The organism is Winogradskyella tangerina (genome assembly GCF_003260205.1).
Lineage (GTDB): Bacteria > Bacteroidota > Bacteroidia > Flavobacteriales > Flavobacteriaceae > Winogradskyella > Winogradskyella tangerina.
This window is the reverse complement of record NZ_QERF01000004.1, coordinates 173,015-230,685: the sequence shown is the minus strand read 5'-3', so window position 1 is coordinate 230,685 and position 57,671 is coordinate 173,015. Positions and strand designations below refer to the sequence as shown.

Annotated in this window: 62 protein-coding genes and 1 tRNA gene (2 of these 63 running past the window's edge); 37 read left to right on the top strand and 26 right to left on the bottom strand. The window is 36.4% G+C overall.

Annotated features, from left to right (window positions below; all coding sequences use genetic code 11):
• The 4 genes in view from DDY94_RS08265 to DDY94_RS08250 are tightly spaced (at most 10 nt apart) and all read right to left on the bottom strand, a layout consistent with a single transcriptional unit that may run on beyond the window.
• Positions 1 to 499, bottom strand: partial view of a sulfatase family protein gene (locus tag DDY94_RS08265; RefSeq protein ID WP_111683630.1) — the 5' portion only. It extends 878 nt beyond the left edge of the window; the window shows 499 of its 1,377 coding nt (coding positions 1-499); its start codon is at positions 497 to 499; its stop codon lies off the left edge, out of view.
• Between the two features lie 10 nt (positions 500 to 509).
• Positions 510 to 2,576 (bottom strand): beta-L-arabinofuranosidase domain-containing protein, encoded by a 2,067-nt coding sequence (locus tag DDY94_RS08260; RefSeq protein ID WP_111683629.1) that lies wholly within the window; start codon positions 2,574 to 2,576, stop codon positions 510 to 512.
• Positions 2,573 to 3,385 (bottom strand): sugar phosphate isomerase/epimerase, encoded by an 813-nt coding sequence (locus DDY94_RS08255; RefSeq protein ID WP_111683628.1) that lies wholly within the window; start codon positions 3,383 to 3,385, stop codon positions 2,573 to 2,575. Before DDY94_RS08255 ends, DDY94_RS08260 begins: the two co-directional genes overlap by 4 nt.
• A complete protein-coding gene (locus tag DDY94_RS08250) occupies positions 3,385 to 4,191 on the bottom strand; it encodes a phytanoyl-CoA dioxygenase family protein (protein ID WP_111683627.1) in 807 nt (268 codons plus the stop codon). Before DDY94_RS08250 ends, DDY94_RS08255 begins: the two co-directional genes overlap by 1 nt.
• A gap of 132 nt (positions 4,192 to 4,323) precedes the next feature.
• Between DDY94_RS08250 and DDY94_RS08245 the strand changes: the two genes are divergently transcribed.
• The gene (locus DDY94_RS08245; RefSeq protein WP_111683626.1) at positions 4,324 to 5,184 is read left to right on the top strand and encodes an AraC family transcriptional regulator; all 861 of its coding nucleotides are present in this window, start codon (positions 4,324 to 4,326) and stop codon (positions 5,182 to 5,184) included.
• Between the two features lie 346 nt (positions 5,185 to 5,530).
• Here DDY94_RS08245 and DDY94_RS08240 read toward each other — a convergent pair.
• From DDY94_RS08240 to DDY94_RS08230, 3 genes are all read right to left on the bottom strand, one after another.
• Positions 5,531 to 5,605: transfer RNA gene (locus DDY94_RS08240), tRNA-Pro, on the bottom strand.
• Positions 5,596 to 5,838 (bottom strand): GIY-YIG nuclease family protein, encoded by a 243-nt coding sequence (locus DDY94_RS08235; RefSeq protein ID WP_111683625.1) that lies wholly within the window; start codon positions 5,836 to 5,838, stop codon positions 5,596 to 5,598. The genes DDY94_RS08240 and DDY94_RS08235 overlap by 10 nt, the downstream gene beginning before the upstream one ends.
• An 80-nt stretch (positions 5,839 to 5,918) precedes the next feature.
• On the bottom strand, positions 5,919 to 6,161 hold the full coding sequence (locus DDY94_RS08230) for a GIY-YIG nuclease family protein (protein WP_111683625.1): 243 nt from the start codon (positions 6,159 to 6,161) through the stop codon (positions 5,919 to 5,921).
• A gap of 197 nt (positions 6,162 to 6,358) precedes the next feature.
• On the opposite strand from DDY94_RS08230, the gene DDY94_RS08225 reads away from it, so the two are divergent.
• From DDY94_RS08225 to DDY94_RS08145, 17 genes are all read left to right on the top strand, one after another.
• Positions 6,359 to 7,459, top strand: coding sequence for a PQQ-dependent sugar dehydrogenase (locus DDY94_RS08225; RefSeq protein ID WP_111683624.1), 1,101 nt, complete (start codon positions 6,359 to 6,361; stop codon positions 7,457 to 7,459).
• On the top strand, positions 7,456 to 7,911 hold the full coding sequence (locus DDY94_RS08220; RefSeq protein WP_232817842.1) for a c-type cytochrome: 456 nt from the start codon (positions 7,456 to 7,458) through the stop codon (positions 7,909 to 7,911). Before DDY94_RS08225 ends, DDY94_RS08220 begins: the two co-directional genes overlap by 4 nt.
• 46 nt (positions 7,912 to 7,957) lie before the next feature.
• Positions 7,958 to 8,563, top strand: coding sequence for a uridine kinase (gene udk, locus DDY94_RS08215; protein WP_111683623.1), 606 nt, complete (start codon positions 7,958 to 7,960; stop codon positions 8,561 to 8,563).
• Positions 8,563 to 8,889: an FtsB family cell division protein gene (locus tag DDY94_RS08210; RefSeq protein ID WP_111683622.1), complete on the top strand. Its 327-nt coding sequence runs from the start codon at positions 8,563 to 8,565 to the stop codon at positions 8,887 to 8,889. Before udk ends, DDY94_RS08210 begins: the two co-directional genes overlap by 1 nt.
• A complete protein-coding gene (locus tag DDY94_RS08205) occupies positions 8,882 to 10,237 on the top strand; it encodes a methylmalonyl-CoA mutase subunit beta (RefSeq protein WP_111683621.1) in 1,356 nt (451 codons plus the stop codon). Before DDY94_RS08210 ends, DDY94_RS08205 begins: the two co-directional genes overlap by 8 nt.
• Before the next feature lie 3 nt (positions 10,238 to 10,240).
• Positions 10,241 to 10,885, top strand: coding sequence for a hypothetical protein (locus DDY94_RS08200; RefSeq protein WP_111683620.1), 645 nt, complete (start codon positions 10,241 to 10,243; stop codon positions 10,883 to 10,885).
• Positions 10,882 to 13,002: a methylmalonyl-CoA mutase gene (scpA, locus tag DDY94_RS08195; RefSeq protein WP_111683619.1), complete on the top strand. Its 2,121-nt coding sequence runs from the start codon at positions 10,882 to 10,884 to the stop codon at positions 13,000 to 13,002. The genes DDY94_RS08200 and scpA overlap by 4 nt, the downstream gene beginning before the upstream one ends.
• An 18-nt stretch (positions 13,003 to 13,020) precedes the next feature.
• Complete coding sequence (locus tag DDY94_RS08190) at positions 13,021 to 14,106, top strand: hypothetical protein (RefSeq protein WP_111683618.1); 1,086 nt, start codon at positions 13,021 to 13,023, stop codon at positions 14,104 to 14,106.
• Between the two features lie 130 nt (positions 14,107 to 14,236).
• Positions 14,237 to 17,095, top strand: coding sequence for a M16 family metallopeptidase (locus DDY94_RS08185; RefSeq protein ID WP_111683617.1), 2,859 nt, complete (start codon positions 14,237 to 14,239; stop codon positions 17,093 to 17,095).
• A 139-nt stretch (positions 17,096 to 17,234) separates the two neighbouring features.
• Positions 17,235 to 18,002, top strand: coding sequence for a ParA family protein (locus DDY94_RS08180; RefSeq protein WP_111683616.1), 768 nt, complete (start codon positions 17,235 to 17,237; stop codon positions 18,000 to 18,002).
• A complete protein-coding gene (locus DDY94_RS08175) occupies positions 18,002 to 18,901 on the top strand; it encodes a ParB/RepB/Spo0J family partition protein (protein WP_111683615.1) in 900 nt (299 codons plus the stop codon). Before DDY94_RS08180 ends, DDY94_RS08175 begins: the two co-directional genes overlap by 1 nt.
• Positions 18,902 to 18,938: 37 nt before the next feature.
• The gene (locus DDY94_RS08170) at positions 18,939 to 19,496 is read left to right on the top strand and encodes a DUF5683 domain-containing protein (RefSeq protein WP_111683614.1); all 558 of its coding nucleotides are present in this window, start codon (positions 18,939 to 18,941) and stop codon (positions 19,494 to 19,496) included.
• A gap of 1 nt (position 19,497) precedes the next feature.
• On the top strand, positions 19,498 to 20,199 hold the full coding sequence (gene dapB, locus DDY94_RS08165) for a 4-hydroxy-tetrahydrodipicolinate reductase (protein ID WP_111683613.1): 702 nt from the start codon (positions 19,498 to 19,500) through the stop codon (positions 20,197 to 20,199).
• A 9-nt stretch (positions 20,200 to 20,208) separates the two neighbouring features.
• Complete coding sequence (locus DDY94_RS16340; RefSeq protein WP_111683612.1) at positions 20,209 to 20,463, top strand: four helix bundle protein; 255 nt, start codon at positions 20,209 to 20,211, stop codon at positions 20,461 to 20,463.
• Between the two features lie 35 nt (positions 20,464 to 20,498).
• Positions 20,499 to 22,250, top strand: a complete 1,752-nt coding sequence (gene lepB, locus DDY94_RS08155; RefSeq protein WP_111683611.1) for a signal peptidase I — start codon at positions 20,499 to 20,501, stop codon at positions 22,248 to 22,250.
• 17 nt (positions 22,251 to 22,267) lie between these two features.
• Positions 22,268 to 22,879: a WbqC family protein gene (locus DDY94_RS08150; RefSeq protein ID WP_111683610.1), complete on the top strand. Its 612-nt coding sequence runs from the start codon at positions 22,268 to 22,270 to the stop codon at positions 22,877 to 22,879.
• Position 22,880: 1 nt separating this feature from the next.
• Positions 22,881 to 23,189 (top strand): DUF6122 family protein, encoded by a 309-nt coding sequence (locus tag DDY94_RS08145; RefSeq protein WP_111683609.1) that lies wholly within the window; start codon positions 22,881 to 22,883, stop codon positions 23,187 to 23,189.
• On the opposite strand, the gene DDY94_RS08140 is transcribed toward DDY94_RS08145, so the two are convergent.
• The 8 genes from DDY94_RS08140 to DDY94_RS08105 form a co-directional block, all read right to left on the bottom strand.
• Complete coding sequence (locus tag DDY94_RS08140) at positions 23,178 to 24,209, bottom strand: endonuclease/exonuclease/phosphatase family protein (RefSeq protein WP_111683608.1); 1,032 nt, start codon at positions 24,207 to 24,209, stop codon at positions 23,178 to 23,180. The two genes, DDY94_RS08145 and DDY94_RS08140, sit on opposite strands and share 12 nt — an antisense overlap.
• Before the next feature lie 7 nt (positions 24,210 to 24,216).
• Complete coding sequence (locus tag DDY94_RS08135) at positions 24,217 to 25,089, bottom strand: rhomboid family intramembrane serine protease (RefSeq protein ID WP_111683737.1); 873 nt, start codon at positions 25,087 to 25,089, stop codon at positions 24,217 to 24,219.
• A gap of 2 nt (positions 25,090 to 25,091) precedes the next feature.
• A complete protein-coding gene (locus DDY94_RS08130; RefSeq protein ID WP_111683607.1) occupies positions 25,092 to 25,862 on the bottom strand; it encodes a rhomboid family intramembrane serine protease in 771 nt (256 codons plus the stop codon).
• 3 nt (positions 25,863 to 25,865) lie between these two features.
• Entirely contained in the window at positions 25,866 to 27,725 is a 1,860-nt protein-coding gene (gene mutL / locus DDY94_RS08125; RefSeq protein ID WP_111683606.1) for a DNA mismatch repair endonuclease MutL, read from the bottom strand.
• A complete protein-coding gene (locus DDY94_RS08120; RefSeq protein WP_111683605.1) occupies positions 27,725 to 28,030 on the bottom strand; it encodes a hypothetical protein in 306 nt (101 codons plus the stop codon). The genes mutL and DDY94_RS08120 overlap by 1 nt, the downstream gene beginning before the upstream one ends.
• Positions 28,031 to 28,037: 7 nt before the next feature.
• Positions 28,038 to 28,253: a hypothetical protein gene (locus tag DDY94_RS08115; RefSeq protein WP_111683604.1), complete on the bottom strand. Its 216-nt coding sequence runs from the start codon at positions 28,251 to 28,253 to the stop codon at positions 28,038 to 28,040.
• Positions 28,254 to 28,668: 415 nt separating this feature from the next.
• A complete protein-coding gene (gene ribH / locus DDY94_RS08110; protein ID WP_111683603.1) occupies positions 28,669 to 29,175 on the bottom strand; it encodes a 6,7-dimethyl-8-ribityllumazine synthase in 507 nt (168 codons plus the stop codon).
• A complete protein-coding gene (locus DDY94_RS08105; RefSeq protein ID WP_111683602.1) occupies positions 29,175 to 29,942 on the bottom strand; it encodes a YfgM family protein in 768 nt (255 codons plus the stop codon). Before DDY94_RS08105 ends, ribH begins: the two co-directional genes overlap by 1 nt.
• A 141-nt stretch (positions 29,943 to 30,083) precedes the next feature.
• Here DDY94_RS08105 and recF point away from each other — a divergent pair, with 141 nt between their 5' ends.
• The 13 genes from recF (at position 30,084) to DDY94_RS08040 (ending at position 42,982) form a co-directional block, all read left to right on the top strand.
• Positions 30,084 to 31,163, top strand: coding sequence for a DNA replication/repair protein RecF (gene recF / locus DDY94_RS08100; RefSeq protein WP_111683601.1), 1,080 nt, complete (start codon positions 30,084 to 30,086; stop codon positions 31,161 to 31,163).
• Complete coding sequence (locus DDY94_RS08095; protein ID WP_111683600.1) at positions 31,160 to 31,579, top strand: lipocalin family protein; 420 nt, start codon at positions 31,160 to 31,162, stop codon at positions 31,577 to 31,579. Before recF ends, DDY94_RS08095 begins: the two co-directional genes overlap by 4 nt.
• 163 nt (positions 31,580 to 31,742) lie before the next feature.
• On the top strand, positions 31,743 to 32,039 hold the full coding sequence (locus DDY94_RS08090; RefSeq protein WP_111683599.1) for a DUF721 domain-containing protein: 297 nt from the start codon (positions 31,743 to 31,745) through the stop codon (positions 32,037 to 32,039).
• Positions 32,040 to 32,113: 74 nt separating this feature from the next.
• Entirely contained in the window at positions 32,114 to 32,638 is a 525-nt protein-coding gene (locus DDY94_RS08085) for a CIA30 family protein (protein ID WP_232817841.1), read from the top strand.
• A 38-nt stretch (positions 32,639 to 32,676) separates the two neighbouring features.
• Positions 32,677 to 35,100, top strand: coding sequence for a penicillin acylase family protein (locus tag DDY94_RS08080; RefSeq protein ID WP_111683597.1), 2,424 nt, complete (start codon positions 32,677 to 32,679; stop codon positions 35,098 to 35,100).
• Entirely contained in the window at positions 35,093 to 35,449 is a 357-nt protein-coding gene (locus DDY94_RS08075; RefSeq protein WP_111683596.1) for a hypothetical protein, read from the top strand. The genes DDY94_RS08080 and DDY94_RS08075 overlap by 8 nt, the downstream gene beginning before the upstream one ends.
• A complete protein-coding gene (locus DDY94_RS08070; RefSeq protein ID WP_111683595.1) occupies positions 35,446 to 36,621 on the top strand; it encodes a TolB-like translocation protein in 1,176 nt (391 codons plus the stop codon). Before DDY94_RS08075 ends, DDY94_RS08070 begins: the two co-directional genes overlap by 4 nt.
• A gap of 44 nt (positions 36,622 to 36,665) precedes the next feature.
• A complete protein-coding gene (locus DDY94_RS08065; RefSeq protein ID WP_111683594.1) occupies positions 36,666 to 38,060 on the top strand; it encodes a PD40 domain-containing protein in 1,395 nt (464 codons plus the stop codon).
• 24 nt (positions 38,061 to 38,084) lie between these two features.
• The gene (locus DDY94_RS08060; RefSeq protein WP_111683593.1) at positions 38,085 to 39,440 is read left to right on the top strand and encodes an alpha/beta hydrolase; all 1,356 of its coding nucleotides are present in this window, start codon (positions 38,085 to 38,087) and stop codon (positions 39,438 to 39,440) included.
• A gap of 125 nt (positions 39,441 to 39,565) precedes the next feature.
• Positions 39,566 to 40,321: an SDR family NAD(P)-dependent oxidoreductase gene (locus DDY94_RS08055; RefSeq protein WP_111683592.1), complete on the top strand. Its 756-nt coding sequence runs from the start codon at positions 39,566 to 39,568 to the stop codon at positions 40,319 to 40,321.
• Between the two features lie 54 nt (positions 40,322 to 40,375).
• The gene (locus DDY94_RS08050; protein ID WP_111683736.1) at positions 40,376 to 41,293 is read left to right on the top strand and encodes a helix-turn-helix domain-containing protein; all 918 of its coding nucleotides are present in this window, start codon (positions 40,376 to 40,378) and stop codon (positions 41,291 to 41,293) included.
• Positions 41,294 to 41,334: 41 nt separating this feature from the next.
• The gene (locus DDY94_RS08045) at positions 41,335 to 42,513 is read left to right on the top strand and encodes an LETM1-related biofilm-associated protein (RefSeq protein WP_111683591.1); all 1,179 of its coding nucleotides are present in this window, start codon (positions 41,335 to 41,337) and stop codon (positions 42,511 to 42,513) included.
• Between the two features lie 43 nt (positions 42,514 to 42,556).
• Positions 42,557 to 42,982, top strand: coding sequence for a DnaJ domain-containing protein (locus DDY94_RS08040; RefSeq protein WP_111683590.1), 426 nt, complete (start codon positions 42,557 to 42,559; stop codon positions 42,980 to 42,982).
• Here the strand turns inward: DDY94_RS08040 and DDY94_RS08035 are convergent.
• The 9 genes from DDY94_RS08035 to DDY94_RS07995 are packed head-to-tail and all read right to left on the bottom strand — an operon-like array spanning position 42,974 to position 48,811.
• Positions 42,974 to 43,729 (bottom strand): LytR/AlgR family response regulator transcription factor, encoded by a 756-nt coding sequence (locus DDY94_RS08035; protein ID WP_111683589.1) that lies wholly within the window; start codon positions 43,727 to 43,729, stop codon positions 42,974 to 42,976. The genes DDY94_RS08040 and DDY94_RS08035 overlap by 9 nt on opposite strands.
• Entirely contained in the window at positions 43,729 to 44,205 is a 477-nt protein-coding gene (locus DDY94_RS08030) for a DUF2306 domain-containing protein (RefSeq protein WP_111683588.1), read from the bottom strand. The genes DDY94_RS08035 and DDY94_RS08030 overlap by 1 nt, the downstream gene beginning before the upstream one ends.
• Positions 44,202 to 44,531, bottom strand: a complete 330-nt coding sequence (locus tag DDY94_RS08025) for a 2TM domain-containing protein (protein WP_111683587.1) — start codon at positions 44,529 to 44,531, stop codon at positions 44,202 to 44,204. Before DDY94_RS08025 ends, DDY94_RS08030 begins: the two co-directional genes overlap by 4 nt.
• A gap of 4 nt (positions 44,532 to 44,535) precedes the next feature.
• Positions 44,536 to 45,672, bottom strand: coding sequence for an amidohydrolase family protein (locus DDY94_RS08020; RefSeq protein ID WP_111683586.1), 1,137 nt, complete (start codon positions 45,670 to 45,672; stop codon positions 44,536 to 44,538).
• Positions 45,673 to 45,714: 42 nt separating this feature from the next.
• A complete protein-coding gene (locus tag DDY94_RS08015) occupies positions 45,715 to 46,053 on the bottom strand; it encodes a 2TM domain-containing protein (protein ID WP_111683585.1) in 339 nt (112 codons plus the stop codon).
• Positions 46,054 to 46,057: 4 nt separating this feature from the next.
• Complete coding sequence (locus DDY94_RS08010) at positions 46,058 to 46,372, bottom strand: 2TM domain-containing protein (protein WP_111683584.1); 315 nt, start codon at positions 46,370 to 46,372, stop codon at positions 46,058 to 46,060.
• A gap of 11 nt (positions 46,373 to 46,383) precedes the next feature.
• Positions 46,384 to 47,739: a histidine kinase gene (locus DDY94_RS08005; RefSeq protein ID WP_111683583.1), complete on the bottom strand. Its 1,356-nt coding sequence runs from the start codon at positions 47,737 to 47,739 to the stop codon at positions 46,384 to 46,386.
• 15 nt (positions 47,740 to 47,754) lie between these two features.
• Positions 47,755 to 48,375, bottom strand: a complete 621-nt coding sequence (locus DDY94_RS08000) for a hypothetical protein (RefSeq protein WP_111683582.1) — start codon at positions 48,373 to 48,375, stop codon at positions 47,755 to 47,757.
• Between the two features lie 13 nt (positions 48,376 to 48,388).
• Positions 48,389 to 48,811, bottom strand: coding sequence for a DUF2141 domain-containing protein (locus tag DDY94_RS07995; RefSeq protein WP_111683581.1), 423 nt, complete (start codon positions 48,809 to 48,811; stop codon positions 48,389 to 48,391).
• 183 nt (positions 48,812 to 48,994) lie between these two features.
• On the opposite strand from DDY94_RS07995, the gene DDY94_RS07990 reads away from it, so the two are divergent.
• Complete coding sequence (locus tag DDY94_RS07990) at positions 48,995 to 50,800, top strand: serine hydrolase (protein WP_111683580.1); 1,806 nt, start codon at positions 48,995 to 48,997, stop codon at positions 50,798 to 50,800.
• Between the two features lie 78 nt (positions 50,801 to 50,878).
• On the opposite strand, the gene DDY94_RS07985 is transcribed toward DDY94_RS07990, so the two are convergent.
• Positions 50,879 to 51,298: a nucleoside-diphosphate kinase gene (locus DDY94_RS07985; RefSeq protein WP_111683579.1), complete on the bottom strand. Its 420-nt coding sequence runs from the start codon at positions 51,296 to 51,298 to the stop codon at positions 50,879 to 50,881.
• A 288-nt stretch (positions 51,299 to 51,586) separates the two neighbouring features.
• On the opposite strand from DDY94_RS07985, the gene DDY94_RS07980 reads away from it, so the two are divergent.
• Genes DDY94_RS07980 through DDY94_RS07970 form a run of 3 tightly spaced genes read left to right on the top strand, consistent with a single transcriptional unit; the run spans position 51,587 to position 54,328 of the window.
• Positions 51,587 to 52,606 carry a DHH family phosphoesterase gene (locus DDY94_RS07980; protein WP_111683578.1) on the top strand — a complete coding sequence of 340 codons (1,020 nt, stop codon included), beginning with the start codon at positions 51,587 to 51,589 and terminating at the stop codon, positions 52,604 to 52,606.
• Positions 52,603 to 53,136, top strand: coding sequence for a gliding motility-associated peptidyl-prolyl isomerase GldI (gene gldI, locus DDY94_RS07975; protein WP_111683577.1), 534 nt, complete (start codon positions 52,603 to 52,605; stop codon positions 53,134 to 53,136). The genes DDY94_RS07980 and gldI overlap by 4 nt, the downstream gene beginning before the upstream one ends.
• Positions 53,129 to 54,328 carry a peptidylprolyl isomerase gene (locus tag DDY94_RS07970; RefSeq protein ID WP_111683576.1) on the top strand — a complete coding sequence of 400 codons (1,200 nt, stop codon included), beginning with the start codon at positions 53,129 to 53,131 and terminating at the stop codon, positions 54,326 to 54,328. The genes gldI and DDY94_RS07970 overlap by 8 nt, the downstream gene beginning before the upstream one ends.
• A 72-nt stretch (positions 54,329 to 54,400) precedes the next feature.
• Here DDY94_RS07970 and DDY94_RS07965 read toward each other — a convergent pair whose 3' ends face one another.
• Positions 54,401 to 55,861, bottom strand: coding sequence for an aminoacyl-histidine dipeptidase (locus DDY94_RS07965; protein WP_111683575.1), 1,461 nt, complete (start codon positions 55,859 to 55,861; stop codon positions 54,401 to 54,403).
• A gap of 61 nt (positions 55,862 to 55,922) precedes the next feature.
• Here DDY94_RS07965 and DDY94_RS07960 point away from each other — a divergent pair, with 61 nt between their 5' ends.
• Positions 55,923 to 56,990: a DUF3810 domain-containing protein gene (locus tag DDY94_RS07960; protein ID WP_111683574.1), complete on the top strand. Its 1,068-nt coding sequence runs from the start codon at positions 55,923 to 55,925 to the stop codon at positions 56,988 to 56,990.
• Between the two features lie 78 nt (positions 56,991 to 57,068).
• A protein-coding gene (locus DDY94_RS07955; RefSeq protein ID WP_232817840.1) for an amidohydrolase family protein crosses the window boundary here: on the top strand, positions 57,069 to 57,671 show its beginning. 2,376 nt of this gene lie beyond the right edge of the window; only the first 603 of its 2,979 coding nucleotides appear in the window; the start codon lies at positions 57,069 to 57,071; its stop codon lies off the right edge, out of view.

The following is a 57,671-nucleotide window of genomic DNA, read 5'->3' as shown; positions in this document are numbered from 1 at the left end:
CTTCATCAAAGCCTCCATTTTGATAATTGAATTCCCACCATTTGCCACCTTGAAAACTTTTATAACCTTCTTTGGCTAAGATTCGCGGAAGGGTTTCAAAGTATTTCATGGCATGGTGTTTAAAATTCACTGCCCATTGATCTGAATCTTGAAATGGTATCCTCTGAGCATTCAAAGTATCTCTTACCATTTGGTTTACTTCTGCCTCATAGTCTGTAGGTAAAGTGCCTGTCATTAACGTCTGAAGTGAAGGTCTACAGTGGTTTTGAGGCACATAACCTTCAGTGAATAAAGTTCCACTTGCGGCGAGAGCATCCATGTTTGGTGTTTGCACATAATCTGCACCCATAAAACCGAAGTAAGGATAGCCTTGATCGTCGCCGACGAGAAGAATAATATTTGGTTTTTCGGTTTCTGTGTTATCTATGGATCTTTCGTTCGATTCGTTTTTACAGCTAATAATGAGTAAGCATAATAAGATTCTGATGAATGGTTTCATGTGTTATAATTTACGATTTATTTTTCGGAAAAGTTACTCGCCTTAGAACGGTTTTTCCCATGGGAATGAGCCGAACGGTTACATCTCTATTTCGAGCTGTATCATACATTTCGCCCTGAATGTACATTTCAGAATTATAAAAAGACGGTGTCTCATTTGAAACATTAAAATTAAATTCTGAATCATCAATAAATTTCAATCCTTCAAAAGACTTATCCGTTGGAAAACAATAATAATCTCTAAATCCATTTTCATAGTCCTTTATTGATTCTTCTTTATGAGGAATTTCAAAGGCGTAAACTAGTGGTCCTTTCTGAATGTAAACTTCATCATTTAAAGCCGAATTGATCTTAATGCTATTCTTGAAATTAATGGTTAATTGATCACCATCCTTCCATTCTCTATTAATTACATAATACCCATTTTCTATTCCGTCAAATCTACTGTCATCAACTAATCCGTCAGACCAACCAGGCTGTCTTACATAGAGTTTAAAAGTAGTTGGCGCATCCATAGTCAATTTGAAAGTCACCTCATCTGACATTGGATAATTAGTGACTTGTTCAATAGAAATTGCATTACCCTGCCATTGTGTGGTTAATTGAGATGGGCCAAACATTACAGCAACAATACCGTCTTCTTTTTTCATCCACATTTGTTCAAGGAAATACGTAAAATTTCTTCCGTAATTTGGCACACAACAAACTGCTGGCTCAGAATGGGTTGGCGAATACTTATAACGAGGATCGGCCTTTGCTTCACCGTTTTCATGGTGATGCCCATCCAACACATAGCAGTTATCTGGTTTTCCATAAGTGATCGCTGTTCCTTTTCTATTTCTGAAGCCTAACATGGCATTATAAGTTAGTTTTTCAGCTGCATCAGCGAATCCTGAATTTCCTGTTTTCTGAATAAGACTACCATAAGAATTACGCAATTCTACCATGGTGCAATATTCACTACTTGTTTGCGTAGGATGGGCCTTTAATTTTGCAATCCATTCATTACCATGACCAGCACCACTGGGTAAAATGCAGGGTTCAAGTTTATCTAACATATTGTCGTATGCCGTTTTCATTTCTGAATAACCCGTATTGTAATAGGCATTAACCATAGTCCTAAGATGCTCGTAAGTATGAACACCGTGACCCTCAAACATGGAGTCTTTTTGTATTAAATATGGATAGCGTAAGTCATTGAATGATCGGTTAACCGAATACGTGGAAAAGGCCTTATACAAATAGGTTGCATAATCCTGATAAGCTGCATTCTTTGTAATTCTGAATAAGGTCTCACAGACATCAGTTAGCATTAAACCGTGTGTTACACCACCAAATGCGTTTTTCAAATAAAATGGATTGGTCGAGTCTTCTCCATAATTATTCATGGTCACTTTCATTGCCCTTTCTACAGCTTCAAGGACACGTTCGTCTTGGGTAAATTCATAATAAGCCAACATGGTTCGGAAGGCAGTAGTCTGCGCCCAAAGCTCACCATTTGAACCTTCATGCTGATACCTCAAATTAGGTTTATAAATTCCTATATATCCATCTTCATCTTGCGAGTCTAATAGATTAGCAATAATCTTATGTGATTGCGCAATAGCTTCATCATCTTCAGTTAAAAGTGCATGTCTAATAAAACCATCCCACCAATTGCCAATTGTTTCGGAATTCCACCACATTATTGACTTTTCCCAAGCAGCACCAGTTAAGACCAGATCTCCCATTTCAGGAACATCTTCTAAGCCACCTCGTCGAGCAGTATTATAAATATCATCTGACTTTATGCCGGGGTAAAGTTCATCTAAAGCACCGACGACACCCGTTTCAAGATCACTTTTCATCATCTTTAGAATCCAGCCTTTTGGTGCAACACTTCCTGTTGAAAATTGTTCAAATTCAGGTTTTAATGGTGACCTCGGTTGATCAAAAAAAGTTAGTTGATCACTATCATCAATAATAGATGCGGCTACCTTATCTACATTGCTAGAAAAGTTTTCCCCTTGCGAATTTTCACGCGCTTCTTTACATGAAAAACTAACCAACAGACAACCAATAATTATAAATCTTTTCATGATAACTTTGTTTTAAGGTAATCCTTCATTTCTACATTGATGGCATGCTGATCGACCAACGGTTCTTTAGTAAATGGCTGCTGTGGCATGTAAGGATACGGACCAAATTCAGGAGTAATAGTATACTGATTTTTATCGCTATGGTAGTTCAAAATATCTTTCCACCAAGCGATAAATCGATTGAGATAAGTTTCCCACTCTGGTGCAAATGGGTGGTTAACTTGTGGGGCTTGTTCAAATCCTACACGTGCATGGAGATGATGAATATGAGGTGTTACCTTTTGAATAATTTCATTTTGATTTTGAAGCATAGATTCTGAAACAACACACCAATGTGAAAGATCTCCTACCAGTTTCAATTCAGGAAATTTCTCGAGATATTTTAATGTGGTTAAGGAGTGAAAAGTGAAACGACCACGATGGATTTCGTGAAACACTGGAATATTTCTTCGTGCCGAAAAATTCTCTATAACTTCAATAATTTGGCAATTCTCTTCAAACGTAAAATAATCTCTTCCTGTATGAGAATTAATAAAATCTGGCTCAAAAGGGACTAGTTCTTCGAGGCGCGACTTTACGCGTTGAAGGTAATTAGCAGATGTTTCTGTTTGAATTCCTAATACTTGTTGTAAAACACAAATAAAGTCAGGATTTTCATTTCTAACTTTATTTAGTGCCTTATTAAATTGTGAATGCTTAGGAATATTTATTTCGATACCGTCAAACCCCTTTGTTTGAACGACATTTAGAAATGCATTAAAATCGAGGTGTTCACTGCCCCAATGAGGATATAGAAATTTTAATTGCATTAATACAACACTGGATTTATTGGAGAGTTAATAACCTCACCTATTTTTACACCTGGGCACCACGTTTCCCAATCATTTTCTTGGCCCGGATTGGTTGGCTTTTTCAGTGTCATGTTCTTATCCATATAAATAATGGTCATAACTTTTCTCATTTCGTCTGTTGTGTTTGCCCCTGCGCGATGAAATACCCATCCTGAGTGGAAACTAATCTCACCTGCATCAAATGGTTCGATAACATGTTCAAAATCGGTTACCCTCAGACGCTTTTCAATTTGGTTTTCACTATCATCACTTATCGATAATTCGCGTCCTTCCTTAATTTTATGACTACCGGCACTAAACTCTAAAGGGCCCATTTCTAGAGGTGTTTCTTGAAGGGGAATCCAAGCCGTGATGGTCTTGTCCGTAGATAATGGCCAATAATGCTGATCGGCATGCCATGGTGTTATTCCTCCACCAGCTTCTTTAAACAATGCCTGATCGTGATACAATCGCACACCACGTACTTCCATAAGATCAGCAGCAATTTTTGCAATTCTTGGGCTAAATATCAAATCTTTAATTGCTTCATCTTTGGTCCATAAATTAAAGAGTTGTAGAAAGGCCTTACCATATGTTGTACGATCCTCAAGTGGCTGATCTTCCTCATTCAGTTCATTTACCTTTTTTGAAATAACCTTGTTAAAGTAGGCCAAGGTTTCGGCATCTAGTACATTTTTTAGTTTGATATATCGGTGTTTCTGATAAAATGCAATTTGCTCCTCAGTTAAGGTATACTGTTCGTCTAATACCGTTTTAGTTTCCATAATTTACCATTTAATTACATCACAAAATTATGAGGTTTAAGTCATTTACATTTTTTACATCTAAACATATACTATGCGTATTTAAACATTATTATTGTATTTTTAAATAAAATAAAGTTAATATAATATAACATGAAGCCAGAATTAGAACAGGTTGATCTCCAAAGTTCGGAGCAGTCCTTTCGGTTTTTTAAAACAGAACTTGATGCTTTTGTTCCCTACTGGCATTACCATCCAGAATTAGAATTAACATTGATCATCAGAGGAGAAGGCACGAGATTTGTTGGAGATTCAATCGCTCCATTTTCAGATTTCGATCTGGTTTTAATAGGGAAAAACTTACCACATCATTGGGTGAGTGTGTCTGATGAAAATCTTGATAGACAAAAGGCTATTATTTTTCAATTTAATGAACATATATTTACTGATATTAAAGAATGTGAGCATTTTAGATCTCTATTTGAAATGGCTTTACGTGGAATTTATTTTGAAAATCCGTCTAAAGAGATCATCACTAGAATTTTAAGTTTTGAGTCCTTATCTCGCTTTGAACAATTGATTGCTTTTTTGACGATTCTTCAGGAATTGTGTTTAGAAAATAAAGTGCTCTTAACCTCAAATAACTATGTTCCGATGAATAAGAGTAATCTCGCTGAAGCTAAGTTTTCCAGAGTGACTAACTATGTGTTGGAACACCTAAATTCAAGTATATCAGTGAATCAAATGGCTGAAATTACGCATATGGTTCCGCAGTCATTCTGTCGTTGGTTTAAGAAGCATTCAGGCCATTCATTTATTAATTTTTTAAATCGAACAAGAATAGAACGATCATGTCATTACCTCTTGACCACTTCCGAATCGATTCAAGATATTGCGTTCTCATGTGGGTTTGAAACAATAAGTCACTTCAATAGAACCTTTAAGTCTTTAAAAGGTTGTAGCCCATCTCATTTTCGAAAAGTGAAAAATAAAAAAGCTCTCATAAGAAACTAATCATCTTATAAGAGCCTAAATTTTTCTTGGTCGGGGTGGTCACGCCTTTAGCGTGACGACCTCATCTCAGTACCATCGCAAATACTTCAAAAAAAACCTCAACGATTGGCATCATTAAGGTTTCTCATATTTTTGTCGGGGTGGTCACGCTTTTAGCGTGACGACCTCATCTCAGTACCATCGCAAATACTTCAAAAAAACCTCAACGAATATCATCATCAAGGTTTCTCATCTTTTTGTCGGGGTGGTCACGCCTTCAGCTTGACGATCTCATCGCAATACCATTGCAAATACTTCAAAAAAAAAACCTCAACGATTATCATCATCAAGGTTTCTCATCTTTTTGTCGGGGTGGCAGGATTCGAACCTGCGACCTCCGCGTCCCAAACGCGGCGCGATAACCGGGCTACGCTACACCCCGAAATAGTTATCTATATATCGTTTTGCTCCTCGCTTCTTGATTTTCGATTCTAGCTGAACTGCTTCAGATCTACTCTCAACTTCAATTTGCAAAACAATTTCCCAAGGTATACCAATTTTGGTTGAAGGAACTCTACCTTGGTTATGTCTTTTCAATCTCTTTTCGATATCAGAGGTCTGACCTACATAATATCTAGAACTTTTTTTACTAAAAAGTATATAAACTATATACATTAATTCTTTTTAGTGGGGGTGGTCACGCCTTCAGCGTGACGACCTCCGCGTCCCAAACGCGGCGCGATAACCGGGCTACGCTACACCCCGAAATAGTTATCTATATATCGTTTTGCTCCTCGCTTCTTGATTTTCGATTCTAGCTGAACTGCTTCAGATCTACTCTCAACTTCAATTTGCAAAACAATTTCCCAAGGTATACCAATTTTGGTTGAAGGAACTCTACCTTGGTTATGTCTTTTCAATCTCTTTTCGATATCAGAGGTCTGACCTACATAATATCTAGAACTTTTTTTACTAAAAAGTATATAAACTATATACATTAATTCTTTTTAGTGGGGGTGGTCACGCCTTCAGCGTGACGACCTCCGCGTCCCAAACGCGGCGCGATAACCGGGCTACGCTACACCCCGTATTGATTTGTTAAAATCAAATTTCGGACTGCAAATATAGAGTTTTTCTTTAGAAACCAACAACATTTTTCTAACTTTAGAGACTCTTTTCTTTACGACATTTAAACATGAAATTAAAACTTCCAATAATTGGCCTTATCCTTATCATAGTTTTGACTTGTGCTCAAGATAAAAACCCTACAAATACTGATAATGAATACCAAATTGTGGTCCCTGAACTAAATATTCCATGGGGATTCACATTTCTACCAGATGGCGCAATGCTAATCACAGAAAAATCGGGAGAACTTATTCATTTTAAAAACGGTGAAAAAGTTTCGGTTACGGGTGTTCCTGAAATTTATTTGAGAGGACAAGGCGGTTTTATGGATATTGTTCTACATCCAAATTTTAAGGAAAATCAATTTGTCTTTTTTTCTTTTGCATCTTCCGACGGAGAAGGAAGCGGAGGAAATACTGCTATTGCAAGGGCTAAATACAGTAATTTCAAAATTACAGAATGGCAAGTGCTCTATAAGGCCGAACCAAATAGTAGGCGTGGCCAACATTTTGGTTCTCGTTTAGTGTTTGACAAGGATGGTTATCTTTATTTTACTATTGGTGATCGCGGTAATAGAGATGTTAATCCTCAGGATATTACAATAGATTGCGGAAAAGTATACCGTATAAATGATGATGGAAGCATACCGACAGATAATCCTTTTTATGACGAACCAAAGGCTAAAAAAGCCATTTACTCTTATGGTCATCGTAATCCTCAAGGCATGACACTACATCCTAAAACTGGTGAGATTTGGACCCATGAACACGGACCAAAAGGCGGCGATGAAATTAATATTATCGATGCTGGTAAAAACTATGGATGGCCAGTGATAAGTTATGGCGTTAATTACAGCGGAACAAAATTTACAGAAATAACCGAAAAAGAAGGTATGGAGCAACCGCTTCATTATTGGGATCCATCAATTGCACCAAGCGGCATGGCATTTATTAACAGCGATAAATACGGTGATTGGAATGGGAATTTATTGATCGGATCATTAAAATTTCAATATCTAGATATGTGTACCATCAAAAATGGTAAAGTGGTAAAAGAAGAACGATTGCTCGATAGATTGGGCAGGGTGAGATGTGTAGAACAGGGTCCAGATGGTTATATTTACGTCGGAATAGAAAATTTAGGAATAGTAAAGCTCATAAGAAAATGATAAGAATACTTAGACTCGCAACTGTTATGTTGCTTATTACATCTTGTAATTCAAAAGAAAAAAAATCCACCAAAGTTGAATATCCAGAAAAAACAACATTTTCAAATCAAAGCCCTGAGCTAAAAGCAAGCATGGCGAAAGGCAAATTAGTCTACGATAGTTTATGTATTACTTGTCATATGGCCGATGGAAAAGGTGCACCACAAGTATTTCCTCCATTAGCAAATTCAGATTACCTCGAGAACAATCAGGAGGAAAGTATTATAGGAATCAAAAACGGTATGAAGGGAGAAATGGTAGTTAATGGAATAACCTATAACAGCCTAATGTCTCCTTTAGGACTTTCTGATGAAGAGGTAGCAGATGTTATGAATTACATCAATAATAGTTGGGGAAATAAATATGGTAAATATTTAACAACCGAAGAAGTGACAAATGTCATTAAAAAATAGAGCCAATTGGCTAACTTTGCACAACTAATTAAATCTATTTGTTCTAATGCTTATAATCGGAATTGCAGGTGGTACAGGATGTGGAAAAACCACGGTTGTAAATACATTACTCAATGAACTTCCTGAGGGAGAAGTTGGTGTAATTTCCCAAGATTCCTACTACAAAGACACCTCACATTTAAGTTACGATGAACGTGTTAATATAAACTTTGATCACCCTAGATCCATAGATTTTGACCTGCTAGTTGAGCACCTGGAGCAACTTAAAGAAGGGAAATCTATAGATCAACCTGTCTATTCTTTTGTTAAACACAATAGAACTGGTGATACCATTAAGACCATGCCTCGTAAGGTAATGATTGTTGAAGGTATCTTAATCCTTACCAATCCCGAAATAAGAGAATTATTTGATATAAAAATATTTGTTCATGCAGATTCCGATGAGCGCCTCATTCGTCGCTTAAAACGTGATATTTCTGAACGAGGTAGAGATATCAATGAAGTACTTACCCGATATCAAAATACCTTAAAACCAATGCATGAACAGTTTATTGAACCGATGAAAGAATACGCGGATATTATAATTCCGAATAATAAATACAACACTGTGGCAGTAGATATCGTTAAAACCATAATAAATGAACGGTTATAATGGGAATTTTTGACAATAAATATCTAAAGCCATTTAAAAATATATATCTCCTGGTATTCATAGTTTTTGCTATTTGGATGCTGTTTTTTGACTCACACTCGCTTTTATTTCACAACGAATTGAATTCTGATAGAAAAGAATTAGAATATCAAAAAGAACATTACAAAAGTGAAATGCGAAAAGACCAAAAAGCCATCAAAGAATTGAGCACAGATGAAGGCGTAGAAAGAGCTGCACGCGAAAACTACTACATGAAGAAACCAGAAGAAGATATTTTTATCATCGAGTACGAAGACAGCATAGCTAAACAAAAAAAAGATGAGTAACTCATTATTTAATGAATTTGAAGGTGTCTCTTCAAAAGCATGGAAACAAAAAATTCAAGTTGACCTTAAGGGAGCAGATTATAACGACACATTGATCTGGAAAACCAACGAAGGTATCGATGTTAAACCCTTTTATCATTCAGACGAATTTGCTACACTTCCAAATGTATCAGCTAGTAAAACCACTAATTGGAAAATTGGCCAGATCATCAACGTAAATAACGCAGATGAAGCCAATAAAAAAGCTTTAGATGCCATAGAAAGAGGTGCTGAGAGTATTATTTTCAATATTAATTCTGAAGTTATCTCGACGAGTGATTTGTTACAAAATATTGATTTTAATAAAGTTCCTGTTGAAATTAAATGCGAATTTCTTTCAACGGATTATCTAGAGGATCACAAAACCTCGGCGAATATTCAAACTGACATAATTGGGCACCTGGCAGAAACAGGCAACTGGTATACGAACCTAAAAGATGATCATTCTAAGTTTGAAACCATAGTAAAAAATGCTGGTCAATTCACAGTTAACCTCAGCTTATACCAAAATGCTGGTGCCAATATTGTACAACAATTGGCCTATAGTTTAGCTCAAGCTAATGAGTATTTAAACCACTTTGATGATCAACTCAGTGATGAGCAAAAGGCTTCATTGAAAATCACATTTAATGTTTCGGTGGGCTCTAACTATTTCTTCGAAATTGCAAAATTAAAAGCCTTAAGACAACTTTGGGCAACCCTAGCTTCAGCCTATAATGTAAATTCAGATTGCCATGTAATTGCCATTCCGAGTAGACGAAATAAAACCATTTACGATTACAACGTAAACATGCTTCGAACAACTACCGAATGCATGAGTGCTGTTTTAGGTGGTGCAGATACGGTTTGTAATTTGCCATATGATAGTTTATATCATCACCCCAATGAATTCGGAGATCGCATTGCAAGAAACCAACTTTTAATTTTGAAAAACGAAAGCTATTTCGATAAAGTAAATAACCCAACCGACGGCGCTTATTATATTGAAAGTTTAACCGCTCAACTTTCAGAAAAAGCCTTAGCACTTTTTAAAGATATTGAATCTAATGGCGGACTTTTGAAACAATTAAAAGAAGGAACGATCCAACGGAAAATTAAGGAGAGTGCAGCCAAGGAGCAGGCAGAATTCGATGCTGAAAAACTAGTACTTCTAGGTACTAATAAACATCCAAATCCTGCAGATAAAATGAAAAATGACCTCGAAATCAGTCCGTTTATGAAGGTCGAAAAACGAAAAACTCTTATTGAACCAATTATATCAGTTAGACTTTCTGAACAATTGGAAATGAATCGTTTAAATAAAGAATAAAACATGGTATTGAGAAAATCTATAGTGATTGTTTTAGGTTTTTTATCCACCATTTTGGTATCCTGCCTAGAAGTCGCCAAAGAAGTTAAAAACTGGGCTGAAGTTGAGGATATAAATACCATTGAAGGCAAGACACATTTTCTTAGTGACGACGGTATAAAAATTTTTCTCCCTAGCTCTTTCAAAAAATACACCTCAGTAGAATATATAGCATTACTAGATTCTTTAATCACAGATAATGAAGAACTAAAACTAGAGCGTGAAAGATTCAGAAATATTAGAGAAATGGAAGGCAATCATTATGTGTTTTTTGATAATACTTTGAATGCTACCTATACCATCAACACGATTCCTCATACACCATTAACTAGACAAGATGCCAAGTATCTTTTAGGTATTATTAGGCAGAGTCAGGACGAAGTGTCCGAATATACCGATCTTAAATACACCAAGATAACGGCAAAACATAATGATAACGGAAAGGTTCAGGTTTTTAAGGCTATTTTCAAACTAGAAGACTTAGAGCTTAACCAACAGGCTTTTCAACATGTGTATGTCTTGTCTTCAAAAAAGAAAACTGCACTTATTAATCTAATGGCACCATTTCAAATTGAATTTGATCCATTTTTAGAAAAAATGATAATATGAGTCGTAAAAATCTTCAAAATATAGCACTTAAACCTCAGGTTCATAGTCCTCAAACTAATCGTCAAAAGTTTCATACAGCTGAAGATATTGTTGTGAAATCAGATTATTCAAAGGAAGATATTAAAGATTTCGAGCACTTAGATTTCGTGGCCGGAATTGCACCAAATCTTCGTGGTCCTTATTCAACGATGTATGTTCGTCGCCCTTGGACCATCAGGCAATACGCGGGCTTTTCAACAGCCGAAGAAAGTAATGCCTTTTACAGACGTAATTTGGCGGCTGGTCAAAAAGGCTTGTCGGTTGCATTCGACCTCGCAACACATAGAGGATACGACTCCGATCATGAGCGCGTTGTAGGTGATGTTGGTAAAGCAGGTGTTGCCATTGATTCAGTTGAAGATATGAAGATCCTCTTCGACCAAATTCCATTAGATAAAATGTCGGTCTCAATGACCATGAACGGTGCCGTATTACCAATCATGGCATTTTATATTGTAGCAGCGGAAGAACAAGGTGTAAAACCAGAACAATTAGCCGGAACTATTCAGAATGATATTCTTAAGGAGTTCATGGTGCGCAACACCTACATCTATCCTCCTACACCATCTATGAAAATCATTTCTGATATTTTCGAATACACGAGTCAGAATATGCCAAGATTCAACAGTATAAGTATATCTGGCTATCATATGCAAGAAGCTGGTGCTACATGTGACATTGAATTAGCATATACCTTAGCAGATGGTTTAGAGTACATACGAAAAGGCTTAGGCGCAGGGATGGATATAGATACTTTTGCTCCTCGTTTATCTTTCTTTTGGGCCATTGGAATGAACCATTTTATGGAGATCGCAAAAATGCGTGCCGCCCGAATGCTGTGGGCTAAGTTAGTAAAACAATTCAATCCTAAGAATCCAAAATCGTTAGCATTAAGAACGCATTCACAAACTTCGGGTTGGAGTTTAACTGAGCAAGACCCATTCAATAATGTGGCAAGAACATGCATTGAAGCCGCTGCCGCCGCTTTTGGAGGTACTCAAAGTTTGCATACCAATGCTTTAGATGAAGCCATCGCACTGCCAACAGATTTTTCAGCTCGTATAGCTCGAAATACGCAGATTTATTTACAGGAAGAAACTCATATTACCAAAACTGTAGATCCTTGGGCAGGAAGTTACTATGTAGAAACCTTGACACATCAAATAGCCGAAAAGGCCTGGAAACTCATAGAAGAAGTTGAAGACTTAGGCGGCATGACTAAAGCCATTGAAGCAGGTATTCCAAAATTACGAATCGAAGAAGCTGCCGCACGAAAACAAGCTCGGATAGATTCTGGACAAGATATTATTGTAGGTGTAAACAAATACCAACTAAAGGAAGAAGATCCGCTTCATATCTTAGAAGTAGACAACCAAACGGTTAGAAACCAACAAATTGAGCGTTTAAATCATATTAAAGAAACTAGAGATCATGAGGCTGTAACCTCAGCTTTGGCTAAATTAACCGAGGCTGCAAAATCAGGTAATGAAAATTTATTAGCTTTAGCCGTAGATGCGGCTCGTAAACGAGCAACATTAGGCGAAATTAGCGATGCCTTAGAAGCAGAATTCGGACGATACAAAGCACAGATTAAATCATTTAGCGGCGTGTACAGTAAAGAAATAAAAGACGACAGTAGTTTTAAGAAAGCAAGAGAATTAGCAGATCAATTTGCAGATCAAGATGGTCGTCGACCTCGTATTATGATAGCTAAAATGGGGCAAGACGGTCACGACCGTGGCGCCAAAGTGGTGGCTACAGGTTATGCAGATGTTGGCTTTGACGTGGATATCGGGCCATTATTTCAAACACCAAAAGAAGCTGCAAAGCAAGCTGTAGAAAATGATGTTCATATTTTAGGTGTTTCTTCATTGGCCGCTGGTCATAAAACCTTAGTACCTCAAGTGATCGAAGAACTCAAAGCTTATGGTCGTGACGATATTATGGTTATAGTTGGTGGTGTTATTCCAAAGCAAGATTACCAATACTTATTCGATGCTGGTGCCGTTGCCGTCTTTGGTCCGGGCACAAGAATCAGTGACGCAGCCATTCAAATTTTAGAGATTTTAATTGATTAAAATCGTAATGTATTTTGAATGGATCGAGAGCTAGAAAACCTAGAATATGCCGTAAAACGAAAATTTAGTTTCAGGTTTAAACCACAGTTCACAGAAACTTTCAAAACGAATATTTCTGATGGACAAATCATTCCAATTGCACAGGAGGTTTTTGAAAAATTAGATTGGCCAATCGTTTACTTAGATAAAAGATCTTTAGAGGCCAAACGGAAAAATTCCTGGGGGAAATTAACAGCTAAAATTACAGTTACGAAAAAAGGTGGCGGCAAGATTGAAGTGCATAGCAATTCACTTGAAGGTCATTTTACCGACTTAGGAAAGAACTCAAAACGCACTGGTTTATTTATAGCAGTTTTCCAAAAACTGAGACAAGAATATGAAGCTAATGATCAATTAGATCAGCTCGAAGAAGAGTTCAACAAACAATTTAATTGGGAAAATTATAAAGTCCCCGACACCTTACCTCCTCCTCCTGAAATTAAAAATCCTAATTTAAAATTATCCTTGATTGGTGGCGTACTAATTGCACTAATCTTAGGCACTACATATGGTCTATTTGATTACAGTGTTTTCAAAATAGGTGGAATTGGCGAAGTTTTTCTGGGCTTAGCAATTGGTTATCTTTTTGGCAAAGTGCTAGTTAAAGCGAATTACACAAATTATAAAATTATAAAGGTCATGACTATAGGTGTTATTGCCTTAACCTTTGTAACGAGTTTCTGTACCGAATATCTCATTTTAAATTATTCTAGAAGTAGCTTTACAAACTTTTTCAAATATCTAGATTATTGGTTTGCAATTCGTTTTAATATTGAAAAGATAAAAATAGAATGGATTTTATTTATGGCACTTAAAGCCTTCTTATTCTGGATTTGCTATATAATCGCAATTTTCAAAATTTCTGAGTTACAACTCAAACTTATACTTCGTAGAATTCCTCTGGAAGTGATCGACTTCACAATTTATCATCTAGAAAAAGGTAGCGGCCTAAGTCAGATGCGCCATCATTTGGCACAAAAAGGTTGGAAACGTACCATAGAGCAAGACGCTGTTTTCGATGCTATAAATGAAAATTTCAATCTTCAAGAAATGAATAGAGATTGAGTATTCAACAATATCCGTCCAATTAATTAGTTAAAATACTGTTATTCCCTACTTACAACGTCACTAAAAATGTAAATTAGAGGAAATTTCTTATAAAATCATTGTTTAATTATTCACAAACCATCAATCGATGACACCAAAATTATCTCGAGTGTTTAAAACACTATTAGTAGGTTGTTTGTTCGTGACATTCACAACGAACGCTCAAACTACGACATTAGAAAAACAAACCACTGGATCAGTACCATCAGACGCACTACCGATCACACCAGAGGTTAAGATCGGAAAACTATCTAACGGACTTACTTATTACATTCAAAATAACGGTAAGCCAGAAGACAAAGTAGAACTACGATTAGCAATAAAAGCTGGTTCAATATTAGAAACTGACGATCAGGTTGGTTTAGCGCACTTCATGGAACACATGAATTTTAACGGAACTACCAATTTCAAAAAAAATGAATTAGTTGATTATCTTCAAGGCATTGGTGTTGAATTCGGGGCTGACCTTAATGCCTATACAGGATTCGATCAAACCGTTTATATATTACCGATCCCTAGCGACGACCCTGAAAAATTAGACAAAGGGTTTTTGATCCTCAAAGATTGGGCAGGCGGCGCACTTTTAACCGACCAAGATATTGATGATGAGCGTGGCGTTGTTATTGAGGAATACCGAACACGTCTAGGAGCTTCTACAAGAATGCAATCTAAATATTTAGACAAGATCGCTTACAAATCTAAATACGCCGACCGTTTACCTATCGGAACTCTAGAAAATCTTGAAACTTTTAAATATGAAAGTCTGAGAAGATTCAAAAACGACTGGTACAGACCAGATCTAATGGCTGTAATTGCTGTGGGAGATCTCGATGTTGAAACGTTAGAAAAGAAGATTAAAGAAAACTTTGGTGAACTAAAGAATCCTGAAAATGCAAAACCTAGAGAAGAATTTTATTCTGAAAACCATGAAGGAACATTTGTAGCCATTGAGTGGGACGAAGAAGCAACAGGCTCTCAGGTTCAAATTTATTACAAGGACAAAGGCAATCCTGAAAAAACCAGAACAGTGGCGGATTACCGCGATAATATGGTTGAAGGTTTGTTTGATCAGATGATCAATAACAGACTAGCCGAATACAGTAATAAACCTAATCCACCGTTCATTTTTGGGTTTTCTTACAAAGGCCAGATCATTGGAAACAAAGAAGCGTATCAATCATTTGCTCAAACCAATGAAACTGGACAGATGGAAGCTTTAAAAACCCTATTGGAAGAAAACGAGCGTGTGAAGCGTTACGGCTTCAAAGCTTCAGAATTAAAGCGTGCCAAAAAGGATTATTTGGCAAGAATGGAGCGCAATTTTAAAAACAAAGACAAACGCGAATCTGGCAGAATCGTAAATAGCTATATTCAAAATTTCTTAACCGAAAGTCCAATTCCTGGTATCGAATGGTCTTACAACTACGCACAATCTGAATTACCAAATATTACTTTGGAAGAAGTTAATGGCCTTATTGCGGATTTCTTACATGATGACAACAGACTTGTAATTCTAACAGGACCAAAGAAAGAAGGACTTACCAAAGTTACAGAGCAGGAAGTTATTGACCTTTTAGATGCTGTTAAGAAAGCTGATATTGAAGATTACAAAGACGAAGAGGTTAGAGAAGAATTAATGCCAGTAAAGCCTACTAAAGGAAGTATCGTTAATAAAACCATCAATCACGAAGGGCAAATAAACGAAACAACCACGCTTACTTTAAGTAACGGTGCCAAAGTGACTTTCAAAAAGACCGACTTCAAAAATGATGAAGTATTACTTGATGCGTTTAGCTACGGTGGTACATCCTTATACTCAGATTCAGAATTAAAAGAAACGTCAAGTGCCAATGGTGGTTTATTCGAAGCTGGTATTGATGGGATCGATAAAAACGAAATGGCGAAAATGACGTCAGGTAAGATTGTCAGTGTTAGACCATTTATTGGTGGGAATTCTGAAGGATTTAGAGGTTCAGCATCACCGAAGGACATGGAGATGATGTTCCAAATGATTCATTTATATTTTACAAAACTTGATAAAGATCCTGAAGCTTTTAAATCCTTTATAAGCAAGCAGAAAGCATTTTTAGGTAATATATTATCTAATCCAAACATCTCATTTCAAATTGCTTTAGGTGAATTCATAAATGAAGGAAACCCACGTTATTTTGGCTTCCCAGATGAAGCAGCTCTAGATAGAGCAAATTATGATTTGGCTTATGAAAAATACAAGGAACGCTTTGCCAATGCAGGAGATTTCCATTTCTATTTTGTGGGTAATGTTAATGAAGAACAACTAGCTTCTTTGGCCGAAACTTACATTGCTTCTTTACCAGGTTCTGACAAAAAGGAAATGTATAAGACTTACGATTTTAGACCAAAATCTGGTTCACACGAATTTGTTTTCAATAAAGGAACAGAACCAAAAAGTCAGGTTAATTTATCTTGGACTGGCGACGCTGAGTACAATGAAAAAGAAGCTCGCGCCATGAGAATCCTTGGTGAGATTTTAAGCATAAAACTCATTGAAAAACTTAGAGAGGAAGAAGGTGGTGTTTATGGTGCTGGGGCACGAGGATCGTTGTCTAAGATACCTTACGGCAGATATAATTTTAGCGTGTCTTTCCCATGTGGCCCTGATAACGCAGAGAAGCTGGCTGCGGCATCCGTTGCTGAATTAGATAAGATCATTGAGAACGGACCAACAGAAACCGATCTAGATAAGGTTAAAAAAGCACTGTTGCTCACAAGAAAAGAACAATTAGAACAAAATCGTTTTTGGTTAAGTGCTATTAGAGGTGCAGATTATAACCAAAGTGATCTTAACAATGTCGTTAATTACGAGGCTAATATTAATGCTGTAACAGCAACTGATATTCATAACGTGGCCAAGAAGTATTTAACAAATGGATATATTAAGGCTGTTCTAATGCCAGAAAAACAATAATTTTTATATAAACACTTAAAAATAAGCTACCTGGACGCATTATTTCAGGTAGCTTTTTTGTTAACCGATGTTAACAACTTCGATTTCTTAAACTCATAAATAATCGTATTTTTAAGACCTATTAAAACCAAATCATTTAATGGGTAAAATCATTGCAATTGCTAATCAGAAAGGTGGTGTTGGTAAAACAACAACCTCTGTCAATTTAGCCGCGTCTCTTGGTGTATTAGAGAAGAAAGTCCTACTTATAGATGCAGATCCACAAGCCAATGCGAGTTCGGGTTTGGGTATCGATGTTGATGCCGTTCAGATCGGTTCGTATCAGGTACTAGAACATACACAATCAGCAAAAGATGCAGTTACAACATCTAATGCACCAAATGTTGATGTAATACCAGCGCATATAGATCTTGTTGCTATTGAAATTGAACTTGTAGATAAGGATCAACGCGAATACATGTTGAAAGAAGCCATCTCTGAGTTAAAATCAGAGTATGATTATATACTAATCGACTGTGCACCATCTTTAGGATTATTAACTCTGAATGCTTTAACCGCATCGGATTCAGTAATAATTCCTATTCAATGCGAATACTTTGCACTCGAAGGCTTAGGAAAACTGTTAAATACTATTAAAAGTGTACAGAAAATTCATAATGAAGCGTTAGACATTGAAGGTATGCTTCTAACCATGTTCGATTCACGTTTACGTTTATCGAATCAGGTAGTTGAAGAAGTGCAGAAGCATTTCAGTGATATGGTTTTCGAAACCATTATTCAGCGTAATGTGAGATTAGGTGAAGCACCGAGTTATGGAGAAAGTATCATTAATTATGATGTGAGCAGTAAAGGCGCTGTAAATTATTTAAATTTAGCCAAAGAACTGATCAAGAAAAATGAATTATAATGGCGAAGGCTACTAAAAAACAAGCACTAGGAAGAGGACTTTCAGCATTATTAAAAGATCCTGAAAATGATATTAAATCTGCAGAAGATAAAAATGCAGATAAAGTAGTTGGTAGTATTGTTGAATTGGATATAGACAGCATCGAAGTTAATCCTTTTCAGCCGCGAACAAACTTCAATGAAGATACACTTAAGGAATTAGCATCTTCAATAAGAGAATTGGGCGTTATTCAGCCGATCACAGTTAGAAAACTAGCCTTCAATAAATACCAATTAGTTTCAGGTGAACGCCGTTTTAGAGCTTCAAAATTAATTGGTTTAGGAACCATTCCTGCCTACATAAGAATCGCTAATGACCAGGAGTCATTAGAAATGGCACTTGTTGAAAATATTCAGCGCCAGGACTTAGACCCTATTGAAATAGCGCTTTCCTACCAACGATTAATCGATGAAATCAATTTAACCCAAGAGCAAATGAGTGAACGTGTTGGAAAGAAACGTTCTACAATTGCCAACTATTTACGTCTTCTAAAATTAGATCCAATCATACAAACCGGCATGCGTGACGGCTTCATTTCTATGGGTCATGGTAGAGCTATGGTAAATATTGAAGATCAGGTAGATCAGCTTGAAGTGTACGAAAAGGTCATCAGTAATAAACTCTCAGTTAGAGCTACGGAACAATTGGTTAAAAAACTGAATTCTAATGACTCTGTTACTGAAGACGCACCTACTGAAGTTCCGAAGTACATAAAAAAGGGCGTTAAAGAATTTTCAGAATATTTTGGCCACAAAATAGAGGTTAAAGTAGCCAAAAATGGAAGCGGTAAAATTACCATTCCATTTCATTCCGAAGAAGACTTCAATAGAATTAAAAAATTAGTTCAGCGTGCTAAATAAAAGTAATATCACATTTTTACTTTGTCTGTTTTCAGTCATGTTTTCATTTGCACAAGTAAAAAATGACAGCACTAGCATTGGTATTGAAAACGAAATGGTCGTCATTGAAGAACCACTGGTAAAGCGCACGGAAATAGATCCGCTTCGACCTTCAAAAGCCGCATTTTATTCAGCGATATTGCCAGGTGCCGGACAAGCTTACAATAAAAAATACTGGAAGATTCCTATCGTTTGGGGCGCCATTGGTACAGGTGTATATTTTTACCTTCGAAATGACAGGCAATTCGATCGCTATCGCGATGCATATAAACGTCGATTAGCCGGTTTTACTGACGATGAGTTTTCTGATGAAAATGGAAATGCTCTCATTTCTAATGATGGGTTAATTCGTGCTCAGCAACAATTTAGGCGTAATAAGGAAATATCACTATTGGTGACTATTGGCTTATATGCATTAAACATTATAGATGCTAATGTTGACGCGCACCTTCTTCAATTTAATGTAGATGAAAATCTTACGCTAAGTCCGCATTATCAGTACAATCAAATGGAGAATTCTTCTGATTTGGGCGTAACGTTAAATTTCAAATTTTAATATGAATATCGCACTACTCGGATATGGCAGAATGGGAAAAAGTATTGAAGCCATTGCTCTCGAGCGCGGACATAGTATCGTACTAAAAGTAGAAGATGCTTCTGATGAATTTAATTTTTCAAAGGCAGATGTCGCCATCGATTTCAGTATACCCACAGCAGCAGTATCAAATATCAAAAAATCATTAGACACTGGTATTCCTATCATATCTGGTACCACAGGTTGGTTAGATCACTATGATGAGGTGGTGAATTATTGTAAAGCGAAAAATGGTACATTTCTGTATGCGTCTAATTTCAGTCTGGGTGTAAATATCTTTTTTGAAATCAATAAAAAATTGAGTGCCTTAATGGCCTCGGTTGAAGGATATTCCACCCATATTGAGGAAATTCACCATACCAAAAAACTAGATGCACCAAGTGGTACAGCAATTACACTGGCTGAACAGATCATTGAAAATACAAAGTATAAAAACTGGACTTTAGATACACCCAATTCTGAAGAAATTCAAATTGAAGCCAAGCGCATACCAGATGTACCAGGGACACACGAAATTACTTATGATTCAGAAATTGATTCAATAAAGATTAAACATACAGCCCATAGTAGGCAAGGCTTTGCAATGGGTGCTGTTATTGCAGCTGAATGGATAAAAGATAAAAAAGGCATTTACACTATGCGAGATGTGTTAAACATAGGTTGATCAAAATGTATAATTTACACCTGCTCTACTTCAGTAGCTGCCAATTATCGAGCATGCTGCGTGGCTCAATCAAAAGCTAGTTTTATATCAAAAATTAGCATCGTGATTGAAGAAATTGATGAAAGTCATTTCTGGTTAGAATTTTTAACTGACGAAAACCTTTTGACGAAAGAGAGTTGTAAAACTTTGTTAAATGAAGCTGATGAATTGACAAGGATTTTTATTTCATCAAGAAAAACTGCAAATTTGAATCTTAAAAATTAATCAATTGTCATTAGACAATTAACATTATATAGATTATGACTTGGACCGAGTGGTTTATTTTTTTACTCATTTTACAGATCGTTCATGGACTAGGCACATGGAAATTATATGTTAAAGCAGGACGCAAAGCTTGGGAAGCCTTTATACCTGTTTATAATGCCGTTGTTCTTATGAAAATAATAACTCGCCCTTGGTGGTGGGTGATACTAATGTTTTTGCCTATAGTAAATCTAATAATGATACCTGCCGCTTGGGTAGAAACGGCTAGAGCATTCGGAAAGGACAAAAAATTAGATGCACTCATTTGCATAGTTACCCTTGGGTTTTACCTGTATTACTTAAACTATGTCGCTAATGTTAACTATATAGAAAACAGACAACTCAAGCCAAAAACATCAGCAGGTGAATGGATCACTTCAATTTTGTTCGCCATTGTAGCGGCAACTATAGTTCATACCTATTTCTTTCAACCATTTGTAATACCATCCTCATCTTTAGAAAAATCACTTTTAGTTGGCGACTTTCTAATAGTAAGTAAAATTCACTATGGTGCCAGAACACCAATGACGACGGTGGCTGCACCAATGGTACATGATACTATTCCAAAATTAGGCATGAAGTCGTATTTATATGACGATAATTTTGAAAAGAAAAACACGTCGTTAATTAATAAGCTTCAGTTACCTTATTTCAGATTACCAGGTTTTGAAAGCGTAGAGCGTAACGATATTGTGGTCTTTAATCAGCCTGCTGATACGTTGATTAATATGAACGACTTCACACCAGATCGTAATTATTATAAGCCTATTGACAAAAAAACAAATCTGGTAAAACGTTGTGTAGGCCTTCCTGGAGATACTTTAGAAATCAGAAATGGCTATGTATTTACCAATGGCGTACAAAATGAATTACCTAACAGAACTGATTTAAAACATTTTTATGTATTAACTACCAAAAGGCAACTTACACAACAGTTCTTAGATAAGTTTGACGTAGAAAACTATTATCCTACCTATTCTATCAAAGCAAGTATTTGGGATAATCCAAAAATTAAGGAATTCATTAAGTCGAATGATGATAGAATTCCGATTTTGAAGGAAGTTGAGAGAGATTCATTAAATGTTACTGTTTTTGGTATTTTCGATGGGTCTATTAATCTCGCAAGGGAGCTTAATCCTATTAGTGATAAGTATATTCTAAATTTGGCTTCTAGTGATATAAATAAGGTTAAGGTTCAACCAGAAACTAAGAGTCTGGTTCAGTATGTAAATCCAAACTACAATCACGAAACCTTCCCGATGGATCCTAATTTCTCCTGGAATTATGATAATTTTGGGCCGCTTTGGATTCCAAAAGCTGGAGAAACAATTGAATTATCTTTAGAAAACTTACCCCTTTATAAACGAGCAATAGGTGAATATGAAGGGAACTCAATTGTTACGCGCGGCGACCAAATTTTCATCAATAACGAACCGGCTACTTCTTATACATTTAAACAAGATTATTATTGGATGATGGGAGATAATCGCCATAACTCAATTGATGCCAGAGCATGGGGATTTGTACCCTACAACCATATTTTTGGTAAACCGGTGTTTATTTGGATGAGTATCGATGGTATTAATGATGGTATAAAAAACTGGAGTCCTAGATGGGATCGTATTTTTACAACAGTTAGTGGTAGCGGTGAAAGAACATCTTATTTTATTCCGTTTTGGGTTGTTGTAATTGGAATTTATGCCTTTACCAAATGGCGTAAAAAAAAGAAGGCTAAACCAGCATCATAACTGCTAATCTTAAAGGTATGGATTGCCTTATTTATCCGACTTATTTTCCGAACATTGCACATAGTGTTGCGATGGCTAATGCAGACTCTGTTCACTTTGAAATTTGCGATAATTACCAAAAACAATCCTTTAGAAATCGTGCGGAAATCTATGGAGCAAATGGAAAGATTGCCCTTACGGTACCTGTGAGTTATACTCAGAAAAACAGACAACTTTATAAAGACGTGAAAATCGCCAATGAGGATAAATGGCAATTACAACATTTTAAATCTTTACAATCCGCCTATAGTATGTCGCCTTTTTTCGAGTTTTACATCGACGACCTTATGCCAATTTTTGAAAAGCGATTTCAGTATATTTTAGACCTTAATCTCACTTGTTTCGAAATATTAAACGATAGCCTTCAAGGTGAAATATCATATTCAAAAACTAATTCCTTTGAAAAATCTATTGTGAACAAAAAAGACATGAGACATCTTGTTAAACGCAATTATGAGGCTCCTAATTTTGACACCTACACACAGGTCTTCATGGAAAAAAACGGGTTTATTTCAAACCTGAGTATCCTTGATTTATTATTTAATGAGGGTCCTAATTCTGAAATATATTTGAAGCAACAAACCCTTTGATATGTTGCGATTAGGGATACATTATGGATTGCATTTTGGGCTACCTCTAATTATCGCAATATTGTTTTTTAGAAAGAACTGGTTGAAAGCCTATCTTTTAATGTTAACTGCCTTTATTATCGATCTAGATCATTTGTTAGCTGATCCTATATTTGATCCTAATCGATGTAGTATCAACTATCACCCTCTTCACTCCTATTATGCCTTAGCAGTTTATTTTGTTATGTTAATTCCAAAATTTACGCGTGTATTCGCACTAGGACTCTTGGCTCATCTTATTGCTGATGGCGCTGATTGCTTATTGCTCTAATTTTAGATGAGCAATAATAGGATGATGATCTGAAAGTTTTATATCCGAGTAGGTTGTAAATCCATTCACTTCAAAATCTTCGTGTGCAAGAATAAAATCTATACGTAAAGGAAAGAATTTAAAATCAAAAGTTTTTCCAAAACCATGGCCGGCTTCTTCAAAAGTATCCCTGAGATCATCGCTTAAAAGTTCCTTATAGATGTATGAATAAGCCGTATTATTAAAATCACCTGTGATTATAGTTTTATACGGACTCTGAGATTTGTGTTTCAAAATTAATTCAACCTGACTTTGTTGCGCTTTGAAAGTTCTACCAACTTGCTTAAAAAGCTGACTTGAAGTTTCCTTTTTTAGCTTTTCAACATCCGTGTCAATTTTTGAAGATTCTAAATGCAATGTGTAAACACGGATGGTATCCTTTTGTTTCACAATATCCACGAAAATGGCATTGTTATAGGTATTTGGAAACTCAAGTGAACCAGAGTTAACAATAGGATATTTTGAGAATATTGCTTGTCCACCTTTAACATTAGGGTCTTCAGGTAAGGCATTGAAATTGTAATAACCATCTAAGGTAATTGGGTTTCCTTGGCGATATTCTTGGAGGCAAATAATATCTGGTTGCTCAGTTTTTATGAAATCAATGATCTTTTCCTTTACGTTTTTTATCGGTAACCATTCAAATCGATTAAACAGTCGCACATTAAATGACATCACTGAGAAATTGTTACTGTCTTCGATTGCCGTAGTGGATGAAAATTTATAAAGTGACCCAATATAACTCCAACCTAATACCAAAATGAATAAAGACAAAAGCAATTGTCTTTTTAATCTTATTAGCCAATACAAGAAAAACAGAACATTAAGAATAATCAATAATGGCACACCTAAACTAAGTACCGATAAGGTTGCAAATTTCTGAGGAGGCACATAAGGTAAGAGGTAAGCGATCAATAGTAAAAATGCTGCCAAAGAATTGACAATAAACACAAGTTTACCAAAAAATTTCAATGACTTCATGCTACAATTAATCCTCTTTGCTAGCTTCAAACAAAAATTTCTTCTCCTTCGCCGTTAAGCTATCATATCCACTTTTACTAATCTTATCTAGTATTGCATCTATCTGTTTTTGCTTGTCACTGGTATCTTTCTGTTTTTGATTTATGGTTGTTTTGGTTGGACGGGTTTTATGCACCGTTTTAAGCTTCGATTTAGGCTTGAACCAACTGGCCACAGAATCCATAAGGCGTTCAAAACTAGTACCAATATCCTTGCCTTTCTTCAAATTAAGTGCATAAGCATAGCCCAATAGATAACCACCCATGTGCGCTACAACGCCACCTTGATTCATCCCGGAAACTAACCTAATCACATCTATAGTTAAGAAAAAAATGGCAATGTGCATCCATTTCACATTAAATGTGTTGAACAATCTTATCTGTGAATCTGGCATATAAACAGCAATAAACATCAACAATGCAGCGACACCCGCTGAAGCTCCTACCAGATTACCATACCCAGAAACAGGAATTACAAATGGTAAAATGTTGGCGACGCTTAAAAATGCTAATCCGCCACAAATAATACCAAGCAAATAAATATTCAAAACCATTTTGGTTCTAAATAGATTACAGGCTGTATTAGTGAGGTAAAATAAAAACAACATATTAAACACAACATGCCATATCCCTGAATGTAAAAAACCATAAGTGATCAACGACCATGGTTGAAAAATAAAATCACCAAAATCAGGAGGTAACTCGAAGTACCCAACTATACCTAACTTTAAGATTCTCTTTAGTAAGACACTTAGTAGGAAAATAATAATATTAACCGTAATGATCTTACCGAAGACATTCAGATTGTTATATTTATATTTTAAATTTTGAAAGGTGTTCATTGCTAATTCCAACGGTATTTATCACGTTCATTTTTCTTCCAAAAGTACATGAGTAAAAATCCTGTTAAAGCACCACCAACGTGAGCCATATAGGCTGTATTACTTGGACTAAAGACAGATTGGCCAGATAGAGCTGAGAATATATCTAACCCAATAATTGCAGGGATAAAATACTTCGCCTTAATAGGTATTGGTAAGAAGATCAGCATAAGTTTCGACTCTGGAAACAACATTCCAAAGGCTACCAAAACTCCAAATAAAGCACCAGAAGCACCTACCATAGTTGACATATAAGCATCACGAAAATTGATGTAATCATTACCAAGAATCTGTGGCCAAGCGGTATTATACATTCCTTCACCAAGGATACGTAAAATTTCAGTCTGAGAAAATCCGTTTTCAATTAAAATCGTTAATCCAGAATTAAACTGATTGTACAAAAATGCCAACTGAATTAGAGCCGCACCGAAACCTGATAACAAGTAGAAGATCACAAATTTCCTAGTTCCAAATATTTGTTCTACAGCCGTCCCAAACATCCACAATCCGAACATGTTAAAAAGTATATGTAGAATACTCAAATTATTCAATAATGCCCCTCCATGCATAAACATGTGCGTTAATAGTTGCCATGGTTGAAACGCTTCATTTTTCGGAAAATACAAGGCAAACCACTCATAAAATACGCCATTCCCAATGAATAATGTCCCTAAGAACATTATGACATTGATTATCAATAAATGTTTAACCGCATCGGTTATTCCTGGTCTCATAAACTATAAAAATTTAGTTTCAATATCATCTGCAGACATTGTGATAAATGTTGGTTTGTTAGCAGGTGACATATTTGGTTCTTTACAAGCAAACAAACTATTGATCAAATGCTCCTGTTCCATCTGATTTAGTGTTTGCCCTGTTTTTATCGCTAGGCTTTTTGCCATAGACTTTGCCAAAAGATCTGAAGCACTGAAATTTGCATCTGGCACATCATTTTCAACATCACTGATCAATTGCTCCAAAATTATCGACACTTCGCTATCTGGTACCCCAACTGGTACACCTGTGATAGTGATTTCTTTTTCGTTTGCTTCTGAAAATACAAAGCCTGTATATTCCAATTCTGATTTTAAATCCTTAATGATTTTAGTTTCGTTAGGTGTAAAATGCAATTGCAGCGGAAACAATAATTGTTGGCTCGTGGCCTCCTTTATGGTAACGTGCTTTAGAAAGTTTTCGTACAATACACGTTGGTGAGCTCTGTTCTGATCGATAATAAGCATTCCGGATTTAAGCGTACTAACAATGTATTTCTGTTGTAATTGAAACGTTGGTTTGCGTGATTCTACATGCGTATCATCAAACATTTTAGCAGTTTCAGGATCACTTTCAAAAGTTACCTCGCTAAAATCGTTTCCTGAATTGTTTTCTTTTGATTCTAATCCCACGTAAAGACTTTCCCAGTGCGCCGCAGGAGCCTTTTTTACTTTCGAAAAACCTGATGTCCCAGATTTATGGGTTTGAGTATCTTCAGAAAACGGATTAAAACTTCGATCTACCTCTATGGTTGGTGCTTTACCTGCCTTATCTTTATAACTGTAAGGCGTATTGAAACTACTTTGATGTTCAAAATCTAAAACAGGTGCAATATTAAATTGTCCTAAACTATGTTTCACTGCAGAACGTAAAATCGCATACAAGGTATGTTCGTCGTCAAATTTAATTTCGGTTTTTGTAGGATGAATATTGATATCGATAGTTTTTGGATCTACTGTTAAATTCAGAAAATAACTAGGATGATATCCTGTTTTTAGTAAACCTTCAAAAGCTGCACCAATAGCATGATTGAGATATGGACTTTTAATAAAGCGCTGATTTACAAAAAAGAACTGTTCTGATCTTGTTTTCTTCGAGTATTCGGGCTTGCCAACAAAACCAGAAATTTTCAACACTTCAGTATCTTCTTCAACCGGAACTAATTTCTCATTGGTTTTGTTTCCGAAGATATGCACAACACGCTGACGGTAATTCTCCTGTGGAAGGTGAAATAATTCACTTCCATTGTGATAAAACATAAAAGCTATGTTTGGATGTGCCAATGCCACACGATGAAACTCGTCCGTGATATGGCGCAACTCAACCGTATCAGATTTTAAAAAATTGCGCCTAGCCGGTATATTGAAAAATAGATTCTTCACTGCAACGGAAGTCCCTGTAGGAGTAACCGATACGTCTTGAGACTTTACCTTACTGCCTTCAATAACGATCGCGGTTCCTAATTCATCTTCAGGTCGCTTTGTCTTCAGTTCAACATGAGCAATGGCTGCAATACTTGCTAAAGCTTCGCCTCTAAATCCTTTTGTATTAATTTGAAATAAATCTTCGGCCGATTTTATTTTGGAAGTTGCATGGCGTTCAAAACTTAGGCGAGCGTCAGTAACACTCATGCCTTTGCCGTTATCAATGACCTGAACCAGCGTTTTACCAGCATCTTTAATTATAAGCTTTATTTCAGTTGAGCCTGCATCGATTGCATTTTCTAAAAGTTCCTTAACTACAGAAGCAGGTCGCTGTACCACTTCCCCAGCTGCAATTTGGTTGGCAACATGGTCTGGTAAAAGTTGTATGATATCTGTCATTAGCGCTTGAGGGAGAAAATAGAGAGATCAAAATCTATAATATAAAGAAAGATCAAAACGAAGATACCGATCAGGACTAAAATGGTTCTGTTAAAACCGGAGTTATTTCTATTTCTACTACTCACCCTTTGGTCGTGCCACTGCCCAGAAAAATCATTTTTATTGTAGGTGTCGGCATACGCATCGAACTTTGTAGCATACTTGGTTGTATCTGTCCCTTCTTTACCTTTGTAATAGCGCGGTGTGTAGTTAAACCTTTTATTTCGAGGTAACTTCTTAATAAGTGTAAATTTAATTGGACCCATAATTCAATTATTTAATATATCCGTTTAGGACATAGATTAAAACAAAAAGCGCCACCAAAACTATAATCAAGAAAGGTAATGAGGTAAACATATTTCCTCTACGCTTGGTATTACCTCTCAACTCATCCCATCGTGCTTCTAGGCGTTCTTTCGACTTTTCTTCTTCAGAATCCTGAAAACGAGGCTTATAACTAAACCGCTTATTTTTTCTTTGATTAAACAAATGCTCTCGTTAATTATAACTTGAATATCTCAAAAGTACTTAAAATACAAGGAACTATTGCCTAAGGATTCCTTAAAATTATCAACAAAAAAGATGCCAAGTTACAAGTTATGAGTTATGAGTTATGAGTTGCAAGTTGAAAGTTGCAAGTGTAAAGTTGTAAGTGTTAAGTGGAAACAAACTGAGACTGACAACTGAGACTGACAACTGCGACTGCAAACTGAGACTGATTACTGCGACTGCAAACTGAGACTGCAAACTGCAACTGCAAACTGAGACTGCAAACTGCAACTGCAAACTGCGACTGTAAACTGCAACTGACTACTGCGACTGAAAACTGCGACTGAATACTGCGACTGAATACTGCGACTGAAAACCGCGACTGAAAACCGCGACTGAATACTGCGACTGTAAACTACTTAGTATCCTTGCGTAACTGTGCCATTTTTATAGCAGTAATAGCAGCTTCAGTGCCTTTATTGCCATGCTTACCACCTGAACGCTCAATAGATTGTTGCATATTGTTATCTGTGAGTACGCAAAAGATAACCGGAATATCACCTTTTAAATTAAGGTCTTTAATTCCTTGGGTAACGCCTTCACAGACAAAATCGAAATGTTTGGTTTCACCCTGGATAACACAACCAATAACAATAATGGCGTCTAACATACCAGATTCGGCATAGATGCTTTTAGACATTCTGGCAGCGCCATAGGTAAGTTCGAAAGTCCCTGGCACATTCCAACGCACTATATTTTCCTTCAATGCACCACAATCAATCAGAGCATCAAAAGCCCCTTGCCAAAGTCCTTCTGTGATCTGGTCATTCCATTCTGAAACAACAATCCCAAACCGAAAGTCCTTCGCGTTTGGGATTGTAGCTTTATCGTAATTTGATAAATTATGATTTGCAGTAGCCATTATTGAAGTTTTGCTTCCACCATTCCGATCAGTACATCAATTTGGCTAGCTTGCGTAGAACCGTCGTATTCAGACTTAATACGATTTAGATAATCTAATGCTTTTTGATTCTGATCTAAACGTATTGCAATTCTTGCCGCCTTCATTAAGTACATCGGAGTTGTGAAATCATTATCACTTGCATTGAATGCCTTCTCGTAATATTCTAATCCGTCCGCATACTGTTCAAGCTGAACAAATGCATCTCCAATTGCACCTTTGGCAACTGGGGTTGGTATCTCAGCATCTCCAGAAAAATCACTTAAATGCTTGATAGCTTCTTCGTACTTCTTCAAATTTAAATAAGAAATACCCGCGTAATAGTTAGCCAAGTTAGCTGCCGGTGTACTTCCGTATTGATCGATAATATCTAACATACCAAATTTTCCTTCACCACCTTCAAGGGCTAATGTGTATAACGAATCTGGTGCTATTCCGCTAGATGCTTCTTCGAAGAATTTTTTAGCCTGATACATCTCATTCATTGCCTCTTCTTGTTGTGGCTCAGCGATGTATTTGTTGTAACCCATAAAGCCTAAAACCACTAAAGCTACAACCGCAATTGCTCCAATGATAAAGTTCTGGTTTTTCACAAACCACTCTTCCGTCTTCGAAGCGCCTTCATCTAGTGTATTAAATACCTCTGCCGTTGCTGAATTTTCCTCAGCAATTTCTTCCTTTTCCTTTTTCGTTTTTGGTTTATAACCTCTTTTCTTATAGGTTGCCATATCTTGTCTATTAATGCGTGCGCAAAAATAAAATTTTTATTGGGATTTAAAAGACTAATTATTTGTTATTTTTCAATAATTTGCGTGATTATTAATAGCATCAATCGCAGTTCTGAACACAGCCAATAGCGCGTTTCTTTTATGATCCTAAACACATTATCTTTAGTTAATTACAAAAATTTTGAAAGTCAGGTTTTCGAATTCGACACAAAGATCAACTGTTTTGTAGGCGCTAATGGTATTGGCAAAACCAATGCTTTAGATGCAATTTATCATTTGGCTTTCGGAAAAAGTTACTTCAATCCGATCGCACTTCAGAATATAAAACACGGTACAGAGTTCTTTGTAATTGATGGAAGTTTTACAAAAAACGATCGGTCTGAGAAGATCATAGTCTCTCTAAAACGCGGACAAAAGAAAATCATTAAACGCAACGGAAAGGCTTACGAAAAGTTTAGTGAGCATATCGGTTTTATTCCTTTGGTGATTATCTCTCCTGCAGATCGCGACCTCATAATTGAAGGTAGTGACACACGCAGAAAATTTATAGATAGCGTTATTTCGCAAAGTGATAAAAGTTATCTCAGTAGTGTTATTGCCTACAACAAGGTGCTTTCTCAGCGGAATGCACTACTGAAATATTTCGCTTTGAACAATACTTTTAACGCGGATACTTTAGGAATTTATAATGAACAACTCGACACCTTTAGCAAGGAGATTTTCAAGAAACGTGATGAATTTTTGAAGTTATTTATTCCAATTTTCAAGGAACGTTATGAAGCCATAAGTCAAAGTAAAGAGCTTATCGACCTAAAGTATAAAAGCGATCTTTTTAATGGTGATTTGATCTCTCTTTTAGAAGCGAATCTCAATAAAGATAAGGCTTTGCAATACACAAGCGTTGGAACACATAAAGACGATCTCACGTTTTTGATCGATGATTTTCCAATCAAGAAGTTTGGTAGCCAAGGGCAACAAAAGTCATTTTTAATTGCCTTAAAATTGGCACAATTCGATTTTATTAAACAACAAAGTGGCGTGTCTCCTATTCTACTGTTAGACGATATTTTTGACAAACTTGATGAAAACCGAGTAGCACAAATTATTAGCCTTGTTGATGACGAACATTTTGGTCAGATCTTCATTAGCGATACCCACGCTGACAGAACCGAAAATGTGGTAAAACAAATTCACCAATCTTATAAATTGTTCAAGCTATGAAAAAGTATCTAGGACTATTATGTCTTTTCATTTTTAGTTGTTCTGGAAATCCTGAAACTTATATCGAACATCTTAATGGCTATTGGGAAATTGAAGAAGTAACCTTGGCGAATGGTTCTGTAAAACAATATCAATTTAATGAAACCATAGATTACATCAGTATTAATGATAGCTTGAAAGGTTTTAGAAAGAAACTAAAACCTGGCATAAACGATACGTATTTTACTTCAGACGATGCAGAAGCTCTTGTTCTGAAGATAGAAAACGACAGCCTTCACATCTATTATACCACACCTTATGCCGAATGGAAAGAATCTGTTTTAGAGGCAACGCCATCACTTTTAAAGGTAGTTAATCAAAGAAAAGACATCTATCTCTACAAACGGTATACGCCCATTAATCTTTCTGTAGAATAATTTACTTAGGCCATAATTACCAGAGATTCGACAAGTATGAGATCTTGAGTAGATCGTTAACAAAGTCGAACTTTCACGTTTTATTAGAACTAAAGTCCATTTTAAATACCGACCTTTGTAAGAACAAAAACCAAAAAAATTCCTGTTTTCACAGGAAATAAACATGGCAAAGCGCAGTAATGATAATCGCCCCATTGAAGAGATTCTAAAAGAATTCGTAGAAACAAACAATCTGCAATCCGGATTAGATAAAGTCAACGTGCGTGAAGCCTGGGCCAATCTTATGGGTAATGGCGTTAATAATTATACAACCGCCATCGAATTAAAAAATGAAACCCTTTACGTACAATTAAGTTCGAGTGTTCTGCGCGAAGAACTTAGCTATGGCAATGAGAAAATCGTGAAAATGCTCAACGAATCACTCGGTAAAGACATCGTAAAAAAACTAGTGCTTCGCTAAGCTTCAAACTGCTAAAGTTTTCAAAAATCTAAATAAGGTCCTACACCCTGTTAGTATCTTTACAAAAAGCATTGATGAGACCTTTTCTATTAGTAATTATCCTATTCTTAAAATCTATGACACTTTTTGAATTTAGTGCCGAAAGCAATATTGATAACTGGCAAATTTTAGATGACGTGGTGATGGGTGGTCGTTCCGACGGGCATTTCAAAATTAATAAAGATGGGCATGGTGAGTATACAGGTAATGTATCTTTAGAAAATAATGGTGGATTTTCGTCTTTACGTTATTATTTCGAAACTGTAGATTCTTCAGATTACACCAAATTCAAAATTAGAATTAAAGGCGACGGAAAATCGTATCAGTTTAGAGTGAAAAGCAATCGATATGATCGCTACTCGTACATTTTTAAGTTTGAAACTACCGAAGATTGGCAAACTATAGAAATTCCTTTCGAAGATATGTATGCTTCCTTTCGTGGATATCGCCTGGATATCCCAAATTTTGAAGGCAAACAAATGGAGGAAGTTGCTTTTTTAATTGGAAACAAAAAGAAAGAAAGTTTTAAACTACTTATCGATAGCATTACTTTAGAATAATATTTGGTATTTTTAAGTGCAAAATACCATTACACTTAATGAAATACCTTAAACTCCTTCTTTCCTTTGCACTCGTCATTGGAATTTTTTTCGTTTTAAATACTAAGCTCGGTGACCTTCCACCGCTAGGCAAATTCTTAAATCCGCAATCCGGTATATGGCAAAATGAAACCAACGAATCGGTCACTGGTGAAATTCGTATTCCAGGATTATCAGACAAAGTAACTGTGCACTACGACGAACACATGATTCCTCATGTATTTGCTCAAAATGAACACGATCTCTATAAAGCACAAGGATATCTTACGGCAAAGCATCGTTTATGGCAATTAGAATTTCAGACGCACGCTGCAGCCGGACGCCTTTCAGAGATTTTTGGCGAAGGAGCACTAAACTATGATCGTACAGAGCGCCGACGTGGTATGGGTTACGGCGCTGATCAAGCCATCGCTTACATGGAGCAATACGATACTGAAACCTTGGGTTATGTGCAAGATTATGCAGATGGGGTTAATGCCTATATTGACCAACTCGATCCTGCTGATTATCCTGTTGAATACAAGTTACTAGACTACCAGCCCGAAAGCTGGTCACCAAAAAAAACCGCTTTACTTCTAATGTATATGACCAAAATGTTAGCTGGTGGTGATGAAGATTTAGAATATACTAACGTTTTAAGAATACTAGGAAAAGATAATTTTAATCTCCTATTTCCAGACTTTTTTGATATCACCGACCCTGTAATTCCTAAAAATACGGACTGGAGTTTTATCGATGTTCCTCAGACGGAATTACCCGAGAGTCAAGCCGTTTTAGATACCATTCAAGAAACTATAGAAAAGCCAAATCCGGCTAACGGAAGTAACAACTGGGCAATCTCAGGAGCGAAGTCGTCAACAGGAAACCCTATTCTCGCAAACGATCCGCATTTAGGGTTAAATCTCCCGGCCATTTGGTTTGTAATGCAATTGAGTACGCCAGAACACAATGCTTTCGGAGCCACAATTCCTGGAGCTTTAGCAGTTATCTCAGGTTTTAATCAGCATATCGCTTGGGGAGAGACTAATGCTACACGAGATGTTATTGATTGGTATAAGGTGGAATTTAATGAAGACCGAACCAAATATAAATACGATGGCGATTGGAAGGATGTCACGGTAAGAGTTGAAGACATCAAAATCAAAGGAAGAGAAAATTATAAAGACTCTGTTTTATATACGCATCATGGACCAGTAGTTTTTGATAAAAATTTCAAGTCAGATAATGAGCTTGAAGGTTATGCCATGAAATGGATAGGACACCAAGGTGGTAATAATCAAAAAACCTTTATTGAGTTGAATAAGGCCAAAAACTACAATGATTACGTAAGTGCCTTGAAATACTGGAATGCACCAGCACAAAATTTCGTTTTTGCGTCAACTGAAGGCGATATTGCCTTATGGATTCAAGGGAAGTTTGCTAATAAATGGGAAGGACAAGGTAAGTTCTTAATGGACGGCAGTAATCCGGAAAACGACTGGCAGTCGTACATCCCGCAAGAATTTAATGCGCATACCAAAAACCCTGAACGCGGTTTTGTAAGTTCCGCGAATCAACATCCAGTGGATGAAAATTATCCGTTCTTCGTTTTTAACGACGGCTATGAAACCTACCGAAATCGCGTCATCAACGACTTTTTTAATTCAAAAGAAAAGATTAGTGTTCAGGATTTTAAAGATCTACATAATAACAATCATAATCTTAAGGCTGCAGAACTTGTACCATATATGCTCGAAAATATGGATGCATCTTCACTTACGGAGGATGAAAGGATCGTATATGAAGAAATGAAAGCCTGGAAATTTAATAATGATATTGATGAAGTAGGTCCAAGTATTTGGCGTCAATGGTATGGAAGATTGTATAATATGACTTGGGACGAATTTGATATTGAAGACACTGCCATGGCTGCGCCGTATGCCTATCAGACCATTTATCTTTTGAAAAATCATGGCGCGCACGAACTTATGGATATCGTTGAAACTGAAGACAAAAAGGAAACCGCTAAAGATTTATTTCTACTAGCATTTAAAGCAGCAGCAAAACGTTTAAAAGAAATTAAAGAAGAAAAAGGCGATTATACCTGGTTAAAGTATAAGGCAACTTATGCCGGACACCTATTACAGGCCTTACCTGCCTTTTCACGATTTGATATTCCAATTGGTGGTGATCGCAATATTGTGAATGCCACCTCGGAAGATCACGGGCCTTCGTGGCGAATGATTGTTGAAATGACCTCACCACCAACCGCCATCGGAATTTATCCTGGTGGCCAGTCTGGAAATCCAGGGAGCCAATATTATGACAACTTTATTGATGATTGGGCAGCTGGAAACTACTACAATCTCAATTTTATGCAAACCAATGAAGCCACCAAAGCCGTTATTGGAACACAAACCCTAACACCAGCCTCTAATGACTAAGAATATCACCAACTTTACAGCAACCATAATTTTAGCAGTTATCCTATCCTTATTTCTACCATGGTGGTCGGTGATGACCGCTGCTTTGGCAACTTCATTATTTATACCACTAAAAAAGACTGCGGTATTTTTTGTGCCCTTTTTAGCAATTTTAGTTTTCTGGGCAGGACATAGTTTCGTTTTAAGTAGCGCTAATGATTTTATTCTTGCAAAGCAGATTTCTCAATTACTAAAAATTGGTGGTAATCCCTATCTCCTCATTCTGATTACTGGAGTTATAGGTGGATTAGCCGCTGGAATAGCTGCAATTTTTGGCAAACAGTTGACCTTGTTGAATAGTAAAAAATGAAAAAAATAATTGGTGCATTAGTCTATTTTATTTTAGTTACAACATTCTCCTGCACCAAATTTAAAGACCCTGTAATTGGTAAATATACCTTAGAAGTCACTGAGCTTAAAAATGTAACAACAGGTCAATTAGAGATTGTTGGTGAGCCTGATGATTATTTTGGTCGAATCACCTTTAATGCCAATCGCCCTCGGGTTTACGAAATTGGATTAAGCCACAAAAGTGAAGACTCATTGCATTTCAGACTACCGGGAAATAATGGGTTTTTAAGTTTAAAGAAACAGGACAGTCTTTGGAAAGGCAACTTTAAATATTTCGGAATAAAAGCTGCATTAAAAGCCAAGAAAATTGGAGACCCTTCTTCTGAACTTCAAGATTTGGTAAATCTCAAACCACTTGGTAAAGGAATCATTTCTACAGAAAAAGAGGAAAGCTTCCCCTCATTTGACTCTAAGAATAAAATACTTTATTTCACAAGAGACCAAAAATTATGGTCGAGTAAATTCAACAATAATCAATGGCAAGTACCGGAGCAATTAAGCTTCTCACAAAATGATAATGACATTGCACCTTATGTTTACAATAATGGTAATTCGCTAATTTTTTCTTCCAATAGATTGTTAGACAGTTCTTTTAACAAGAAAAATATCTGGAAAGTCAACAACTCTAATGGCATTTGGGATACACCTTCAGCCCTTCCTTATCCCATAAATATTGACAGTATTGGTGATTACCATCCCAGTATCGCTAAAAATGGTTCTATCTATTTTATATCTTATAATCGCAAAGACGGATATGGAAGATCGGATATATACAAGGCTGTAGAGTCAAATTCAGGGATGTACGAGGTTGAAAATTTAGGTTCAATGATTAATTCAGAATTAAGTGAGGCGGATGTTTATGTTGACCCCAATGAAGACTATATTTTATTTGCCTCAACTGGTCGCGAAGATAGCTATGGTGCTGATGATATTTATATTAGTTTTAATAGAGATTCTGGTTGGAGCACACCAAAAAACCTTGGCTCAAAAGTAAATTCATATGCCTACGAATATGGTGCATGGGTAGATGTTGAAAATAGTTTTTTATACTTCAATAGCTTTAGGCGTGGCACTTCTGACATCTATAGAATACCACTTTCAGAGATAGACGCCTTTAATTCAGGGAAGTAACCATTAGCACGAATTTTAGTAACTTAGAGAACATTACTAAATCAATGAAATCGTTATCCCTCCTATTTTGTCTGGCATTCATCATATTATCATCATGCCAAAAGGAAACACCTAATACCAACCAGGCGAAGCAACTCACTTTTGAAAAAATCAATTATTACAGGTATTCTATTGACTCTAACTCTAAGCCATATAAATATCGCCTTGAATATTATTTTGATAATGGTAAACCACACCGTTGGCTCGAATTAGATTCCACTGGTACTATGATGACCGATTACATCTACGCTTACAACGAAAATTGGCAACACATTGGTGCTCGTTATCGTGAGGATGGCACGGAGGAATTTTCTATTGAACAGGTCACCTATAAAAATGACAGCACAATGGTAACCGAATGGCTAGACTCTCTTGGTACTGTTTACTATACAATGATTGACAACCTGAATAAATTAGGAAAAACCTACAGAGCGGAATTTATCGGTGATACTACACATGGTTATGATTCAACGTTTTATACAACAGAAGGCTTTCCGAAGCGCATCTTTTTCACCAATACCAAAGGGAAGGTTTATAATGATAGACGTTTTGAGTATGATTCGGTTAATGCTTATGGGGATTGGGTGATTCGGAAAAAAATTATGGGAGATACCATTCAGGAAATCCAAAAGCGTGAGACCTATTACGATAAACAATTTACCAGTGAACATGGGAAATATTTGGAAGGCATTATTAGTTCAGGAAAATGGTCTGAAAACGTCATCAGCTTTACTGAAGATGAATCGGTAATTTTCCTCACCAGAACAAGCGATTGGGAAAATCAATTCGCATTTACAGCTGAAAAGAAAAATGGCATTTATACTGTTACCAACTCCTTTGAAGCATTAGACACTATTTATAATGGTGCCATTTCACCTTCAGGAAACAAAATAATATATAGTAAGCGCCATGGAGATAGTACTTCAATTCATCTCATGTCGAGAGTCAAGTCAAACTGGTATAAACATGTAAAGTTTAATAACATATCAAAAATACAAGGTGGTTATTTTTTCTGGTTGAACAATTCCGAAGTCTGCTTTCAAAATAAAATAAACAACGGTGATTTGGTTTTTGCCGAGATCAAAAATGACCAATTGATTATAACCGATTCCCTAGATACGCTAAACACGAATGAAGGCACTGAATTCAGCCCATATATAGCACCAGACAGAGCGTATATCATTTTCACTAGATATACTGAAGGTGATATTCAAAATCAAGGGTTTTTCATTAGTCATAACAGTGGTAATGCTATAAGTCCTAAATGGGAAAAACCAATAAAACTAAATATGTTACCCTATGGCTGGAGTGCTAACATCATTAATAATGGATCTCAATTTATTTATACAAATGGAGACGATATTTACAGTGTCCCCATTGAAAAATTAAAACTAAAGTAATTTTACTCTGATTTAATATATTCTATGAAAAACTATTTAATAACTCTACTGATCTTTTTTGTTTCAATGTCATTGTACTCTCAAGACTCAGCAGAATTACCCTCGAAAATCATTGGCCATTGGGAAGGTGGTTTTATAAAAGACAATAGTTTACAAAAACTGGAAATCAAGTTTTATAATGACAATGATGGTTTTAAGTCCTTACAAATTCTTGAGGAATGGCATCCGCAATTTGGCGAGTTTGTTATACCAGTTGAAATAGACTCGCTCAAACGCATATCATTCAATACCGGACTGGGCAAAGCCATAATGCAACTTGACGAAAATGCACTAGAAATGGTTGGCCAAATCGAAGGTAAATCGCCCACCATCTACGTACATCTGAAAAAGATTCCTACGCCACCACAAATCAATTATACGGTTGAGGAAGTAACTATTCAAAATGGAGATGTTTCCTTATTTGGACATCTGCATCAGCCAAAATTAAAAACGAACAACAACGCAATCATAGTCATCGGTGGTCGGAGTTGTTACGCAGGAAGTACCAAATATGACCTATACGCAAAGCTTTTAAGACAATACGGACTCACCGTCTTGGTCTTCAATAAAAGAGGTACTGGTAAATCTACAGGCGATTGTAGTATTGCCACTGTAGGTGATTTAGCAGATGACGTAGTAGCTTGTAAGAACTTTTTGGCTAATCACCCCAATAACTTTAATAAAATAGGAATTTTAGGTAGCAGTGCTGGTGGCTGGGTAATGACAAAAGCAGAGGAATCTACAGATTTTGATTTTATGATAGGAATTGTTGGACCAGCAACCTCGGTTCTAGATCAACAACTACAATCAATGGAGTATGGTTTTGATTTTTACAAGTTGAAAGATTCTGCCAAAAAGGACCTTGTTGAATATACCAATTTGATGTTCGATGCGAAGGCCAATTCTAAAAGTTTTGAACGATTTTCAACCTTACTTGAAGCCAGTAAACGCGATGGTTGGTTCGAACTATTAGATGATACTGATATTCCAGAGAATGCTGAAGACATTAATAATCTTTGGGTAAGACGGCACAATTACGACCCAAAAGGTACACTTCAAGCTTTTAACCAACCGTTTCTAGCCATCTATGGTGAAATCGATTGGATTGTTCCTTATAAAGAAAACGTAGAACGCTTAAAAGAATACTTCACTGGTGAACGAAAGGATCTACTAAACATAACTATCGCATACGATGCTGAACACGGAACAGAAACCAAGGATAAGTATGTGAGCTTGGACGACAATCATTCCTATTGGCGTTTTTTTAGAATTTCGCCAATCGTTCAAGTTTCAATAATTGAGTTTTTATCTAAATATGATTTCATTGAAATTCAAGATTAAAAATTCATTAAAAATCCTTCGAATTGCATAAAGTCTAAGATTTGGATAAACCAATCTTAGATTTGGCAAATTTTTAATGCCTGTTTAGTTTCAACTTTGTACTGTAATCAAAAAAACATACAATTATGAATACTAAAACAGCAATTATCACAGGAGGAAGTCGTGGGTTAGGAAGAGACATGGCTCTAAGCCTTGCCAAGAAGGGTATAGATATCATCTTTTCATACCATAGCAATACAAATAAAGCCCAGGAAGTGATCGACGAAATTAAAAGCATCGGGCAAGATGCAAAGGCATTTCCTTTTGATGCTAACGACCATACCTCGGGTACGGCATTTATTAAAAGTGCTACCTCTTATTTAAATGAGAAAAATGGTAACTCCAATTTTGATTTTCTGATTAATAATGCAGGAACAGGCACCTTCAATATGGTAGCCAATACTTCTGAAGATCAATTCAATGAAATGATGAATGTACATTTAAAAAGTGTGTACTTTATGACGCAAGATGCTATTCCACACCTTAATGACGGTGGTCGAATTATAAACATTTCAAGCGGTTTAGCACGATTCAGTCTACCTGGAATGTCTGCCTATGCCATTATGAAAGGTGCCATTGAAGTATTTACACGATATCTGGCAAAAGAATTGGGTGGGCGTAAAATAACTGCAAACACTGTTGCACCTGGAGCAATTGCTACAGATTTTGCTGGCGGTAGTAATAAAGACGAAGAAAAAGCCAAAATGATCGCAAGCATCACCACCTTAGGACGTGTGGGTGAGGCTGAGGACATAGGTGGTGTTGTCGCTTTTTTATGTTCTGAAGATGCAGGATGGGTAAACGGTCAGCGCATAGAAGTGTCGGGAGGCATGTTAGTTTAAAACTTCAAGCATTGGGAGTTATTCGTCCCGATGCTTTTTCTTATTTTTAATACAATGAAAGACATTACGCGTTTAAAGAAAGTAGGCGATTATCATAAACTGGCACAATTACCACCACCTGAACATCCATTGATTAGCCTTATCGACTATTCAAAGGTGCGCTATCCAGATCATATTAATGAAATGAGCTGGACACAGGACTATTTTGCTATTGGATTGAAACGGAATATTCCATATAAATTCTTCTACGGCCAACAAGAATACGACTTCGATGAGGGTCTCATGACCTTCATTGCGCCCAATCAGGTGCTCAGTGTTAGTGATAATCCAAATGTGGGTCATACACCTTCGGGCTGGTTGTTATTAATTCATCCTGATTTTATGTGGAATACCTCTTTGGCCGAAAAGATAGCACAATATCAGTTTTTTGGGTATACCATAAATGAAGCGCTATTCCTTTCTGAAAAGGAAGAAAATATGATCGCTGATCTCCTTCGGAATATACAGCGCGAATACCAATCTAATATTGACAAGTTCAGTCAGAATATCATCATTTCTCAGATTGAATTGCTCCTCAACTATGCTGAAAGATTTTACGAACGACAATTCATAACTCGAAAGATCGTTAATCATAAGATCTTAGACCAATTGGAAACTTTATTGAAATCCTATTTCAATGATGACGATTTAATTAATAATGGATTACCTACTGTTCAATCCGTGGCTGATCAGTTGAATTTTTCACCAAACTACCTCAGTAGCATGCTCAAATCTCTTACAGGTATGAGCACACAGCAACACATTCATCAAAAACTAATTGATAAGGCAAAAGTTCAACTTTCAACAACAACGCTATCGGTAAGTGAAATAGCCTATCATCTTGGTTTTGAGCAACCTGCTTCGTTCACAAAACTATTCAAAAGCAAAACCGAAATGTCGCCCTTAGAATTTAGAAAAGCATTTAACTCGTAGTTTACAGATAAAATTTATCTTTATGGTATAATAATCGACCTATGAACCCATCGGCCAGCGGCTGGATAAAAAAACTACTCATAGAAGTTTCAGAGACGTCCTGTACTGAACTCGAAACTTCACAATTCTACCATAGATTAAAACAAACTGGATTCATTTATGGAAGCAATGTTAGTGTTGTATTAGATATTGCGAAACCCTTCGATTTTACAGACGAAGAGCGCTGTAAGATTAATTTATTGGTCACCTATTATTTTATTCACGAAAAAGAGGCTTGCACAGAAAATTTAACGGATAGCTTAATTCGATATTACAAGGCGATCAGTAACAAAAAGCGATCGATTTTTGATGAATTATTTGGAGATAAATCCTCTGATAGTTTATTAGAGAAAATGATTCATAAACGCATTTACATTGAGGATAATATTATCTCTAAAAGCTTCAATTACTTTTTAATAAATGCTTTTTTATTTGTTGATGTTTTAGGATATCAACGTTTTTTGAAAGACGAAAGTAACATTAGAGATTATGTAAACAATCTTGAATCAGCATTAGAAACTATTGTATTTACTGCCATTGAAGCAAAATCTAAAAAAACCAAATACGATAATAATCTTATTAAACTTTTTGAAGAATCTGTACGCCACAAAAATTCGGTGTTGCCGTCGTATTCGGATGCGGTTAAATTCATTTCAGAACCACTTGAAAAACTCTACCTCATCGATTTGGTGTGCATGGCCTCGTGGAGTGATAAGGTAATTGATAAGGAGGAACGCGATTATCTAAATCGACTGAAAACCGATTTGGAACTTCAAAATGAAGACATCACTAAATCAGTAGATGATATCAATACGTTTTATAACAAACATAAAGATGATGTAGCTTTTTTACAATCTAAAAATTTGGCACAGAGTTTTTACGACAATAGTAGTAAGGTAGTTTCAAAATTAATTAAACGCAACAGTAAGCGATTGATAAAAGAACTTTCTGAAAGTAAGGAAGCCATGTCACTTTTAGCACAATCTACACAGCGAAATTTAACGGATGAGGAACAGAAAAAAATACAATCGCAATTGTTAGATATCTTTAAATCTATACCAAGCTTAGCGATATTTATGCTGCCTGGTGGGATGATATTACTGCCACTCTTCGTGAAATTTATACCAAAATTATTGCCTTCAGCATTTGATGACAATCGCATTGAGAATGAAGATGTGTAACAAATTATAAAATTTGTTGACTCATAGGCATAACCGCAATAATATGATCGTCAATTATTATACGTTGCTTAACATCGACCAATCAGCCGATTTAGAAACTATTAAGAAAGCCTTCCGAAGAGAAATTGCTATTTACCATCCTGACAATAATAAATCACCCGAAGCCAGGGAAAAATTTGAGCAACTTGTAGAAGCATTTGATATATTATCAAACGAAGATAAACGCAGGGAATACGATCAAATGTTGGCGTTTGAAGCTAACAATAAGCCAGTAGTTTTAGAACAAAAACAGCAATATGAAGATTGGCAAAAAGAAGCCAAGAAAAAGTCGAAAAAGTATAATAGTATTGAACTCGAAGATTTACTTCTGCTTGATATTTTTGTTTTGAATGGCGATTTTCTAGATGGACTACTTTCCGGAACAGACGGAATTTTTGATAGTTTGGAAGATATTTTTGATCTATTCTAACCAATTCTTGAAGTCCTTCACACGTTCTCTAGCAACAATAACCTCTTGTTCATTATAGTGATTTAATTTGATCTGCAGCCTAGAGTTTGTATAGCTAATAATATCCTTTATGGCATTTATATTTACGTAAAACTTTCGGCTTATTCTATAGAATACATGAGGTTCTAACTCATCTTCAAGCTGATCTAAGGTCATATCTAGCAAATAATTTCGACCTTCAGTAGTGTGGGCATAAGTCCCTTTGTTTTCACTATAAATACATTCAATATCTTCGATATTAATGAGTTTTAAGTGTTGCCCAACCTTTACGGAAAATCGCTTTTTATATTCACGTTCTATCGGATTGACCAATAACTTTTTAATATCGTTAAAATCTAAAGTTACCGCTTGCCTTTTTGGTGCTCTGTCGTTAAACTTCTCTACCGCAATCTTAAGATCATCTTCATCAATAGGTTTTAATAAATAATCGATGCTATTAAGTTTGAAAGCCTGCAAAGCATATTCGTCATAGGCCGTTGTGAAAATTACTGCCGAATTTATTTCTACGGCTTCAAAAATTTCGAAAGACAGACCGTCGCTTAATTGAATATCTAAAAAGATTAGATCTGGATGCTCATTATTCTGAAACCATTCGATAGACTCTTCAACTGAATGTAATAAGGTTTCTGCCTCAACATTAAGTGATTGTAGCATTCGTTGTAAACGCCTTGCAGATGGTTTTTCGTCTTCGATGATGATTGTTCTCATTATTTTAAATTCAGTTTTTTTGCTTCTCGATTAATAATTCTACTTCCTACGGCGACTGTTGCTAATGTTGCAATTAGCACCATCCACCAAAATTGTTGGCGATTAGATACAAAGCGCGTTCCTACTTCCGACCAAAATGCACAATATAAGCCAACCACAGACCAACTCATAAAATAAAAATGATAGCCAAACCAATTCTTCGACTTTTTTATGGTTGGAATCATACCACCAAAAATAGTAATGAGACTAACTAAGGCAAAAAAATGGAATATGCTAAATCCATCAAAATTCATGATAAAAAATGAGGAGATATTCATTAGTAACATGGACGCTACGTATACATATCCGGTTCGTTTATGAAAAACAGTGCCTTTTTTATTCAAAATTACTATGGCACCTGTGAGCATGGCTAACACGGCTACAATAAAATGAAACCATCCGATATTACTATGTATTATATCATTTAAATAGCTCATTCCCAAAGATTGTCTTCAGCTTTGTTTTGCGTTTTTAGATATTCTTCTGTCTTTTTATCTTCCCAGCTTCGTTTAAAAAAGGATCGCCTACGACGATAAACATCTACGCCATGAATGATAATGACTACCGTCCAGGCCCAAAGAATACTTAAGTTTAAAGCTGTAATAGTATTTTTATATGGACCGTCTTCGAGCACATAAAAATTAAGCAGAATGAGTAGCACCACAATTATATAACCTACCAAATGAAGGTAGAATAAACGCGTGCGTCTTAAAATTTGCTGTGCTTTAAGGTATTTTTCTTGTTCTGTATAATTAGATTTCATCGTCTTATTGTTTTACGAGTTGGCCATTTTTCCAGATAATCTTAGAATTATTCAAGGCCGAAATATCCTCGGTAACATCACCATCTATCAATACCAAATCAGCAGTGTATCCAGGCTTAATGTAGCCTGTATTAGATAAGCTGAAGGCGGTTGCAATATTACTTGTACCAGCTTTTAAAACTTCTGTATTGCTCAAGCCAGATTCTTTGAGGAGTTCTAATTCCTTATATAAGTCTGTACCATAGTTTATACCAACATTTGGTGGATCAGTTCCAGCCAAAATAAGTATACCCGCATCGTGAAGCTTTTTAATTTCAGACAATAGTTGGGTTTTACTCATGAAATTAGACGCACCTTCACCCATATTTTCAAAGGCTTTTAAAGTTGTGAGTAAAGTGGGAATTACAAAAAAGTCTTTGTCCTCAGCTAGCTTTTGCAACTGTTGATTGTCTAGCTCTTTGTCGTACCAAATATGTACCAATCCATCAGCATCCTTATTGATAACGTTTACAGCATCCTCCAAGCGGCTAATATGCACCACCGCAATCTTTTCAGCCTTGTGCGCCTCGTTAATAAGTTCTGCGACGGTTTCAATGCTTAGGGTCTTTTTCCATGGCTCAACTATAATCTTTATGTGATCTACATTAGCCTTAACCCTATCTGCGATAAATTGTTTAGCATCTTCTGGCCCATTTAATGTCGGTACTGGAAATCCGAACTGCGTACCGTGTCCTTCAGGAGCTGTGGCTGCGTAACCAGCAACATAATAACGAGCATAGTTTGTAGAATCCTTTAATTGCCGCATCATACCCTGATACTTCTCTAAACTGTGCATATCCATCACATTTAGGACACCAGCTTGCGCAGCTTGAATTAAGGATTGTGGAGCCCAGGCATGCACATGGGCATTAGAAAGTGCCGGAATAAGAGATTTACCCTTACCATCAATTACTTCGAACTGCTCTGAAGAATTAATAGATTTCGAAACTTCGGTGATAATACCATTTTCAACCTTTACAGAGGTTTCGGTAATAACAGCTTCGCCATCAAATAGCTTCACATTTTCAATAATGAAGTTTTGTTGTGCAATTCCTATAAAACTAGATACAAGAAAAGACAAAACTAAAACTAAGGTTCTCATAACGTTAATTGGTTAATAGTAATCGTTAAAAATTGCTTTAGCTTATTCCCAGTTGCGTTCTTCTTTGTCCATAAACTCTTTGATTTTGCGCTTTTCCCAATCCTTTCCGAAGAAAAAATCTGGACCAAAAACACCCAAAAAGTGAAAGAACAATCCAATACCCCAAAACGTTGCTGTGGCATATGGCCCAAAGCCACCAAAGCCGGCGTTGACTCCAATTAGAACAATAAGAAATACATTCACTACCACGTACACGGCAAAGTGCCAGTAAAATCCAATTAGTGAATCTACTTTCTTTTTAGCTCTTAAATACGCTTCCTCTTTTCTGAAATCAGAAACATTATCCTTTTCCTCGTAAGGTTCTATACTATACTTTTCCATTGTTTTATCTTTTTGAATCGTTATACAATTCTTTATTCATTAATTCTTCTATTTTACGTTCTTCCCAGGCACCTCCAAACTTGAAGGAAATGAAGTGTAATACCAGGAATACTCCCCAAATACACCATACACTTAGCACGTTAATGCTTATAAGTTCATTGGTGAAACTTTCCCAACTATCGAGATCGTTCCATAACTTCAGGATGGTGATCATTACATTGACCAAAAAATATATGATCAAGTGTGTATAAAATCCGCGTTCGCGTTCGACCTTATTTTTAGCCTTTATATATTTTAAATTTTGATTTTTATTCTTCATGACCCTCAAATTTATTTCCAACGATTTTTCTCATCTTCCTTACGCATGTATTCTTCAATTTTGCGCTCTTCCCATTTGGCTCCAAATGCACCTTCATCTACATAAACTCTATACGCCTGAAAAGCCAAACTTATGCCCCAACCAAAGATTGGAAACCAGAACCATTGAATGGTGTGTGGTGTAAATTTATACCAGATGAATATTAAAAATGGTATGACAAAGGCATAAGAAAGCAAGCTGTAGTAAAAGGCTTTTAGTTCTTCAACACGATTTCGTGCTCTCACGTAATCGTCGTTCATACGTTCTTGTGATTTTTGTGTGGATCTCATGATTGATATTTGTTTTGTGAGCATCGGTATTGCAACTGCAAAATCCGATTCTCGTTGATTGATGTATACTTTTCGATTTGTTAATAATTGATAGCGCTGTTTAATGTTTTCTAATCCAACACCACTACCCTTTTTTACAATTTGTTTTGGTTGAAGATTGTTCATCACCACGAGGTGATTTCCGTCTTCATAGATCTTAATATGCAATGGCTTACTCGACGTTACCATATTGTGCTTCACTGCATTTTCTAATAGCAATTGTAATGACAAAGGCACTACTTTACTTTCGGGATTTATGGCTTTATCAGGAATCTCAAAAATGATACTATCCTCAAATCTCATTTTTAAAAGCGACATATAGGTTCTGGCAAAATTGAGCTCTTCGTCTACTGTCACTAATTCCTTATTTTTTTGCTCTAATACATAGCGATATACCTTAGATAATGCTGTTGTAAACTTCTGAGCGCTTTGTGGATTTTCTTCAATAAGGCTTGTTAGTACATTCAAACTATTAAAAAGAAAGTGCGGATCTAACTGATTCTTAAGGGCATCAAATCTGGCTGAGGCCGCCCCAGCTATAACCTTTTGTTCCTTAACCTTATTTTTTTGATAACGGTTATAGAAATAGGTGATATAGAAAATAGACAGAATACTTAGGGTGATCCAGAGTCCGAAGGAGTAACCACTCCAGCCATCATTTTCCATAAAGGTTTTAAACGATTGACCGTAAAAGAATACCAACACTAAGATTCTTAGAACAAAAATAGTGGCTAATGTAATTACGGTAGCTCCGGCAATGCCAAATACTATTCGTTTAATGATATCATATTCTCTTATTTTAAGTCTTTTAATAAACCCGAAATAAAGTGTATTTACATAACTTAAAGCGAACGTGTAGATCTGAGTGATTGCAAAGTCAATTAAGTATAAATTAGTGTTTTCGTAACGCACCTCATTACCGACAAGGAAAAACCTGATCGCATAGATCACACAACCTACTATAAAAACAACTACTAAACTTTTAAACGACTTTATCATTAGTTCTAATAATTATTATTTACAATCAGCAGAAACTTGCTCTGCGCGTTCTTTTCCCCAATTTGGGTGAAATTCGCTCTCTGCTTTAAAGGTATCAAAAAGTTCAATTGAAGCTTCGATATCCTTACAATACGGCGCAGTGTCCTTGCCAAAATATCTGGCGCTCCCCATATCCCAATCGGCTTTGCAAAATGCAGCTCTCGGATTAGTTGGATCTAATTCTACAGCTTCAGCATATAATTCTGATATTTTTGAAGCATACTTCATTCCATAGGTCATTCCGTCATAAGCTACCCAGTTGGTATATACCTGAGCTTGCATTACAAGAAGTTCTGCATTGTCTTCACTTTTGGTCATGGCGATATCTAAGTGCTCTTGGGCTTTTTCAAGCTGGGCTTTTAAAACAGCCTCATCCTTTTCATTCCAACTTTTTAAACTATTTATTTGAGCGATATAATAGTTTGGCAACCATTCGTCTTCTTCAGCATTTGCAATACGCTCAAACATATTTTCTGCTTCTTCTACTTTATCGTCTCCCCAAAGTTCAAAGGCTTTGGTCATTCCTTTTTCAAAATTGGTCTGTGCCTGCACAGTTGCAGAAAAGACCATTAAGATGATGATTAGTAAATTTTTCATTTTTTGATGATTTTTAAAGTGTTATCGTAATTGTTTTATCTGATTTTAGCTCGAATTTGGCATCCTTCCATTTTGGTGGCCCCATAAATCCTTTTGCATCGTTTGAACACCCGTAATCTTCCTTCGGAATGCCAATGAAATTGCTATCTAACTTATCGTTATCATTTTCATCATGAAAGATGGAAACTGCGTAGATTCCCTCCGGAATGTTTTCAAAAGTCACTACACAACTATTATTTGTGATGTCGCTTTGAGTCCCCATATATGTTTTATCTAAAAAATCCGATTCGCTATTATAAACTGCAATCATCATCTTACCATCGTTACTGTCAGCGTCCTTCACCTGTACAGTTAAACTATAACCCGATTGCGCTCCAGAACTAATTGTGAAAAGATTAATAATAACTATAACTGCAATTTTTACAAGTGTACTCATGATGATTATTTTTTTGTTACTACAAATATCTAACACAACTTAAGACTTTTAAAACAGGAATTACCGAATTGTATATTTTTTATGACGAATTGTACTTTTTTAAAAAGTCCTTTGAAAAAATAGTAACTTAGAGAGCCTTTTAACTACATATAGTTCAACTCAACCCATTAAAATCCAATCCATATGAAGTTACGATTTCTCAGTATTGCCCTAATTTTATTTGTATCAATTTCAATCGCTCAAACCGATAAGCGACTTAAAGGTATCGAAAAGCAGTTCAATTCTGTATTAGAAACTACAAAGGCTGCCGGATTTGCCGTTGCCATTGTAGAAGGCGACAAAGTGATCTATTCAAAAGGATTTGGTTATGCCGATTATGAAAATAAAGTTCCAGCCGATGCCAATACCCTATTTGCAATTGGGTCATCCACAAAAGCATTTACCTCAGCTTTATTAGGGAAGTTACGCGAAGACGGAAAACTTTCTCTTGATGACAGTCCGCTCGACTATGTCCCTGGACTAAAATTTTACAATGACAATATGAATAATAATGTCATAATTAAAGATCTAATGAGACATAGCACAGGCTTGCCACGACATGATGGTGCGTGGTACTTTTTCCCATCGCATAACAAAGACACTTTGGTGGCTCGCATGCAATATCAAGAACCATTTACTGGTGTGCGTCAGCAGTGGTACTATAACAATTTTGGCTTTTTACTTCAAGGTGTTATTACTGAAAAACTGACCGATAAATCTTGGGAAGAAAATATCGAGGAGCATTTTTTCAAACCACTGGGTATGGATCGCTCAAACACCATGATAGACGGTATGAAAAACGGTACAAATGTAGCCTTTGGATATAATTTAGATGAAGAGCGAAACATTAAAAAAATGGAATACTATGATATCGCCGGAATGTCACCTGCTGGAAGTATAAATAGTAGTGTGAATGATATGAGTAAATGGTTGAAGCTTTGGATCAACAAAGGAAAATTAGGCGAAGAACAAATAATTCCTGAAGCCTACGTGAAGGAAGCTATGAGCTCTCAAATGGTTGTGGCCGCCGGATTCCCTTCAGACGAATTACCAGGGATTCAATATGCGAATTATGGTTATGGTTGGTTTTTACATTCTTACAAAGGGCATTATATGGTAGAGCATGGTGGCAATATTGACGGTTTCTCTGCTAGTGTTGCTATATATCCTTCTGATAGCTTAGGTATCGTTGTTTTAGCCAATCAAAACGGTTCTGCAGTTCCACGTCTAATAAGAAATATCGCGGCCGACCGAATGTTAAAAACGGAGATCACTAAATGGGCTGAGAATCATAAAAAAGATTTAGAAGAAGCATTAAAGGCGCAGGAAGAAGCCAAAGAAGATAACGAAGGTTCTAATGTAAAAGGCACCAAGCCTTCACATATTCTACTTGATTATACCGGATCTTATGAGAACAAAGGCTACGGAAAGTTTGATATTATTGTCGAAAATGATTCGCTCTACGCAGAACTTGATGGCAACCGTCAGTTCCTAAATCATTACCACTATGATACTTTTGAGCTCATTGATGTTACCGACGGTAAAGTTGACACCTCTCAGTTTGGTAATGCTTTGCGTGTTACATTTACTACGAGCACCGCAGGTGATATAGATTATATGAAGGCTGATATAGAACCATTAACCGATGCTATTGCCTTCAAACGCACACCAAACTCTATTGATGTAGATGCTAAAACTTTAGAACAATATGTTGGGAAATATGACCTTTATGGCACTGAAGTTAAAGTCTATTTAAAAGACGAAAACGTATTGTATGTTTTTGTCCCTGGCCAACCTGAATATGAGATGGTTCCTACTGCAGAGCATAAATTTAATATTAAAGTCTTAGAAGGTTTTAAAGTAGAATTCATAGAAACTGAAGGCAAAATAGATCAGGTGAAATTTATACAGCCGAATGGAACATTTGTAGCAACGCGGATGAAAGAGTAATCCTATATTTGTTTGAAAATCCTATAAAAAAAACCATCCTGACGGATGGTTTTTCAATATGTGTTGACATAATATATCTTAAAACATCTCTCTTCCTGAGAAGTGGAAAGCACCTTCAATGGCTGCGTTTTCATCGCTATCGCTACCGTGAACAGCATTTTCACCTATTGACGCCGCATATAATTTACGGATAGTTCCCTCAGCTGCTTCTGCAGGGTTTGTAGCACCAATTAAGGTTCTAAAATCTTCAACAGCATTATCTTTTTCTAAGATCGCTGCAACGATCGGACCGCGTGTCATATATTCAACAAGCTCTGGAAAAAATGGACGTTCCTTATGGATCGCATAAAATTCCTGTGCATCTGCCTTAGTCATTTGGGTCAACTTCATTGCTACGATTCTAAAGCCTGAAGCTGTAATTTTTTCTATAATTGCGCCAACGTGTCCTTTTTCAACAGCATCTGGCTTTAACATTGTAAATGTTCTGTTAGTTACCATGTGAATTTTTTTAATTGACCGCAAAAGTAACGTATTTCTTTAATTTATCAAGCTTAGGATTTATTAAATTAATGTTACAATGCTCACCTAAGTTCGAGTGAATTTTTAATGCGGTCATTAAAAATTAGTATCGAGAATCTTCATCGAAATGTAATTACTTCTCGATACAATTCCTTTAATGAAGGAATCACTCGAACTTACGGTTTGATTGAGATATCTTTAAAATGTATTCTTAATTTCGTATTAAAACCCTATTCAAAAATCCTAAAAATTGTATCTTCGTCCACTATGATTAAGGCACAGATTAATGAAATAAAGTCGCTATTAAGCACTCCGAAGTCTATAGTGATCGTACCACATAAAAATCCAGATGGTGATGCTATGGGATCGACCTTAGCATTATATCATTATTTAAGGATTTATGGACATGATGCAACCGTCATTGCGCCGAACGATTATCCTGATTTTTTAAAGTGGTTACCAGGAAATGACTCTGTAATGATTTTTGAATCTGATCTAGATGCTAGTGAAGCACTTATGTCCAAAGCAGAAATAATTTTCACACTAGACTTTAACGCTTTACACCGTACGGGTGAAATGACTGAGTCACTTGAAAATTCTGATGCATTGAAGATTATGATCGACCATCATCAGCAACCCGACGACTATGCAATATACACCTATTCAGATGTGAGCATGTCTTCAACCTGTGAAATGGTATACAATTTTATAGAATATCTGAACGATCTCGATAAGATTGATAGCACGATTGCAACCTGTTTGTATACTGGCATCATGACAGACACCGGATCTTTTCGCTTTCCATCAACTACCACCAGAACACATCAGGTAGTTGGAGACCTCATTTCAAAAGGAGCCGAAAATGCAGCCATTCATAATAATGTTTTTGACACTAATAGTTATAGCCGATTGCAGCTCCTCGGACGAGCAATGCAAAATCTCAAGGTGATACCTGAGTTCCGTACCGCATATATTACCTTATCACAGGCAGAACTGGATCAATTCAACTTTAAAAAAGGTGATACTGAAGGCTTTGTAAACTACGGTTTATCACTTAAGGATGTAATTTTTGCAGCCATTTTTATTGAGAGTGAACAAGAAGGCATCATTAAGGTTTCTTTACGAAGCAAAGGTACATTTTCAGTGAATAAATTTTCGAGGGCACACTTCAACGGAGGTGGTCATGATAATGCTGCTGGTGGTCGCAGTGAAGACAGTCTCGAGGCTACAATTGATAAATTTATTAGTATATTACCAAAATATAAAGATGAATTGTCCCAAAAATGAAACACCTACAATACCTCATACTCATTGCTCTAACCATTTCGAGTTGCAAGTCGCCTGAAGCGCGAATGCCCGAAACAGTTCAGTCTGGTTCATTTCTTAAAGAATCTGCTGAGCGCAACAAAAAACTGAACGAACAAGAGCAACGACTCATTCAAGACATAATTAAAAATGATCCAGAGACTGATTACATAGCCTCAGAAAGTGGTTTTTGGTATTACTACAATACACGTGTTGAAAATGACACGATACAACCTGAATTTGGCGACATCATCGACTTCAAGTATACCATTTCAGACATCCAAGGCAATGAAATATATGCTGAAACACAAAAGACCTACGTCATGGATAAACAAGAATTATTCACTGGTCTACGAGAAGGATTAAAATTAATGAAACCCGAAGAAAGTGTCACCTTTATCTTTCCATCTCAAAAAGCTTATGGATATTACGGTGATGACAAAAAAATTGGAACAAATATTCCACTAATTTGCGAAGTAACTTTAAATACAATAACTCAAGAAAATGATTAAAAGAGCCCTTACAACAATAGTTGTATTAGTCGTTTTGGTAAATATTTCATGCCAAGAACGCTATCCAGATCTAGAAGATGGACTTTATGCCGAAATTATTACCTCCAAAGGAACAATGGTAGCAAAATTGCACTATGATAAAGTACCTGTAACCGTTGCTAATTTTGTGGCGCTTGCAGAAGGTACGCACCCGATGGCCGAGGAACAATATCAAGGAAAACCATTTTATGATGGACTTATATTCCACAGGGTTATGGATAATTTTATGATCCAAGGTGGTGATCCTTTAGGTACAGGTGCAGGGACACCAGGTTATCGCTATGCAGCCGATTTTAGTCCTGAATTAAAACACGATAAACCAGGTATTCTCTCTATGGCAAATTCAGGGGGTATAAATACTAACGGAAGCCAATTCTTCATCACTGAAAAGCCTTATCCAAGAGGAAATTTTTATGATGACCAAGGACGATTAAAACCATGCGATCAGCGCGGTGTAAGTTGTCATTCTGTATTCGGAGAATTGGTGGAAGGACTTGAAGTACAAGACTCGATCTCTAATGTAAAAGTAGCAGGAAGAAATCGCCCGGTTGAAGATGTAACGATTGAAAAAGTCAATATCATCAGAAAAGGAAAAGATGCGAAGTTCTTTGATGCTCCTAAAGTTTTTGAAGAGGAAATGCCAAAGGTTGAAAGTACTTTTATGGCTTTAAAGCAAGAAGCTAAAAAGAAGTCAGAAGCTTTAGCGCTTCAAGCAAAAGAAGAATGGCTTAAAAAGAATGAATCAATGGACGGTCGTCGTATTGATTCGCCAACTGGTATGGCCATGATATTCACTCATGAAGGTGATGGTGTAAAACCAAATGCCTCACAGAAAGTAAAAATTGATTGTGCTGGATATTTTGAAGATGGCACCTTATTCTGGACGACCTGGAAAGACGTTGCAGAACAAAATAACAAATATGATGAGCGCCAAGATAAAGCTGGTTATTATGCACCTTTTGAAATGCCTTATAATGAAACTGCCAGTCTGGTAGCCGGATTTAGAGAAGCCATGTTAAATATGAAAGTGGGCGATAAAGCGAGAGTCTTTATCCCATACTATTTAGGTTATGGTGATGCTGGTAGAGCCCCTTTAATTCCTGGTAAAACAAACCTTATTTTTGATATTGAAATAGCAAGTATATCTGAATAAGCTTAGTAAAACAAAAAAGCACCTGCACTTAGTCTATGATTAGTGAACAGGTGCTTTTTTTATGTTCTTTTTTTAGGCTTTTGGAATATTTTTAAGTATTTCAAGAACAAATTCCCAATACTTCTGGGCCGATGAAATTTGAGCACGCTCATCTGGTGAATGCGCACCTTTAATATTTGGTCCAAAACTGATCATATCCATTTCGGGATAATTCTGACCTAGAATTCCACATTCTAATCCAGCATGGCAAGCGGCAACATGTGGCTTCTCACCATTATTTAATCGTTCATATATTGGGACCATAACCTTCAAAATGGCAGAATCCATATTTGGAGCCCAACCCGGATAACTTCCAGAGAACTCCACTTCGCAACCTGCCAATTCAAAAGTGGCCTTAAGCGCATTGGCTAAATCCATTTTCGATGATTCAACTGAACTGCGTGTTAAACAGCCGACTTTAATCTCGCCATCCTTTACGATTACACGTGCAATATTGTTGGAAGTTTCAACAAGATCAGGAATATCAGCACTCATACGATACACACCGTTGTGAGCAGCATATAAGGCCTTCAATAATTGCTCCTGTACATCAAATGGCATGACAGATTCAGGCAGTTCAACCTCGCCCAATTCCACTTGCAAATCTGGCTCCATAGTTTTGTATTCTTTCTTTATGGTTTCAGAAAGTGAATTCAATACGCGCATTAATAGGTCTTGCTTATCTGCTTTGAAAACTAGGGTTGCAATACTTTCTCTAGGAATGGCATTTCTCAAACTTCCACCATCGATCTCCGCAATCCTAATATCTTCGATAATAGAAAATAAGAGACGGTTCATAATTTTATTCGAATTCCCAAGTCCTTCGTGTATTTGCATTCCTGAATGCCCACCTTGAAGTCCTTTCACTTCAATTTTACAGGCCTTCATTCCGTCACCCGAAATAGTTTCGGCAGTGTAACTTCTTGTGGCAGTAATATCAATTCCTCCGGCACATCCTACGCCAATTTCATCATCTTCTTCGGTATCGAGATTTAATAAAATATCTCCTTTCAGTAGGCCTCCTTTTAAACCCATGGCACCAGTCATACCAGTCTCTTCGTCAATCGTAAATAAAGCTTCTAAATTGGGATGAGCAATCGTATCACTCTCCAAAATAGCCATAATCGTTGCCACGCCTAATCCATTGTCGGCACCGAGAGTAGTGCCTTTAGCCTTAACCCAATCACCGTCCACATACATATCAATACCTTGCGTATCAAAATCGAAAACAGTATCATTATTTTTTTGATGAACCATATCCAAATGCGATTGCATAACAATAGGCTTTCGGTCTTCCATGCCCTTAGTTGCAGGTTTACGAATAATCACATTACCAACTTCATCTTCAATCGTTTCTAAGCCCAAATTCTCGCCAAAATCTTTCATAAATTTTATAACACGCTCCTCCTTTTTTGATGGTCGTGGTACTGCATTTAGATCTGCGAATTTATTCCAAAGTGCTTGGGGTTCTAATGCTCTTATTTCTGAACTCATATCGATTAAATTTTAGGTATGCAAAGGTAACCAAACTAAAACTATTTTCTATTTTTGAACTATGCGCATTAATAAAAAACTCGCCTTAGTAATTTTTCTTGTAGTTCAAGTTCTTTTTATTCAGATCATTAAGAATTTTCCCGAATTTGTTGAGCAATATTACAGCAATGGCATTTATATTTTTATTTCGAAGTTGATGCGCTATTCGTTTGGATGGATTCCTTTTTCTGTAGGTGATCTGTTCTATACTTTTGCTGGTATTTATATTATCCGCTGGTTGATCCTCAACCGGAAACGCATTTATAAAGACACGATCAATTGGCTACTCGACGTCGGTGCAACCGTTTCGTTGGTCTATTTTGCATTTCATATACTATGGGCTTATAATTATTATCGCCCAGCGCTCTATCAAACATTGAATATTGATGCCGAATATACAACTGAAGCATTAGTGGAATTTACTGAAAGACTTATCGAAAAATCTAATGCTATTCACAAGCAAATAGCGCCGAATGATTCAGCTAAAGTAGAAATGCCGTTTACCAAGGCGGAAGTATTCAAACGCATGCAAAATGGTTATGTGAAACTATCTGAAGATTATCCACAATTTACATATCAACCCAGAAGCATAAAAAAGTCTATATACAGCATACCGCTTACCTATATGGGCTTCTCCGGATATCTTAATCCATTTACTAACGAAGCGCAAGTAGATGGCTTAATTCCAACTTATAAATTCCCCACTACATCTTGTCATGAAGCAGCTCATCAAATTGGTTATGCTGCAGAAAATGAGGCTAATTTTATCGGCTGCTTAGCTGCAATTAATAATGAAGATATTTACTTTAAATACTCTGGGTATACCTTTGGATTAAGACATTGCCTCATGGAAATTTTCCGCAGAGATAAAGAGCTTTACTATACCATGTTAGAAACCGTAAATAAAGGCATCTTGAAAAACTACATTGAGGTAGACGAATTCTGGAAATCTTATGAAAACCCCTTAGAACCTATCTTTGAAAAAACCTTCGATAGTTTTCTTAAAGCCAATAATCAGGCTGACGGAATGAAAAGCTACAGCTATGTGGTTGCGCTATTGGTAAATTACTATGGTGACAAACCCCTTTAAAAGTTAAAATCAACATATGTAAATTAAGTTAATCCCGATATTCCTTATCTTCGAGTTCTTAATTAACTAACTACACATATGATTAAAGTACATTTGCGGCTGCTCATGTTTTTGTGCAGCTTTTCATTATTTGCCCAAGATTACTTTCCAAGTAATTCTGGTGTAAAAACAAACAATTCAAATTATACGGCTTTAACTAATGCTACAATTCATGTCTCTCCGACGGAGATGATCGAAAATGCCACCTTACTCATAAAGGATGGTAAAGTTGTTAGCGTTGGTAAATCTGTAAGTCTTCCAAAGAACACAACTAAGATCGATCTCACAGGTAAGAGTATTTACCCTTCGTTCATTGATATTTATACCACTTTCGGTGTGAAAAATCCAGAACGCGGTGGCAATGGACCAAGATATGCGGCAAGTAGAAGTGGCTTCTATTGGAATGACCATGTTATGCCAGAACAAGATGTGATGGCAAGTTTTAAATACAATACTAAATCAGCTTCTGAAATGCATAAGCTAGGATTTGGCGTTGTTAATACACACATGCCAGATGGTATAGTAAGAGGAACAGGTGCCCTAATTGCACTCAATAACAACTCTGATAATTCCATGCGAGTAATTGACGGTGAAACTTCTCAACACTTCTCCTTCAGTAAAAGCGTAAGATCCAGACAAGCA

Excerpts from the sequence above, each read along its gene's own strand:
- DDY94_RS08060 (WP_111683593.1), top strand. The coding sequence starts at position 38,085 with ATGAAAAACTATTTAATAACTCTACTGATCTTTTTTGTTTCAATGTCA.
- DDY94_RS08025 (WP_111683587.1), bottom strand. The coding sequence starts at position 44,531 with ATGAAATCTAATTATACAGAACAAGAAAAATACCTTAAAGCACAGCAA.
- DDY94_RS07995 (WP_111683581.1), bottom strand. The coding sequence starts at position 48,811 with ATGAGTACACTTGTAAAAATTGCAGTTATAGTTATTATTAATCTTTTC.
- DDY94_RS08245 (WP_111683626.1), top strand. The coding sequence starts at position 4,324 with ATGAAGCCAGAATTAGAACAGGTTGATCTCCAAAGTTCGGAGCAGTCC.
- recF (WP_111683601.1), top strand. The coding sequence starts at position 30,084 with ATGATCCTAAACACATTATCTTTAGTTAATTACAAAAATTTTGAAAGT.
- DDY94_RS07985 (WP_111683579.1), bottom strand. The coding sequence starts at position 51,298 with ATGGTAACTAACAGAACATTTACAATGTTAAAGCCAGATGCTGTTGAA.
- DDY94_RS08145 (WP_111683609.1), top strand. The coding sequence starts at position 22,881 with ATGTTGCGATTAGGGATACATTATGGATTGCATTTTGGGCTACCTCTA.
- udk (WP_111683623.1), top strand. The coding sequence starts at position 7,958 with ATGCTTATAATCGGAATTGCAGGTGGTACAGGATGTGGAAAAACCACG.
- DDY94_RS08070 (WP_111683595.1), top strand. The coding sequence starts at position 35,446 with ATGAAAAAAATAATTGGTGCATTAGTCTATTTTATTTTAGTTACAACA.
- DDY94_RS08170 (WP_111683614.1), top strand. The coding sequence starts at position 18,939 with ATGTTTTCATTTGCACAAGTAAAAAATGACAGCACTAGCATTGGTATT.
- dapB (WP_111683613.1), top strand. The coding sequence starts at position 19,498 with ATGAATATCGCACTACTCGGATATGGCAGAATGGGAAAAAGTATTGAA.
- DDY94_RS08055 (WP_111683592.1), top strand. The coding sequence starts at position 39,566 with ATGAATACTAAAACAGCAATTATCACAGGAGGAAGTCGTGGGTTAGGA.
- DDY94_RS08035 (WP_111683589.1), bottom strand. The coding sequence starts at position 43,729 with ATGAGAACAATCATCATCGAAGACGAAAAACCATCTGCAAGGCGTTTA.
- DDY94_RS07980 (WP_111683578.1), top strand. The coding sequence starts at position 51,587 with ATGATTAAGGCACAGATTAATGAAATAAAGTCGCTATTAAGCACTCCG.
- DDY94_RS08065 (WP_111683594.1), top strand. The coding sequence starts at position 36,666 with ATGAAATCGTTATCCCTCCTATTTTGTCTGGCATTCATCATATTATCA.
- scpA (WP_111683619.1), top strand. The coding sequence starts at position 10,882 with ATGAGTCGTAAAAATCTTCAAAATATAGCACTTAAACCTCAGGTTCAT.
- DDY94_RS08140 (WP_111683608.1), bottom strand. The coding sequence starts at position 24,209 with ATGAAGTCATTGAAATTTTTTGGTAAACTTGTGTTTATTGTCAATTCT.
- DDY94_RS08045 (WP_111683591.1), top strand. The coding sequence starts at position 41,335 with ATGAACCCATCGGCCAGCGGCTGGATAAAAAAACTACTCATAGAAGTT.
- DDY94_RS08205 (WP_111683621.1), top strand. The coding sequence starts at position 8,882 with ATGAGTAACTCATTATTTAATGAATTTGAAGGTGTCTCTTCAAAAGCA.
- DDY94_RS08075 (WP_111683596.1), top strand. The coding sequence starts at position 35,093 with ATGACTAAGAATATCACCAACTTTACAGCAACCATAATTTTAGCAGTT.
- DDY94_RS08085 (WP_232817841.1), top strand. The coding sequence starts at position 32,114 with ATGAGACCTTTTCTATTAGTAATTATCCTATTCTTAAAATCTATGACA.
- DDY94_RS08225 (WP_111683624.1), top strand. The coding sequence starts at position 6,359 with ATGAAATTAAAACTTCCAATAATTGGCCTTATCCTTATCATAGTTTTG.
- DDY94_RS08090 (WP_111683599.1), top strand. The coding sequence starts at position 31,743 with ATGGCAAAGCGCAGTAATGATAATCGCCCCATTGAAGAGATTCTAAAA.
- DDY94_RS08255 (WP_111683628.1), bottom strand. The coding sequence starts at position 3,385 with ATGCAATTAAAATTTCTATATCCTCATTGGGGCAGTGAACACCTCGAT.
- DDY94_RS08180 (WP_111683616.1), top strand. The coding sequence starts at position 17,235 with ATGGGTAAAATCATTGCAATTGCTAATCAGAAAGGTGGTGTTGGTAAA.
- DDY94_RS08250 (WP_111683627.1), bottom strand. The coding sequence starts at position 4,191 with ATGGAAACTAAAACGGTATTAGACGAACAGTATACCTTAACTGAGGAG.
- DDY94_RS07965 (WP_111683575.1), bottom strand. The coding sequence starts at position 55,861 with ATGAGTTCAGAAATAAGAGCATTAGAACCCCAAGCACTTTGGAATAAA.
- DDY94_RS08210 (WP_111683622.1), top strand. The coding sequence starts at position 8,563 with ATGGGAATTTTTGACAATAAATATCTAAAGCCATTTAAAAATATATAT.
- DDY94_RS08150 (WP_111683610.1), top strand. The coding sequence starts at position 22,268 with ATGGATTGCCTTATTTATCCGACTTATTTTCCGAACATTGCACATAGT.
- DDY94_RS08135 (WP_111683737.1), bottom strand. The coding sequence starts at position 25,089 with ATGAACACCTTTCAAAATTTAAAATATAAATATAACAATCTGAATGTC.
- DDY94_RS07990 (WP_111683580.1), top strand. The coding sequence starts at position 48,995 with ATGAAGTTACGATTTCTCAGTATTGCCCTAATTTTATTTGTATCAATT.
- DDY94_RS08130 (WP_111683607.1), bottom strand. The coding sequence starts at position 25,862 with ATGAGACCAGGAATAACCGATGCGGTTAAACATTTATTGATAATCAAT.
- DDY94_RS08235 (WP_111683625.1), bottom strand. The coding sequence starts at position 5,838 with ATGTATATAGTTTATATACTTTTTAGTAAAAAAAGTTCTAGATATTAT.
- DDY94_RS08030 (WP_111683588.1), bottom strand. The coding sequence starts at position 44,205 with ATGAGCTATTTAAATGATATAATACATAGTAATATCGGATGGTTTCAT.
- DDY94_RS08175 (WP_111683615.1), top strand. The coding sequence starts at position 18,002 with ATGGCGAAGGCTACTAAAAAACAAGCACTAGGAAGAGGACTTTCAGCA.
- DDY94_RS08095 (WP_111683600.1), top strand. The coding sequence starts at position 31,160 with ATGAAAAAGTATCTAGGACTATTATGTCTTTTCATTTTTAGTTGTTCT.
- gldI (WP_111683577.1), top strand. The coding sequence starts at position 52,603 with ATGAAACACCTACAATACCTCATACTCATTGCTCTAACCATTTCGAGT.
- mutL (WP_111683606.1), bottom strand. The coding sequence starts at position 27,725 with ATGACAGATATCATACAACTTTTACCAGACCATGTTGCCAACCAAATT.
- DDY94_RS08260 (WP_111683629.1), bottom strand. The coding sequence starts at position 2,576 with ATGAAAAGATTTATAATTATTGGTTGTCTGTTGGTTAGTTTTTCATGT.
- DDY94_RS08015 (WP_111683585.1), bottom strand. The coding sequence starts at position 46,053 with ATGGAAAAGTATAGTATAGAACCTTACGAGGAAAAGGATAATGTTTCT.
- DDY94_RS08120 (WP_111683605.1), bottom strand. The coding sequence starts at position 28,030 with ATGGGTCCAATTAAATTTACACTTATTAAGAAGTTACCTCGAAATAAA.
- DDY94_RS08000 (WP_111683582.1), bottom strand. The coding sequence starts at position 48,375 with ATGAAAAATTTACTAATCATCATCTTAATGGTCTTTTCTGCAACTGTG.
- DDY94_RS08185 (WP_111683617.1), top strand. The coding sequence starts at position 14,237 with ATGACACCAAAATTATCTCGAGTGTTTAAAACACTATTAGTAGGTTGT.
- DDY94_RS08200 (WP_111683620.1), top strand. The coding sequence starts at position 10,241 with ATGGTATTGAGAAAATCTATAGTGATTGTTTTAGGTTTTTTATCCACC.
- DDY94_RS08190 (WP_111683618.1), top strand. The coding sequence starts at position 13,021 with ATGGATCGAGAGCTAGAAAACCTAGAATATGCCGTAAAACGAAAATTT.
- lepB (WP_111683611.1), top strand. The coding sequence starts at position 20,499 with ATGACTTGGACCGAGTGGTTTATTTTTTTACTCATTTTACAGATCGTT.
- DDY94_RS07960 (WP_111683574.1), top strand. The coding sequence starts at position 55,923 with ATGCGCATTAATAAAAAACTCGCCTTAGTAATTTTTCTTGTAGTTCAA.
- DDY94_RS08220 (WP_232817842.1), top strand. The coding sequence starts at position 7,456 with ATGATAAGAATACTTAGACTCGCAACTGTTATGTTGCTTATTACATCT.
- DDY94_RS08020 (WP_111683586.1), bottom strand. The coding sequence starts at position 45,672 with ATGAGAACCTTAGTTTTAGTTTTGTCTTTTCTTGTATCTAGTTTTATA.
- DDY94_RS08050 (WP_111683736.1), top strand. The coding sequence starts at position 40,376 with ATGAAAGACATTACGCGTTTAAAGAAAGTAGGCGATTATCATAAACTG.
- DDY94_RS08005 (WP_111683583.1), bottom strand. The coding sequence starts at position 47,739 with ATGATAAAGTCGTTTAAAAGTTTAGTAGTTGTTTTTATAGTAGGTTGT.
- DDY94_RS08230 (WP_111683625.1), bottom strand. The coding sequence starts at position 6,161 with ATGTATATAGTTTATATACTTTTTAGTAAAAAAAGTTCTAGATATTAT.
- ribH (WP_111683603.1), bottom strand. The coding sequence starts at position 29,175 with ATGGCTACTGCAAATCATAATTTATCAAATTACGATAAAGCTACAATC.
- DDY94_RS08040 (WP_111683590.1), top strand. The coding sequence starts at position 42,557 with ATGATCGTCAATTATTATACGTTGCTTAACATCGACCAATCAGCCGAT.
- DDY94_RS08105 (WP_111683602.1), bottom strand. The coding sequence starts at position 29,942 with ATGGCAACCTATAAGAAAAGAGGTTATAAACCAAAAACGAAAAAGGAA.
- DDY94_RS08010 (WP_111683584.1), bottom strand. The coding sequence starts at position 46,372 with ATGAAGAATAAAAATCAAAATTTAAAATATATAAAGGCTAAAAATAAG.
- DDY94_RS07970 (WP_111683576.1), top strand. The coding sequence starts at position 53,129 with ATGATTAAAAGAGCCCTTACAACAATAGTTGTATTAGTCGTTTTGGTA.
- DDY94_RS08080 (WP_111683597.1), top strand. The coding sequence starts at position 32,677 with ATGAAATACCTTAAACTCCTTCTTTCCTTTGCACTCGTCATTGGAATT.